General features: G+C 36.8%; 59 protein-coding genes (2 of these 59 cut by a window edge). 39 read left to right on the plus strand and 20 right to left on the minus strand.

Going from position 1 to position 57,671, the window contains the following annotated elements:
* The 4 genes from JKP73_RS15395 to JKP73_RS15410 all read left to right on the plus strand — a co-directional run.
* A protein-coding gene (locus JKP73_RS15395) for an aldehyde dehydrogenase family protein (protein ID WP_038247419.1) crosses the window boundary here: on the plus strand, positions 1-401 show its 3' portion. Its footprint begins 1,093 nt before the window's first position; only the last 401 of its 1,494 coding nucleotides appear in the window; its start codon lies beyond the left edge, outside the window; the stop codon is at positions 399-401.
* 65 nt (positions 402-466) lie between these two features.
* On the plus strand, positions 467-1,639 hold the full coding sequence (locus tag JKP73_RS15400) for a saccharopine dehydrogenase family protein (protein WP_160807422.1): 1,173 nt from the start codon (positions 467-469) through the stop codon (positions 1,637-1,639).
* Between the two features lie 86 nt (positions 1,640-1,725).
* On the plus strand, positions 1,726-2,478 hold the full coding sequence (locus tag JKP73_RS15405) for an IclR family transcriptional regulator (RefSeq protein WP_160807421.1): 753 nt from the start codon (positions 1,726-1,728) through the stop codon (positions 2,476-2,478).
* Between the two features lie 28 nt (positions 2,479-2,506).
* On the plus strand, positions 2,507-2,836 hold the full coding sequence (locus JKP73_RS15410) for a DUF3870 domain-containing protein (protein ID WP_038247424.1): 330 nt from the start codon (positions 2,507-2,509) through the stop codon (positions 2,834-2,836).
* Between the two features lie 295 nt (positions 2,837-3,131).
* On the opposite strand, the gene JKP73_RS15415 is transcribed toward JKP73_RS15410, so the two are convergent.
* The 4 genes from JKP73_RS15415 to mreBH form a co-directional block, all read right to left on the minus strand.
* The gene (locus tag JKP73_RS15415) at positions 3,132-4,583 is read right to left on the minus strand and encodes an NAD-dependent succinate-semialdehyde dehydrogenase (protein WP_160807420.1); all 1,452 of its coding nucleotides are present in this window, start codon (positions 4,581-4,583) and stop codon (positions 3,132-3,134) included.
* Positions 4,584-4,669: 86 nt separating this feature from the next.
* A complete protein-coding gene (locus JKP73_RS15420; RefSeq protein WP_021290633.1) occupies positions 4,670-5,878 on the minus strand; it encodes an acyl-CoA dehydrogenase family protein in 1,209 nt (402 codons plus the stop codon).
* Between the two features lie 17 nt (positions 5,879-5,895).
* Positions 5,896-7,044 carry a CaiB/BaiF CoA transferase family protein gene (locus JKP73_RS15425; protein ID WP_160807419.1) on the minus strand — a complete coding sequence of 383 codons (1,149 nt, stop codon included), beginning with the start codon at positions 7,042-7,044 and terminating at the stop codon, positions 5,896-5,898.
* A 651-nt stretch (positions 7,045-7,695) separates the two neighbouring features.
* Entirely contained in the window at positions 7,696-8,703 is a 1,008-nt protein-coding gene (mreBH, locus tag JKP73_RS15430; protein ID WP_160807418.1) for a rod-share determining protein MreBH, read from the minus strand.
* A 429-nt stretch (positions 8,704-9,132) separates the two neighbouring features.
* Here mreBH and JKP73_RS15435 point away from each other — a divergent pair, with 429 nt between their 5' ends.
* The 4 genes from JKP73_RS15435 to JKP73_RS15450 all read left to right on the plus strand — a co-directional run bounded on the left by JKP73_RS15435 (position 9,133) and on the right by JKP73_RS15450 (position 12,309).
* Positions 9,133-9,984 (plus strand): CAP domain-containing protein, encoded by an 852-nt coding sequence (locus JKP73_RS15435; RefSeq protein ID WP_021290630.1) that lies wholly within the window; start codon positions 9,133-9,135, stop codon positions 9,982-9,984.
* A 66-nt stretch (positions 9,985-10,050) separates the two neighbouring features.
* Positions 10,051-10,302, plus strand: coding sequence for a hypothetical protein (locus JKP73_RS15440; RefSeq protein ID WP_148530751.1), 252 nt, complete (start codon positions 10,051-10,053; stop codon positions 10,300-10,302).
* Positions 10,303-10,610: 308 nt separating this feature from the next.
* Positions 10,611-11,606 carry a glutaminase gene (locus JKP73_RS15445; protein ID WP_021290628.1) on the plus strand — a complete coding sequence of 332 codons (996 nt, stop codon included), beginning with the start codon at positions 10,611-10,613 and terminating at the stop codon, positions 11,604-11,606.
* Positions 11,607-11,637: 31 nt separating this feature from the next.
* Complete coding sequence (locus JKP73_RS15450; RefSeq protein ID WP_021290627.1) at positions 11,638-12,309, plus strand: SOS response-associated peptidase; 672 nt, start codon at positions 11,638-11,640, stop codon at positions 12,307-12,309.
* A 37-nt stretch (positions 12,310-12,346) separates the two neighbouring features.
* Here JKP73_RS15450 and JKP73_RS15455 read toward each other — a convergent pair whose 3' ends face one another.
* A complete protein-coding gene (locus JKP73_RS15455; RefSeq protein ID WP_021290626.1) occupies positions 12,347-13,702 on the minus strand; it encodes an alanine/glycine:cation symporter family protein in 1,356 nt (451 codons plus the stop codon).
* Between the two features lie 233 nt (positions 13,703-13,935).
* Between JKP73_RS15455 and JKP73_RS15460 the strand changes: the two genes are divergently transcribed.
* From JKP73_RS15460 to JKP73_RS15470, 3 genes are read left to right on the plus strand one after another with little or no spacing between them, the layout of a single operon-like run.
* Positions 13,936-14,412, plus strand: coding sequence for a low molecular weight protein-tyrosine-phosphatase (locus JKP73_RS15460; protein ID WP_021290625.1), 477 nt, complete (start codon positions 13,936-13,938; stop codon positions 14,410-14,412).
* A gap of 12 nt (positions 14,413-14,424) precedes the next feature.
* Positions 14,425-14,721 (plus strand): hypothetical protein, encoded by a 297-nt coding sequence (locus tag JKP73_RS15465; protein WP_021290624.1) that lies wholly within the window; start codon positions 14,425-14,427, stop codon positions 14,719-14,721.
* A 49-nt stretch (positions 14,722-14,770) separates the two neighbouring features.
* Positions 14,771-15,595 carry a YihY/virulence factor BrkB family protein gene (locus JKP73_RS15470; RefSeq protein WP_200411534.1) on the plus strand — a complete coding sequence of 275 codons (825 nt, stop codon included), beginning with the start codon at positions 14,771-14,773 and terminating at the stop codon, positions 15,593-15,595.
* Here JKP73_RS15470 and JKP73_RS15475 read toward each other — a convergent pair whose 3' ends face one another.
* Positions 15,596-17,512: a heavy metal translocating P-type ATPase gene (locus JKP73_RS15475; protein WP_160807416.1), complete on the minus strand. Its 1,917-nt coding sequence runs from the start codon at positions 17,510-17,512 to the stop codon at positions 15,596-15,598.
* 187 nt (positions 17,513-17,699) lie between these two features.
* Between JKP73_RS15475 and JKP73_RS15480 the strand changes: the two genes are divergently transcribed.
* Together JKP73_RS15480 and JKP73_RS15485 are read left to right on the plus strand one after the other, a co-directional pair.
* A complete protein-coding gene (locus tag JKP73_RS15480; RefSeq protein ID WP_160807415.1) occupies positions 17,700-18,578 on the plus strand; it encodes a transporter substrate-binding domain-containing protein in 879 nt (292 codons plus the stop codon).
* 40 nt (positions 18,579-18,618) lie between these two features.
* Positions 18,619-19,302: an amino acid ABC transporter permease gene (locus JKP73_RS15485; protein WP_021290620.1), complete on the plus strand. Its 684-nt coding sequence runs from the start codon at positions 18,619-18,621 to the stop codon at positions 19,300-19,302.
* 112 nt (positions 19,303-19,414) lie between these two features.
* Here the strand turns inward: JKP73_RS15485 and JKP73_RS15490 are convergent, their stop codons facing one another.
* Positions 19,415-20,599: an MFS transporter gene (locus JKP73_RS15490; RefSeq protein WP_200411535.1), complete on the minus strand. Its 1,185-nt coding sequence runs from the start codon at positions 20,597-20,599 to the stop codon at positions 19,415-19,417.
* Positions 20,600-20,763: 164 nt separating this feature from the next.
* On the opposite strand from JKP73_RS15490, the gene JKP73_RS15495 reads away from it, so the two are divergent.
* The 8 genes from JKP73_RS15495 to JKP73_RS15530 all read left to right on the plus strand — a co-directional run bounded on the left by JKP73_RS15495 (position 20,764) and on the right by JKP73_RS15530 (position 27,869).
* Positions 20,764-21,156 carry an OsmC family protein gene (locus JKP73_RS15495; protein WP_021290618.1) on the plus strand — a complete coding sequence of 131 codons (393 nt, stop codon included), beginning with the start codon at positions 20,764-20,766 and terminating at the stop codon, positions 21,154-21,156.
* Between the two features lie 70 nt (positions 21,157-21,226).
* The gene (locus JKP73_RS15500; protein WP_021290617.1) at positions 21,227-22,030 is read left to right on the plus strand and encodes a YfkD famly protein; all 804 of its coding nucleotides are present in this window, start codon (positions 21,227-21,229) and stop codon (positions 22,028-22,030) included.
* 158 nt (positions 22,031-22,188) lie between these two features.
* Positions 22,189-23,784, plus strand: coding sequence for a long-chain-fatty-acid--CoA ligase (locus JKP73_RS15505; protein ID WP_021290616.1), 1,596 nt, complete (start codon positions 22,189-22,191; stop codon positions 23,782-23,784).
* A gap of 25 nt (positions 23,785-23,809) precedes the next feature.
* Entirely contained in the window at positions 23,810-24,991 is a 1,182-nt protein-coding gene (locus JKP73_RS15510) for an acyl-CoA dehydrogenase family protein (RefSeq protein ID WP_038247443.1), read from the plus strand.
* A gap of 37 nt (positions 24,992-25,028) precedes the next feature.
* Positions 25,029-25,793 (plus strand): 3-oxoacyl-ACP reductase FabG, encoded by a 765-nt coding sequence (gene fabG / locus JKP73_RS15515; RefSeq protein ID WP_021290614.1) that lies wholly within the window; start codon positions 25,029-25,031, stop codon positions 25,791-25,793.
* Between the two features lie 14 nt (positions 25,794-25,807).
* The gene (locus JKP73_RS15520) at positions 25,808-26,257 is read left to right on the plus strand and encodes a MaoC family dehydratase N-terminal domain-containing protein (protein ID WP_160807413.1); all 450 of its coding nucleotides are present in this window, start codon (positions 25,808-25,810) and stop codon (positions 26,255-26,257) included.
* Positions 26,254-26,658 carry a MaoC/PaaZ C-terminal domain-containing protein gene (locus tag JKP73_RS15525; RefSeq protein WP_021290612.1) on the plus strand — a complete coding sequence of 135 codons (405 nt, stop codon included), beginning with the start codon at positions 26,254-26,256 and terminating at the stop codon, positions 26,656-26,658. Before JKP73_RS15520 ends, JKP73_RS15525 begins: the two co-directional genes overlap by 4 nt.
* Before the next feature lie 41 nt (positions 26,659-26,699).
* On the plus strand, positions 26,700-27,869 hold the full coding sequence (locus JKP73_RS15530; protein ID WP_021290611.1) for a thiolase family protein: 1,170 nt from the start codon (positions 26,700-26,702) through the stop codon (positions 27,867-27,869).
* 201 nt (positions 27,870-28,070) lie between these two features.
* On the opposite strand, the gene JKP73_RS15535 is transcribed toward JKP73_RS15530, so the two are convergent.
* Positions 28,071-29,654 (minus strand): BCCT family transporter, encoded by a 1,584-nt coding sequence (locus JKP73_RS15535; protein WP_021290610.1) that lies wholly within the window; start codon positions 29,652-29,654, stop codon positions 28,071-28,073.
* A gap of 238 nt (positions 29,655-29,892) precedes the next feature.
* Here JKP73_RS15535 and JKP73_RS15540 point away from each other — a divergent pair, with 238 nt between their 5' ends.
* The 11 genes from JKP73_RS15540 (at position 29,893) to JKP73_RS15590 (ending at position 41,546) form a co-directional block, all read left to right on the plus strand.
* On the plus strand, positions 29,893-30,453 hold the full coding sequence (locus tag JKP73_RS15540) for a TetR/AcrR family transcriptional regulator (protein ID WP_160807412.1): 561 nt from the start codon (positions 29,893-29,895) through the stop codon (positions 30,451-30,453).
* A gap of 148 nt (positions 30,454-30,601) precedes the next feature.
* Positions 30,602-31,909, plus strand: a complete 1,308-nt coding sequence (locus tag JKP73_RS15545) for a Na+/H+ antiporter family protein (RefSeq protein ID WP_160807411.1) — start codon at positions 30,602-30,604, stop codon at positions 31,907-31,909.
* A 538-nt stretch (positions 31,910-32,447) separates the two neighbouring features.
* Positions 32,448-33,239: a delta-lactam-biosynthetic de-N-acetylase gene (pdaA, locus tag JKP73_RS15550; RefSeq protein WP_021290606.1), complete on the plus strand. Its 792-nt coding sequence runs from the start codon at positions 32,448-32,450 to the stop codon at positions 33,237-33,239.
* 125 nt (positions 33,240-33,364) lie between these two features.
* Entirely contained in the window at positions 33,365-34,942 is a 1,578-nt protein-coding gene (gene mbcS / locus JKP73_RS15555; protein WP_160807410.1) for an acyl-CoA synthetase MbcS, read from the plus strand.
* A 251-nt stretch (positions 34,943-35,193) separates the two neighbouring features.
* Complete coding sequence (locus JKP73_RS15560; RefSeq protein WP_160807409.1) at positions 35,194-37,326, plus strand: ATP-dependent Clp protease ATP-binding subunit; 2,133 nt, start codon at positions 35,194-35,196, stop codon at positions 37,324-37,326.
* Positions 37,327-37,475: 149 nt separating this feature from the next.
* On the plus strand, positions 37,476-38,348 hold the full coding sequence (locus JKP73_RS15565) for a ComEC/Rec2 family competence protein (RefSeq protein ID WP_200411536.1): 873 nt from the start codon (positions 37,476-37,478) through the stop codon (positions 38,346-38,348).
* A 71-nt stretch (positions 38,349-38,419) separates the two neighbouring features.
* Entirely contained in the window at positions 38,420-39,265 is an 846-nt protein-coding gene (locus tag JKP73_RS15570; RefSeq protein WP_038247495.1) for an SPFH domain-containing protein, read from the plus strand.
* A gap of 17 nt (positions 39,266-39,282) precedes the next feature.
* Positions 39,283-39,462, plus strand: a complete 180-nt coding sequence (locus tag JKP73_RS15575) for a type II toxin-antitoxin system antitoxin (RefSeq protein WP_021290601.1) — start codon at positions 39,283-39,285, stop codon at positions 39,460-39,462.
* A gap of 152 nt (positions 39,463-39,614) precedes the next feature.
* Positions 39,615-39,992, plus strand: a complete 378-nt coding sequence (locus JKP73_RS15580) for a GntR family transcriptional regulator (RefSeq protein WP_038247456.1) — start codon at positions 39,615-39,617, stop codon at positions 39,990-39,992.
* A complete protein-coding gene (locus tag JKP73_RS15585; protein WP_038247458.1) occupies positions 39,982-40,848 on the plus strand; it encodes an ABC transporter ATP-binding protein in 867 nt (288 codons plus the stop codon). The genes JKP73_RS15580 and JKP73_RS15585 overlap by 11 nt, the downstream gene beginning before the upstream one ends.
* Positions 40,845-41,546 carry a hypothetical protein gene (locus tag JKP73_RS15590; RefSeq protein ID WP_160807408.1) on the plus strand — a complete coding sequence of 234 codons (702 nt, stop codon included), beginning with the start codon at positions 40,845-40,847 and terminating at the stop codon, positions 41,544-41,546. Before JKP73_RS15585 ends, JKP73_RS15590 begins: the two co-directional genes overlap by 4 nt.
* Before the next feature lie 64 nt (positions 41,547-41,610).
* Here JKP73_RS15590 and JKP73_RS15595 read toward each other — a convergent pair whose 3' ends face one another.
* The 3 genes from JKP73_RS15595 to JKP73_RS15605 form a co-directional block, all read right to left on the minus strand.
* A complete protein-coding gene (locus JKP73_RS15595) occupies positions 41,611-42,717 on the minus strand; it encodes a DUF1648 domain-containing protein (RefSeq protein ID WP_234447124.1) in 1,107 nt (368 codons plus the stop codon).
* Complete coding sequence (locus JKP73_RS15600; protein WP_031335398.1) at positions 42,707-43,105, minus strand: GntR family transcriptional regulator; 399 nt, start codon at positions 43,103-43,105, stop codon at positions 42,707-42,709. The genes JKP73_RS15595 and JKP73_RS15600 overlap by 11 nt, the downstream gene beginning before the upstream one ends.
* Positions 43,106-43,323: 218 nt before the next feature.
* Positions 43,324-43,737, minus strand: a complete 414-nt coding sequence (locus JKP73_RS15605; protein WP_021290595.1) for a helix-turn-helix domain-containing protein — start codon at positions 43,735-43,737, stop codon at positions 43,324-43,326.
* Between the two features lie 148 nt (positions 43,738-43,885).
* Between JKP73_RS15605 and JKP73_RS15610 the strand changes: the two genes are divergently transcribed.
* Positions 43,886-44,194 (plus strand): hypothetical protein, encoded by a 309-nt coding sequence (locus JKP73_RS15610; protein ID WP_038247464.1) that lies wholly within the window; start codon positions 43,886-43,888, stop codon positions 44,192-44,194.
* A gap of 54 nt (positions 44,195-44,248) precedes the next feature.
* Here the strand turns inward: JKP73_RS15610 and JKP73_RS15615 are convergent, their stop codons facing one another.
* The 3 genes from JKP73_RS15615 to JKP73_RS15625 form a co-directional block, all read right to left on the minus strand.
* Positions 44,249-44,377, minus strand: coding sequence for a YfhE family protein (locus JKP73_RS15615; RefSeq protein WP_021290593.1), 129 nt, complete (start codon positions 44,375-44,377; stop codon positions 44,249-44,251).
* A gap of 64 nt (positions 44,378-44,441) precedes the next feature.
* On the minus strand, positions 44,442-44,999 hold the full coding sequence (locus JKP73_RS15620; protein ID WP_038247468.1) for a GNAT family N-acetyltransferase: 558 nt from the start codon (positions 44,997-44,999) through the stop codon (positions 44,442-44,444).
* Positions 45,000-45,438: 439 nt separating this feature from the next.
* Positions 45,439-46,329, minus strand: a complete 891-nt coding sequence (locus tag JKP73_RS15625) for a TIGR01777 family oxidoreductase (protein ID WP_021290591.1) — start codon at positions 46,327-46,329, stop codon at positions 45,439-45,441.
* Between the two features lie 140 nt (positions 46,330-46,469).
* Here JKP73_RS15625 and recX point away from each other — a divergent pair, with 140 nt between their 5' ends.
* Together recX and JKP73_RS15635 are read left to right on the plus strand one after the other, a co-directional pair.
* Positions 46,470-47,288, plus strand: coding sequence for a recombination regulator RecX (gene recX / locus JKP73_RS15630; protein ID WP_038247470.1), 819 nt, complete (start codon positions 46,470-46,472; stop codon positions 47,286-47,288).
* Between the two features lie 85 nt (positions 47,289-47,373).
* Positions 47,374-47,715 (plus strand): YfhH family protein, encoded by a 342-nt coding sequence (locus JKP73_RS15635; protein ID WP_021290589.1) that lies wholly within the window; start codon positions 47,374-47,376, stop codon positions 47,713-47,715.
* Positions 47,716-47,744: 29 nt separating this feature from the next.
* On the opposite strand, the gene JKP73_RS15640 is transcribed toward JKP73_RS15635, so the two are convergent.
* The gene (locus JKP73_RS15640; RefSeq protein WP_021290588.1) at positions 47,745-48,731 is read right to left on the minus strand and encodes a metal-dependent hydrolase; all 987 of its coding nucleotides are present in this window, start codon (positions 48,729-48,731) and stop codon (positions 47,745-47,747) included.
* Positions 48,732-48,896: 165 nt separating this feature from the next.
* Between JKP73_RS15640 and mutY the strand changes: the two genes are divergently transcribed.
* A complete protein-coding gene (gene mutY / locus JKP73_RS15645; protein ID WP_038247475.1) occupies positions 48,897-49,964 on the plus strand; it encodes an A/G-specific adenine glycosylase in 1,068 nt (355 codons plus the stop codon).
* A gap of 37 nt (positions 49,965-50,001) precedes the next feature.
* On the opposite strand, the gene yfhS is transcribed toward mutY, so the two are convergent.
* Complete coding sequence (gene yfhS, locus JKP73_RS15650) at positions 50,002-50,220, minus strand: mother cell protein YfhS (protein ID WP_031335396.1); 219 nt, start codon at positions 50,218-50,220, stop codon at positions 50,002-50,004.
* Positions 50,221-50,380: 160 nt separating this feature from the next.
* On the opposite strand from yfhS, the gene JKP73_RS15655 reads away from it, so the two are divergent.
* The 3 genes from JKP73_RS15655 to JKP73_RS15665 all read left to right on the plus strand — a co-directional run bounded on the left by JKP73_RS15655 (position 50,381) and on the right by JKP73_RS15665 (position 53,547).
* Positions 50,381-50,554: a gamma-type small acid-soluble spore protein gene (locus JKP73_RS15655; protein ID WP_021290585.1), complete on the plus strand. Its 174-nt coding sequence runs from the start codon at positions 50,381-50,383 to the stop codon at positions 50,552-50,554.
* A 613-nt stretch (positions 50,555-51,167) separates the two neighbouring features.
* Positions 51,168-51,695 carry a nucleoside tri-diphosphate phosphatase gene (ntdP, locus tag JKP73_RS15660; protein ID WP_021290584.1) on the plus strand — a complete coding sequence of 176 codons (528 nt, stop codon included), beginning with the start codon at positions 51,168-51,170 and terminating at the stop codon, positions 51,693-51,695.
* Between the two features lie 91 nt (positions 51,696-51,786).
* Positions 51,787-53,547 carry an ABC transporter ATP-binding protein gene (locus JKP73_RS15665; protein ID WP_038247476.1) on the plus strand — a complete coding sequence of 587 codons (1,761 nt, stop codon included), beginning with the start codon at positions 51,787-51,789 and terminating at the stop codon, positions 53,545-53,547.
* Between the two features lie 47 nt (positions 53,548-53,594).
* Here JKP73_RS15665 and JKP73_RS15670 read toward each other — a convergent pair whose 3' ends face one another.
* The 4 genes from JKP73_RS15670 to JKP73_RS15685 all read right to left on the minus strand — a co-directional run.
* On the minus strand, positions 53,595-53,840 hold the full coding sequence (locus tag JKP73_RS15670) for a hypothetical protein (protein ID WP_021290582.1): 246 nt from the start codon (positions 53,838-53,840) through the stop codon (positions 53,595-53,597).
* A 193-nt stretch (positions 53,841-54,033) separates the two neighbouring features.
* Positions 54,034-55,335 carry a glutamate-1-semialdehyde 2,1-aminomutase gene (locus tag JKP73_RS15675; RefSeq protein WP_101953578.1) on the minus strand — a complete coding sequence of 434 codons (1,302 nt, stop codon included), beginning with the start codon at positions 55,333-55,335 and terminating at the stop codon, positions 54,034-54,036.
* Between the two features lie 13 nt (positions 55,336-55,348).
* A complete protein-coding gene (locus JKP73_RS15680; protein WP_038247479.1) occupies positions 55,349-57,265 on the minus strand; it encodes an ABC transporter permease in 1,917 nt (638 codons plus the stop codon).
* Positions 57,240-57,671, minus strand: the 3' portion of a protein-coding gene (locus JKP73_RS15685) for an ABC transporter ATP-binding protein (RefSeq protein ID WP_021290579.1). 345 nt of this gene lie beyond the right edge of the window; the window shows 432 of its 777 coding nt (coding positions 346-777); the start codon falls outside the window, past its right edge; it ends in the stop codon at positions 57,240-57,242. The genes JKP73_RS15680 and JKP73_RS15685 overlap by 26 nt, the downstream gene beginning before the upstream one ends.

The raw sequence follows: 57,671 nt of genomic DNA on the forward strand, positions 1-57,671 counted from the left end.
ATGGAATCTTCTTTGCTCCAACCTTATTTACGGATGCTAATTCTTCGATGCGGATAGCCCAAGAGGAAATATTTGGACCAGTCGTGTCGTTGATTCCGGTGGAAAGCTTTGAAGAAGCTATTAAGGTAAACAATGGAGTAACCTTCGGATTGTCAAGCTCCATTTTTACAAAAGACGTGAACCGTGTTTTTCAAGCGCAGCGGGATTTAGATACTGGCATCGTATATGTGAATGCGGGTACGACTGGTGCAGAAATACATCTACCTTTTGGTGGAACCAAAGGGACTGGGAACGGTCACCGAGATTCTGGTGTGCAGGCATTAGATGTGTTTACAGAGTGGAAAGCAGTTTATGTAGACTACAGTGGTAAATTACAACGTGCTCAAATTGATGTAGATTAATTGTAAAGTAGGGACTCGTATTGACTGGAAAAGTTTAGGAATCTTTGGTAGAAGGAGTGGATTGGATGAAGATAGGTGTTCTAGGTTCAGGGTTAATGGGGAAAGAAGCTGCTCGTGATCTAGCTGCAAGTGATGATGTCACATCTATCGGTTTGGCAGATATTGATATAGCACGAGCACAACATGTATGTGACCAATTAAAATCTGCTAAACTATCAGCTTATCAAGTAAATGCAGCGGATCAACAGGATTTAGCTAATTATATGAGGCAGTTTGATGTAATTATCAATGCATTGTTTTATTCGTTTAATGAAATCGTTGCAAAAACGGCGATTGAAGTAGGTGTCAGCGCTGTAGATTTAGGTGGCCACATCGGTCATGTAACGGATAAGGTATTAACGTTAAAAGAACAGGCGAAAGCTGCTGGAGTAACGTTAATTCCAGATCTAGGTGTAGCACCTGGAATGATTAATATTTTATCGGGCCTTGGTAATAGTAGGCTAGATCATTTAGATTCCATTAAATTATATGTTGGAGGTATTCCTGTAAAACCTGAAGCACCTTTAGAATATAACCATGTTTTTTCTATGGAAGGGGTATTTGATCATTATACCGATCCATCGTTAATCATTCGGAATGGTATAAAGCAGGAAATCCCTTCGCTTTCCGAGGTAGAACGTGTCTATTTTGAAAAATTTGGTCCATTGGAAGCTTTCCATACTTCTGGAGGGACGTCAACTTTATCCATATCTTATCCTCATTTAAAAACCTTAGAATATAAAACGATTCGCTATCCAGGTCATGCAGAAAAATTCAAGCTGCTTGTTGATTTAAATCTAACAAAAGCTGGTTATGAAGTAGAAATGAATGGACAAAAAGTTAGTCCAAGAGATGTGTTTTTAAAAGTGCTTGATCCTATTGTTGAACTAGGAGATAAGGATGATGCCGTCTTACTAAGAGTAATTGTTTCCGGTGAAAAAGAAGGACGACAAAAAACATATGCTTATGAAATGACAACGTATAAGGATAGAGCGAACCAAGTTACAGCGATGGCTAGAGCAACAGCAAATACGATTTCTGTAGTAGCCCAAATGATTGGAAATAACAAAATTACGAAGAAAGGGGTGTATCCACCAGAACAAATTGTACCAGGAGAAGTATATATCGCTGAGATGGAAAAACGTGGTGTTATGATTGTAGAAAAAGAAAGTACAGAAAAAACACATGTAAATACGTAAAATGAAGGTTATCCCTCTGCAATGATAGCGGAGGGATTTACCTATATCCGTGAACTAGCTATTCAATTGTCTTAAGGAGCTTGCCTATGAATCAAAGTGTGAATAAAGCATTAAAATTACTAGACTTGTTTAGAGAAGGATCGCATGAATTATCATTGAAAGATATTGCAGATCAAGCTAGAATACCTAAACCTACAGCATACCGGCTTTTAACGGTTTTAGAACAGAATGGTTTCTTACATAAATCAAAAGAATCGGAACAGGAGGCAAGGTATCGGTTAGGTTTAAAATTACTAGAGCTTGGCAACCTTGTTTCTGATAGACTAGAAGTAAGAGGAATTGCTTTACCATATATGGAGGAATTAGCGAAAGAAATAAATGAAGTCATTCACTTAGTCATTATTAATCAAGACGAAGCAACTTATATAGAAAAAGTGGAAAGTTCACGTGCACTGAGGCTTTATACAAAAGTGGGAAAAAGTGTTCCGTTGTACATCGGTTCTGGTCCAAAATTGTTATTAGCCTTCCAAACCAAAGAGAGGCAAGAGGAAATTATCAATCAATCAAAGCTTGTGGCTATTCATCGTCCAATTGAGAAAGAGCGTTTAAGAGTAGAATTACAACAAATTCAAGCACAAGGGTACGCATATAGTATTGCTGAACAAGACGAGGATACAACTGGAATATCTTATCCCATTTACAATCATCAGCAGCAGGTTATTGCTGCACTAGCCGTAAGTGGTCTCACAAGTCATTTCGAAGGAGATGATTTAGAACATATTAAGGTAGAAACAAAAATAACAGCACTAGACATTTCACGAAGGCTTGGTTATCGATAAGCTGTGTGGATGGGGGAGGAGATAAGAAATGAACACAATATTTATCGCAGGTCATGCAAGATTACCATCAGGAATGGCTGCTCAAAGTATTTATGAGACATTAACCATTACAGCAGAAATTGATAAAAAATATGGTGTTATAGTAGCGGCAGGATGTACATTAGCTACCGACCACGGCAAAAGTTTCGTTCAACAATTATTACGAGGTCACAGTTTACAAGATGGTATTGATAAACCAGTTGAAATATTAAAGTCACATTATCTAGGAAAGGCAGGTAATGCGTTAGCTTCTGCTTTAAAAGATTTGTACAAGCAATATGTGGTGCTTTGTGAGAATACCAGTGAACGAACATCTTAAAAGAAAGAGATTAGAATGATAGTGTAAAGCAAAATTCGTAATGAACGATTTTAATTTAGTGAAGTTAGATGAATCAGGATGGGGAGGCAGTTGATATTGTTGAGACGTCTCAACGAACAATATGGCTCACTCAGGTAATACGATTTTGCTTACCCGAGTGAGCTGATAACGTGCTCGCGAAGGACAAGAAGGATCGTTTTCCAAATCACTTCAGAAATATATTCTCAGCAGCAGGTGAATAACACAAAAACCTAAGGCGTTTTTGATTTTCGTGGCGAATGTAATGAACTTGCCTTTACTTAGAATCGATTCCTATCGAGATGTATTTTTTCTCTAGGAATTCATCCATACCATGATGACCGCCTTCTTTACCGATACCAGACTGTTTAATTCCACCAAATGGAGCTTCAGGTGTCGCTGGAAATACATCATTCACGCCTACGATGCCATAGTCGAGCTTCTCAGAAACGCGAATGGCTCGATTTGTATTCTCAGTGAAAACATATGCTGCTAAGCCATAATCTGTATTATTTGCTTGCTTAATCACTTCTGATTCATCTGTAAAGGTTTGAATGGGGATGACAGGGCCGAAGGTTTCTTCATGCATAATCTTCATCTCATCAGAAATGTTTGATAGGATTGTCGGCTTATAATAATGTCCATCTAACTTGTCATTCCATTGTTCACCACCACATTCAACAATAGCACCTTTTTCCGTGGCATCTTTTACATGATCATGTACTTTTTCACAAGCTTTTTGATTAATTAATGGACCAAGGTCTACCTCGTTCTCTAAACCAGATCCTAGTTTTAATTGAGAAACTTTGGCTTTTAATAGATTAGCGAAATCATTGGCAATATGTTGATGAACATAGAGACGATTGGTGCATATACATGTTTGGCCATTATTTCTAAACTTACTGCCTATAACGAGGGAAGTGGCTTTATCCAAATCTGCATCCGCAAAGACAATACTTGGTGCGTGACCACCTAATTCAAGGGAGAGTTTTTTAACCTGCTGTGCACTTTCACGGATTAAATACTTCCCTACTGCAGTAGAACCAGTGAATGTAATATGTTGAACTACTTTATTCGTAAGTAATTGTTGTCCAATGGCTTTGGCATCTCCAGTCACTAAATTAACAACACCATTTGGAACTCCAGCACGCTCAAAGATTTTCATGATTTCGATTGCGGAAAGAGGTGTCTCGGGTGCTGGTTTTAAAACAACCGTACATCCTGCAGCTAAGGCAGGTGCTAGTTTTCTGGTGATCATGGAAGAAGGAAAGTTCCAAGGTGTTATCGCTCCAACAACCCCAACTGCTTGAGGAATCACCATCAGACGTTTTGAATTAGTTGATGAAGGGAGCCACTCTCCATAATTTCGACTAGCCTCTTCTGCATACCATAATAAAAAGTTAGCAGCCCCTTTAACTTCACCAATTGCTTCGTTTAATGGTTTTCCTTGTTCCATAGTTAAGATTTTACCTAATCGTTCTGCATCTTCCTGCATCAGCTGATACGCCTTATATAAATAACGAGACCGTTCTCTCCCGGTTTTTTGACTCCACTGTGGAAAAGCTTCGTCTGCCGCTGTAATTGCTTTAGCTGTTTCCTTGGCTCCAGCATGCGCGACCTTGGTGATCGGTTCTAAGGTGGCAGGATTATAAATTGTTTCTGTATGAGCTTCGCTAATAGCTTCCCATTTCCCATTAATAAAGATACTTTTAGTCAACGATTCAAACATATAAGCAGCCTCCTTGTAACAAGTCCAAACACCTGGTATAATCAGGTGTCTCGTTTATTTATAGTCTATTCAAAAAGCTCGTTGAATTAGAACTTAGTGAACTCACTTTGATTCCATGCGGGTAGCATTTTATTTAAATTTTTATCTTGTCGGTATCCAAGTGCGTATTCTGCTTGCATCACCGTATGAATTTCTCTCGTACCTTCATAAATTACAGGTGCTTTTGAATTTCGAAGATAGCGTTCTACTGGGTATTCATCTGAATATCCGTAAGCACCATGGACCTGAACAGCATCATCCGCAGCCTTATTTGCAAAATCGCATGCTTGCCATTTCGCTAAAGATGTTTCTCTCGTATTACGTTTTCCTTCATTCTTCAGCTCACCTGCTCGGTATACCAGTAGTCTGCTCATCTGTAATCCTGCTTCCATATTTGCAATCATTTGCTGGACAAGTTGATGTTTACCAATCTCCTTGCCAAATGTTGCTCGTTCGTGGCAATACTTCACACTTGCTTCTAGGCACGCCATAATTTGACCAACTGCACCAGCAGCTACAGTAAATCTACCATTATCTAATGCAGACATAGCAATTTTAAATCCTTCTCCTTCTTCACCAAGTAAGTTTTCCTTTGGTACTTTGATGTGATCGAAGAAAATTTCACCTGTATTACCTGAACGAATACCTAGTTTTCCTTTAATTGCTTTGGACGAGAATCCTTCCCATTCTCTTTCAATGATAAATGCCGAGATTCCTTTATGTTTTTCTGAACGATCCTTCGTATATGCAAACACAAGAAAGTGGTCGGCCATATCACATAAAGAAATCCATGTTTTTTGACCATTTAAAATATAATAATCTCCTTGTTTTACAGCAGTTGTTTCCATACTAGCAACGTCTGAACCAGCCCCAGGCTCGGTTAAACCAAAGGCCCCAATTTTCATACCTTTTGCTTGTGGTACGAGGTACTTTTGTTTTTGTTCTTCATTTCCCCATTGAAGTAAAGTCATGCTATTTAAACCTGTATGAACAGACACAGCTGTACGAAATGCAGTATCTCCTCGTTCTAATTCCTCACAAACAATTGCAAGCGAATTATAGTCCATACCACTGCCGCCATATTCTTCAGGTATACAAACACCCATGAGTCCTAACTCTGCAAGTTTAGGAATGATAGCGGGATCAAATTTCCCTTGTCTATCCCATTCGCTGATATAAGGCATAATTTCCTTATCTGTAAGATTACGTACGGTTTCTCTTAGCATTTCTTGTTCTTCTGTAAAATGGAAGTTCATAAACACATCTCCTTTTATTAATTGGTTGGATTTTCATTAAGAATAGCTTGATTATGTTCACCTGGATCAGGTGGATGATGTCGATATGAAACAGGAGTACGAGACAATTTTAATGGACTGCCTATCATGTTGATGATACCGGCTGTTGGATGTGACAGATCGATGAACATGTTTCGTGCATTTAATTGTGCATCATTAGCTACTTCAGCAATATTCTGAATTGGTCCGCATGGAATGCCTCTTGCCTTACACTCATCCATCCACTCATTTGCTTCCTTTTGTAAGAATAATTCTTGTAGAACAGGTATCAGTTTGTCACGATGCTTAACCCGATCAGGATTAGTAGTAAATCTAGGGTCTGTTTTTAAATCGGGCTTTTGAATAATATCGCATAACGCTCGAAATTGCTTGTCATTTCCAACTGCAATGACCATTTCTCCGTCTTTTGCACAAAAGGTTTGATAGGGGACAATATTTGCATGATGATTTCCAAGTTGGAATGGGATTTGACCGGACATTAAATAATTACTTCCTACATTTACAAGAGCACTTACTGCTGCATCATATAGGGCAATATCGAGTTTTTGTCCTTTTCCAGATTGGTTTCTTTCAATTAATGCACCTTGTATGCCAATACATGCGTACATCCCTGTTAATATATCTGAAATAGCAACCCCCATTTTCTGTGGTCCAGTTTCTTTATCACCAGTTATACTCATAAGTCCGCTCATGGCTTGAATGATAAAATCATAACCTGGCATATCCTTCAATGGACCAGTTTCACCAAATCCAGTAATTGAACAATAAATAATTCCTGAGTTAATAGATGATAATGTGTCATAGTCTAAACCAAATCGTTCCATTGTTCCTGTACGAAAGTTATTAATAATTACATCGCTATTTTTTACAAGATTTTTGATTTGAGTAATCCCTTCTTGCGATTTTAAATCAAGGGTAATGCTTTTTTTATTGCGATTTGCACATAGATAATAAGCACTAACACCTTCTTGAAAAGGTGGCCCCCATCTTCGTGTTTCATCACTTCCACCAGGAGCTTCTACTTTGATAACTTCAGCCCCTAGATCCCCAAGAATCATTGAACAGTAAGGACCAGCCAACACTCGGGACAAATCAAGAATACGAATATGTTCCAGAGCACCTGTCATGTTTTCACTCCTTTTATAAAGAATAGGTTAATTATCATAGCTTCTTAAGCATATGATGAGAAGCCGGTAAAAAATAAAAAAGCCAATTCAAATAAATTACAGAACTTCTGTAATTCAATCTGAACTGGCTTTTATCTGTTGAGTCAGTTCTGGCATGGAACTGTGAACAGATTAGGCAGCGAATTGATAGGTAATTAAAAGAGCTATTTAGCAACAAGCTAATTAATTCTTATTTTTCAGTATACTATGATAATTAATATTTGTAAACGCTTTCCGGGACGATTTTTTGATAAAAATCCCCAGGCAATTAGATGCCTGGGTGTAAACTTATGAATATAAGCAATATAGAAGAGGACCAGCGACTAATGAGACTTCCTTCGACTCCCAGTTATCATCGGTTCCTGAAAGTCACCGTAATTCCATTATTGAGGAACGGAAGACCGACGAAAAACGGCACGATGCTTGCCAACGTCGAACCATCCCCGAATACCGGGGCGAGCCCATACGTCGCCTAACGGTCTTGCTTTTCTGATGTCTAGCATGAAAGGGCTACCTCCTAGAGGACTAAAGCGTCCTTCCTTTGTGGTAAAAACCACCACATCGGAAGGAACTTAAGCTTGTCGGAGGTATTTGCCTTTTATGCTTTTCTTTCTACTTTGTGGCTTTTTGCAGTTTTGTGATCATTTTTAATGCGCGTCCGGTTCCGACTGCTACGGATTCTAAAGGATTTGGTGCAAGATGGACAGGGACGATAATTTCAGTAGATAACCATTCTTGCATGCCATTAAGCATGGAGCCACCGCCTGTTAGAACAATACCATGATCTACAATATCTCCACTTAATTCTGGAGGGCAGTTTTCTAATGTAGCACGTATGGTCTCTAGAACTTGTTCCAAGGATTCTTTTAATGCAAGATGAATTTCTTGAGATGTAATTGTAACCGTCTTAGGTAAACCTGTTACCATATCACGTCCTCGGATTTCCATTGTTTCTTCTTTGTGATTCGGATGTGCATAACCAATTTCCATCTTGATATTCTCAGCCGTACGTTCACCAATTAGGATATTATAATTCTTGCGGATGTGATGAATGATTTCTTCATCCATTTTATCTCCACCAATACGAACGGAATTACAGGAAACGACACCTCCGAATGAAATAATTCCTACTTCTGAAGTACCGCCTCCGATGTCGACAATGACATTGGCAACAGGCTCATCAACTGGCAGATCAGCACCAATTGCAGCAGCAATTGGCTCTTCAATAAGATGGACTTGTTTTGCTCCATAGCTTGTGACAGCATTGTGGATAGCACGACGTTCTACGGTAGTACTGCCTGATGGTGTACAAACAACTACAACTGGTTTTCGCATGGACATGCCAATTTTCTTACTAACTTTCTTCAAAAATTCTTTTAACATTTGTGCAGTGACATCATAATCCGCAATCACTCCATCTTTTAGTGGGCGAATCGGTATGATATTTTGTGGGGTTTTACCCACCATTTCCTTTGCTTCTGCTCCAACAGCGACTACTTGCTTGGTATTTACATCAATTGCTACAACAGATGGTTCATTCAAAACGATTCCTTTTGACTTTGAGTATATTAGAATGTTTGCAGTACCAAGATCGATTCCAATCTCCGCAGTAGATAACATAATATAGATCCTCCAATGATGACAGATTTCTTTTATATAAATTCTCTTCTTTCATATAGTTTTAGGGGGTAGATATACAAGTGTTAGTAATTAGTAATAGATTTTTTTCCAAATATCCTTATTATACAACAAAAAAACTATTATTTACGACAGAATACGTAACATTTGGATTACAAATTGATAGAATTTGAAATAAACAAGCCGCTTTTTTTAGGTTGTCAAGCCGAATTTTGATGAAATTTTTTCCTCTACTATTATTATTTTCATGTATACCCTATTTTCCCATGAAACTAACTCCTATTAATATAAGGTTTTTAGATTTAAAGAGCAAGAGAAAATACGATTGGTAACGGCTGCCAAAAATATTACAAAAAATCCATGCTATGATGATCTTGCACGAAACAAAAACCAAAGGAGTGTGTAAGAAACATGTTTAAAAAAATAGGTGTAGTTACAGCTTTATCTACAGCTTTACTATTCGGGGGAGCTTTTTCATCTTCTGCTGATGCTTCTGCCAAAGATCAATCTCAGGATCAAATTTATAAAGTCTTCTATTCTATCAATGGACAAACAAAGACAATTACAGAAGACAATATAAATGATCTTTTAAATAAATATATGAATAAATTACAATTAAATTGGAACCAAATTAATTGGGATAAGATTAATATAGAAGAAAAACCAGCAGAAAATGAAAAACCTGCTCAAGAAGAACAAACAAATCAGGCTGACAAACCAGCTCAAGAAAAACCAGAAGAACCAAAACAACCAGAACAGTCACAAGAACAAGAAACACAAGATAAAGAACAGCCTGCACAAGAGCAACAACCGGAGCAAAACACGAATCAACAACAAACAGAAGAACAACAAAATCAAAATCAAGAACAGTCTCAATCTGAAGAATTGAGTCAATTTGAACAAGAAGTTGTTGAACTAACAAACCAAGAACGTGCAAAACAAGGTCTTTCTGAATTAAAAGTTGATACTGAACTAAGTAAAGTTGCACGTGAAAAATCGAATGATATGGCAACAAATGGCTACTTTGCGCACAATAGCCCAACTTACGGTTCACCATTTGATATGATGAAACAATTCGGTATTAGCTATACAACTGCAGGAGAAAATATTGCTAAAGGGCAACAAACTCCTCAAGAAGTAGTTGATGCTTGGATGAACAGTCAAGGTCACCGTGAAAACATTATGAACCCTGACTTCACTCATATTGGAGTAGGGTATGTTGAACAAGGTAACCACTGGACGCAACAATTTATTGGAAAATAAATATACGAATCTATGAAAGAGATTGACTGCGGTCAATCTCTTTTTTTTTACCAATTATTCCTCTAGATGGAACTTTTACAATTTGTGTTTATTGATCGTCATGATCGTAAGCAGTCAGTTAAAGTAGAGGTGCCAATTGTGCCAGTTACAATCACCGGTATATACCGAATGTACGAACAACAAGACGGTAAGATAAAGGATGATTCCGATGTAAAACGATCTATTGAGGAGGCAATTCATCCGGAATCATATCATGCTAAAAGCAGTAACGAAATAGCTGAAGGGGTCCAAGAAATAATAGAAAAACGATTGCAATAAGAAGATGCTGATCAAGTTGAGGAGCTAGTAAAGCGCTGATTTAGGAAGAGCGAAAGGAAAAAGGAATTTAAACCGAACTATTTTCTGCAACTATTCAGAGAATAGTTCGGTTTTTGGTTTTTTAAAATATAAGTTCTACCAAAAAACTGAATTCATTAATTCTATTAGGCATGACTTCAGCGAGATCAAATTGGTACTGGGGGCAGCAGTGATTAGTTGTAGAGTTTCCGTTTTATTATGTATCCTCCCTTTTTGTTTATAAGTTTCTTTTTTTAAATACGAGGCATACTAGTAGGGAGGTGATATAGTTGATTCAAGGTACGGTGAACTGGAATACAAAAATAACCCAAGATTGGTTGCAGAATTATGTAGACGATTGGGTAACTTTTTATCAAAAGCAAACAAAGGATGGAGAAGTGGCTTCTTATATTCCCATTTTAAAAGAAGCTGATCCAAAACACTTAGGAATATCCATTTTAGGCAATAATGGACTATCAGTTCGTTCCGGAAATGTCGATACAACGTTTACAATCCAAAGTATTTCAAAAGTGTTTTGTTTTATTGTGGCGTGTATGGAAAGAGGGGTAGCATACGTGCTTGATCGAGTCGATGTTGAGCCAACTGGCGAGGCATTTAATTCAATCATGCATTTGGAAATGCGAAAATTAAAAAAGCCTTTCAACCCTTTTGTAAATGCAGGAGCGATTACAGTTACTTCTATGTTAAATGGGAAAACGCCGGATGAAAAACTAGAACCTTTATTTCAATTGCTGGAAAAAATTCTCGGTCATCGTCCATCATTGAACTTAGATGTATATGAATCAGAAAGAGATTCTTCTATACGAAATCGGGCAATTGGTTATTATTTAGTTGAATTAGACTACCTTGAATCAAATATGGATATTACGTTAGAAACCTATTTTAAACAATGTTCCATTGAAGTAAGTATTGATGATTTAGCAATAATTGGCCGAGTGTTAGCAAATGATGGATTGGATATGCAGACGGATGAGGAAATTATTCCTCGTAAAATTGCAAGATTAGCTAAGGCATTAATGCTCACATGCGGTATGTATGATGCATCTGGTAAATTTGCTGCTTATGTTGGTATTCCTGCTAAAAGTGGGGTATCTGGTGGAATTATCGCTGTAGCCCCACCAAGAGTAAGAGAGGAAGTCTTACCATTTACAGAAGGATGTGGGATAGGGGTATATGGTCCTGCCTTGGATAATCAAGGAAATAGTATAGCAGGAATAAAATTACTGAAGCATATTGCAACGAAGTGGGATTTAAGTATATTCTAAATGAAATATAGTGGCTATAGAGGTGAAGCGGATGTGTGGAAGGTATACATTATTGGCAGATGAATTAGAGATTTTGACGGCCTTTGATTTAGAGCAAGACACAATTGAAGGATATATACCAAGTTATAATATCGCTCCTGGTCAGCAAGTGTTAGCAATCATTCACGATGGGAAACAGAAACGAGCAGGTTTATTGAAGTGGGGACTTGTACCTAAGTGGGCGGAAGATGAGAAAATTGGTTATAAGATGATAAATGCACGTAGTGAGACCGCCCATCAAAAACCGAGCTTCAAACAGCTAATGGGAAAGAAGCGCTGCTTGATCCTTGCCGATAGTTTCTACGAATGGAAACAGACTTCTGATGGGAAACAGCCACAACGAATTGAGTTGGAAAACCGTAAAGTATTTACTTTTGCTGGCCTTTGGGATAAGTGGGAACATAAAGGAAAGCAACTGTTCACCTGTACCATTCTAACCAAAAAAGCAAATACCTTTATGCAAGACATTCATCATCGTATGCCAATCATTCTTCCTAAACATAAAGAGGATGAATGGATTCAACCAGTAAAGATGGAACCACTTGTATCGCAGCAACTCTTAGAGTCTTTTGACGAGGATCAATTAAAAGCTTATGCAGTTCATACCTATGTGAATTCAGCTGAAAATAATGATGAGCAATGTATTGTACCGTTAACATCATAAAAGGGATGAGCTGTCATCGCTCATCCCTTTTATAAGATTATGTTCTACTTTCTGCCTTTTCTTGTGTTTTTTCTTGTTTGGCTACTTTAAGGAATTTCTTTGTTTCATAAGCTACAACTCCGGAAAGACCAAGTAAGCCAATTAAGTTCGGTACTGCCATGAGCGCATTCATAATATCAGAAATACCCCAAACAATATCTAATTTTTCCATGGCTCCGTACATGACAGCAATAACAAAAACAAACCGATAATACGGTATAGCCTTGTCACTAAATAGATATGAAAAACACTTTTCCCCATAATAAGACCAACCTACTAATGTAGAAAAAGCAAATAATATAATTCCAATTGTAACAATATAGCCACCAACATCACCTAAGAAATAAGAAAAAGATGCTGCAGTTAACTCTGTACCTTCTAGTCCACCTTGATACATATCTGCCATCACAATTGTAATACCTGTAATTGAACAGACAATAATCGTATCAATAAATACCTGAGTCATCGATACTAAAGCTTGACGACCTGGGTAATCTGTTTTCGCTGCAGCAGCAGCAATAGGTGCGGAACCTAGTCCAGCTTCGTTGGAGAATACACCACGAGCTACTCCGTAGCGTATAACCGTACCTAAGATACCGCCACCGATTGCACTTCCTGTAAAGGCGTCTGTAAAGATTAAGCTAATTGCGCTTGGAAGAAGGTCTAAATTCATGATCATAATAATTAATCCGCCAATAATATACAATAATGCCATGATAGGTACAAAAAATGCTGTCACACGACCGATGCTTTTAATTCCTCCAAGAATAACAATACCAACTAATACAGTGAGTACGATTCCAGTTAGCCAAGTTGGGATATTAAATGAGGTTTGCAGTGCATCGGATACAGAATTCGATTGTACCATGTTTCCAATTCCAAATGCGGCGATGGAGCCAAAAATAGCAAATAAAACACCTAACCATTTGGCATTTAATCCCTTTTCTAAGTAGTACATTGGACCGCCGGACATTTGACCTTTACTATCTTCTACCCGATATTTAACTGCAAGAATGGCTTCAGAATATTTTGTTGCCATTCCAAATAATGCAGAAATCCACATCCAAAAGACAGCTCCCGGACCTCCTAATACTACTGCTGTTGCTACCCCAACAATGTTACCAGTTCCTATGGTAGCCGCCATTGCTGTTGTTAAGGCTTCATAATGGCTAATATCGCCTTTTGATTTTTTATCTTGTCTTGTTGGTCGAAAAGCAAGTTTCAAAGCGTAAGGTAGTGTTCTGAATTGTAAGAAACCTAATCGAAAGGTTAAGTATAATCCAGTTCCAACAATTAAAATTAATGTTGGAGGACCCCACACAAAGCTACTTATTGCATTGATGATGTCCATCATAATCTTTTTCCCCCTTTTTCTACCTATATTAAATATTCCGAAAAAAGAGAGCGTATGTCAAGTTGTTTCATGTAAATGTATAAGTTTCCGTGTTGCAAAAAGGTTGAATGGGTACGTTTTCTTTGACAATTTGTACAAGGAAGGTAAAAATTGGTATTCTATATAAATAGAAACCTTTGCCTGACAGAAGGTTTGTTGCTTATAATAGAAGAAATAGAAGGCAGGTGTGCTTTATGATTCGCGTCTTATTTGCATGTCTTGGCAATATTTGTCGATCTCCAATGGCAGAAGCAATATTTCTTGATCTTATAAAAAAAGACCGGCTTACGGAATATATTACTGTGGATTCAGCTGGTACCGGGAGCTGGCATATGGGTGAAGAACCCCATCAAGAGACGAAAGAAATTTTAACCAACAATAATATATCTTGGAAAGGACTGGTGGCAAGGCAAGTCGATGCAAGTGATGTGAATCAATTTGATTATATTATTGCAATGGATGATCAAAATAAACATGATCTGCTACAATTATTTGGGGCTAGCCAACAACCAATAATAATTGCAAAGTTGATGGATTTTGTAAATCAACCGGAAAAATCAAATATACCTGATCCCTACTATACAGGGAATTTTTCAGATACATATCAATTGGTTTTGGAAGGTTGTCAGCAATTACTGCAATTTATTAAAGAAAAACATTCAATTTCATAAGGAGCGATAACGATGGGAAAAAGAAAACTATTTTTAGGTGTATTTATTGGTGCAACAGTAGGTGCGCTTGTCAGCCTTTTTGATAAGGAAACAAGAGCATACAGTAAAGAGAAGTTAACAGCAGCCAAATCAGGTACTAGTTATCTAATGAAGCATCCATCAGATGCTGTGCATACGGTGCGTTCAGCGTTCGATACTTTTAATCAAGCATTCACACGTGGTGCGGAAAGTACATTGAACGCACTCGATCAAGTAGAATCAACACTTGAAAGTTTTGCTAATAAAAACCAAACAGATCGAATAGAATAAAGGCAAGCTTGGTTATAGGTTGCTGAGGAAAATGTCTAGGGGTGTGGCAATGGAAAAAAAGATCGTTCAATTTGGTAAGCAGCTGTATCAAAGGATGGAAGAATTGGATGTCTTTGGTTTAGCTGCACAACTTGCTTATTTTTTTCTATTGTCGTTATTTCCGTTCTTGCTGTTTTTAGTAACTTTAGTTGGGTATTTACCAATCGATGAATTAGCAATACTCGATATTATTGCTACCTATGCACCACCACAAATTGTTGAGTTAATTACATCAAATGTTACACAATTAATTCGCCAACAAAATGGGGGATTATTATCTTTTGGGATTATTGCTACGTTATGGGCAGCTTCCAATGGTGTAAATTCGCTCATGCGCGGGTTTAATCATGCTTATGAAGTCGAAGAAAACCGTTCGTTTATCGTATCACGTTTAATTGCGATTGTTTTAACGATAGCGATGGTAGCAGTCATGATTATCGCCTTATTATTACCTGTTTTCGGAAGAACCTTAGGGATCTATCTTTTTTCCTTTGTTGGTTTATCTGAAGGGTTTGTTTCCGTATGGGAAACATTACGATGGGTAGTATCATCAGTTGTGTTCTTTATTGTGTTTTTAGCGCTTTACAAGCTGGCACCCAATAAGCGTATTTATTTTAAGAATGCAATTCCTGGGGCATTGTTCGCTACGATTTCATGGCAATTAGCTTCCCTTGGATTCTCCTATTATGTTAGTACAATCGGGAATTACTCAGCCACATATGGGAGTCTTGGTGCTGTAATAGTCCTAATGATTTGGTTTTATTTATCTGGGATTATTATAATGACTGGTGGCTTAATTAATTCGGTTATACGAAAAAACAGGCTGTTGGAATAGTTATTTCAACAGCCTTAATCCATTTAATATAACTAAGATCGTACTTCCTTCATGACCTACTACCCCTAATGGGAGATCGAGTATTTGCAAGAAATTCGTTGTAATTAATAGCAAAATGACACTAAGCGAGAACCAGATATTTTGTTTTATAATCGTATTCATTTTCTTTGAAACACTTATTGCATTGGTAATCTTAGTCAGATCATTTTTCATTAATACGACATCGGCAGCTTCTAAAGCAACATCCGTCCCTTCCCCCATAGCAATTCCTAGGTTAGCAGTAGCTAATGCCGGCCCATCATTAATGCCATCTCCAACCATGGCAATATGGTGGTATTTATTTTTGATTTGTTTTAAATAATCGACTTTATCTTTTGGAAGACAATTCGCAGCATAATGATCGATTTTTGCTTCTTTCGCTATTGCTTTTGCCGTTAAATCATGATCACCAGTTAACATAATGGTATAGATTCCTAGCTGTTTTAATTGTTTAATAGCTTTTACACTGTCTTTCCGAACTGTATCTTTTAATGCAATTAGTGCTACGATAGTTGCTTCTTTTTTTACATAAACAATCGTTTTTCCTTCAGCTGCAAGGTCTTTCGTGTATGGATCAAAAAATGAACTAAAGCCAATATACGCTGGTTTGCCTATTCTCCAATGTTCACCATTTATTTCCGCATTCACGCCATTTCCCGAAGCGGTTATTACATTGTCAATGAACAGTTTGTCTATAATAGCTTCTTCGCTACAGTAATCTGTAATTGCCACTGCCAAAGGATGGGTAGATTCTTGTTCTATCGCCCTTACTGTAGTCATAATTACATGCTCATCATAGTCGGGGTGAATAATAAAATTGGTTACTTCCGGCTTTCCTTTAGTTAGTGTCCCCGTTTTATCAAAAGCAATTGCCTTCATGTGGCTCATGTTTTCAATGTGTACACCGCCCTTAAACAATACGCCTTTTTTAGCACTATTGGAAATAGCAGATAAAGTGGCAGGCATGATCGATGCCACAAGCGCACAAGGAGAAGCAACAACAAGTAATATCATCGCCCGATAAATACTCTCAAGAAGTGACCAGTTAAATAGAAAATAGGGAATAAACATCATAAGTACGACCATGGCTAATACTGTTTTCACATAGGCACCTTCGAACTTTTCAATAAATAATTGCGATGGAGATTTTTCTTCTTTCGCTGTTTGGACCATTTCTATGATTTTTTGAAAAACAGTTTGGTTAGCGGGCTTGGTTATTTGTATGGAAATAGAACCATCTAAAGCAACTGTTCCTGCAAAAACCTCATTCGAGTCACCCTTTGTTACAGGAATGGATTCACCAGTAATGGCACTCTCATCAATTGCTGTGGAGCCTTGAATAATACTTCCATCTGCTGGAATTCGTTCACCAGCTCGTACATAGATAACATCATCTATATGTAAGCTGGAAACCGGAACAACTTCCTTTTTGCCTTCAATTATACGTGTCGCTTCTTCGGGTTGAAGATCCATTAAGGCGGCTATTTCTCGATTGCTTCGATTCATTGTATATGTTTCCAAAGCGCCTGAAAGAGCAAATATAAAAATTAAAATCGCTCCCTCTGTCCAATATCCAATAGCTGAAGAACCAATAGCTGCTAAGACCATAAGCATTTCTACATTTAATTCTTTGTTTTGGATGGTTTCCGTAATTCCTTCTTTTGCTTTAAAATATCCCCCAATTATAAAGGCAGTTAGATGAAGTAAAATCCACAAGTTGTGGGAAAGGTACCCCTCCATACTCCAAGTAAATAAAATAAGTAATCCACTCACTAAAGCGGCTATTAATTCTTTATGTTCACGTAATTTGTTAGTTACCTTGGATGCTTTTCCATCTTGAGTAGGTAAGTCATACAATGTATTTGTTTTAACTGACATTCTAATCAGCACCTCCATCATTAAAATCATTTATTTATAATAATTACAAATAAATATTTATTATTATATTATCACTATATTAAATAAAGTCAAGAAGAGAATTGTAAAATTTAACTATTGTAAAAATTAATCGAAAGCTGTTACAATCAAATTTGTAAATTAAATATAACAATAGGGGTGTTGGAGGATGAGTAAGATTAAATTATTGCTTTCATTACTTGTTTTAATAGTCATTATTAGTGCTTGCGATGATTCTGAAGGTAATAGTAACAGTAGTGGTAATGAAGATGAAACAGATAAGAGATGGCAAGAAATTCAAGATTCAGGGGAACTAGTTGTTGGTACTTCTGGAACGTTGTTAGCTGCTTCCTATTATGACGGAGAAGAAGAAAATCAGGATCAGCTAACTGGTTATGATGTTGAAGTAATGCGTGAGGTAGCAAAGCGATTAGATCTTGATATTTCTTTTGAAATCATGGGGGTTGACAGTATGCTGCCTGCTGTAAAAAGCGGGAGAATCGATGTAGCAGCAAATGATATTGAAGCTACAGATAAACGGAAAGAAGAGTTTAATTTTAGTAATCCTTACAAATATTCCTATTCCACGATGGTTGTACGTAAAGAAGATAATTCAGGTATTGAGTCTTTGGAAGATCTAGAAGGTAAAATAGCTGGTGGTGGAGCGACTACTGTATATAGCCAAATTGCGAAGCATTTTGGAGCAGAAGTAAAAACATATGGAAATGCACCAAACGAAGCTTACTTACGAGATGTTCATAATGGAAGGACAGACGTGATAGTAAATGATTACTACCTATCGAAGTTTGGGGTAGCTGGTTTCCCAGATTTTGATATTCATTTACATCCAGATTTAAAGTTTCACCCTACAGAGCAAGCAGTTGTTATACCTAAAGGTGCAGATACTTTGACTAAAAAGATTAATCAAGCACTTATAGAAATGCGGGAAGATGGAACATTAACAAAATTAGCAGAGCAGTTTTATAAAGAAGATGCATCTCAAAAGCCAGAAGGAGACATTCAGGAAATAGAAGGACTCGATCTTTAGATATTGGTCTGTTTAAGCTTACGTAAAAGGAGAATTTGCAATGAATTTCAATGGATTTGATTTCGGTGGACTGTTTGATATTGAATTAGCACTAGAAAGTCTTCCTTTCGTCTTAGGTGGTTTACCGATGACATTGCTTGTATCCTTTGTTGGAATGGCGTTAGGATTGGTATTAGGTTTATTTCTGGCTTTGGCTAGAGGATCAAACCGCTTTATCTTTCGTCTACCAGCGCGAACGTATATTTCATTTATGCGCGGTACCCCAATGCTGGTATTTTTATTTATCCTTTATTTTGGATTACCGGTTGTTGGGATTAAATTAACCGCCTTAGTAGCGGCTTGCCTTGGCTTTGGCTTGAATAGCGCAGCCTATATTGCCGAAATAGATCGGTCCTCATTAAATAGTATTGATGTAGGGCAGTGGGAGTCAGCAAAAGCACTTAACTTAACTTATTGGCAGACACTTCGAAAGATCATTCTGCCTCAAGCAATGCGCATTGCTATTCCACCTCTTACAAATGTATTTATGGATATAGTTAAAGCAACTTCATTGGCTGCTGTTATTACCGTTCCTGAATTGTTCCAAAAAACACAGATTATAGCGGGACGTGAATTTGATGCGATGACAATGTATGTACTTGTTGCTCTCATCTATTGGCCGGTTTGTATTCTCATATCCTTGGTACAAGATCGGTTGGAAAAGCGATATAGTAAATTTGTTTAATAGGAAAACTTTGTTATAACGTAAACAAAACCATGACAACTGGTTCAGCCCCCACGTGAGCAAATAGAATTCACTGTGGGGGCTTTATACGTTGCTTTTCCGTATTTTCATTTTATTTTTGAGATGAATGATCTGTCGTAAGCGTATTTCGGTCAGGGCGTTGTAAGTAAATGGCAAGTGTTATTATTACTAAGACGATCGTAATGAGATAGAAAAACGAAATATTTTCTAGTGCATCGATATAATAGCCACCAATAAATGGTCCACTTATACTACCGATACTAAACATAATACCAACCATTAAATTTCCTGCAGGTAGTAAATTACCCGGTAGTAAATCCGTCATATAGGAAATCCCTAAAGAGAATAATGAACCGACACACATACCTGCTAGACTAAACAAAATAAATAGTGCTGGAATAGATTTCTCCAATATACCCGTCAGAGCAAAACATAAAGAACCGATCGTTAAGACGGTTATAAGCACATTCTTTCTTCCAAACCGATCACTTAAAGCTCCTAAAGGGAATTGAGTAATCAAACTACCAATTGCGAAACAAGGAATGATTAAGGCTAAAGTGTCAACCTCGTGCCCAATTCGTAATCCATATACAGGGAAGATACTATGTAAAGAAGCCTCCAAAAAACCATATCCGAAACCAGGAAGTAAAGCCACCCACGCTATTTTAGCTGTTTGCACAAAACGTTGTAGAGAAGTGGTTGGATAAGCACTATGTACCTCTTGCTCAGGCCATTGATTTCGAATAAAGATTAAGGTAGACCATACGAATAAACTCAAGATGGCCGCTATGATAAACGGAAGGGATTGATGAATGGATAATAGCCGTGTCATTAATGGTCCTAAAGCAAAACCTAGACTAAATGACAGTCCGTAGAAAGCAATACTTTTTCCCCTCGTTTCTTTTGTAGTAGTTGCGGTAATCCAAGTTTGTGTACCAAAATGCAGCATTTGATCTCCAATACCAATGGCCATACGTAAAATAAACCAAAACCACAATGATTCCCAAATGGGAAAAATAGCTAAAGATAGGATTACCAGCATGCCACCTACCGTAATAATTGGTTTAAATCCAAATTTATGCATTGGTTTTTCCATAAAAGGAGAAGCTATTAATACACCAATATATAAGCCAGTAGCATGTAACCCATTAATAGTCGAAGATATACCATTTTGCTCTAAAATAATGGAAAGTAAGGGAAGTAGCATTCCTTGTGAAAATCCGGATATCAATACAAGTCCAATTAATATCCAAAAACGATAATCCTTTGCATTCATTGTTCATCACCTTAACAAGATTTCTAATTTAATTATCTGTCTTAAATTTAATTGCTAAACATGAAAAGGTCAATAACTGTAAAAGAAGATGCAAGATCGTTTATGATAAGAAGGAAGTAGGGTAAGGATTTATGAAGATGATTAAATTTATGGAGGGAATAATAATGGAACTATACTTAAAGGAAAATGGGCTTAGAACGAGCTTAGAATATGGTGAACTTGAAATTTCTGGGGATGAAACGTATGGTTTTCGACCTTATCAGCTTATGATTGCATCCATTGCAGGTTGCAGTGGATCTGTCTTTCGAAAGATTTTAGCAAAGCAACGCATCGAAGTGGAAGATATTCAAATTACTGCTGAGGCAACAAGAAATCCCGACGAAGCAAACCGAATCGAAAAGATAACCTTACATTTTATAATAAAAGGACATCATTTAGATCCTGAAAAAATGTACAAAAACTTGGCAATTGCTAGAAAAAACTGTTCAATGGTACGTTCAGTTGAGAACAGTATCGAAATTGAAGAAACGGTGAAGACGATTGAATTGAGTCGTTAAAATTTTCTGGACGAGGTATAAAATTCATATGTCAGAAAGAAACTAAGGGAAAAAGAAAGGACTAACATATATGAAAAAACATCATTGGCTTTTTCCGCTATCCATCATAGCTCTTATGTTTACTTTTGTATTCCCAATAAGTAGTTTAGGTGCAGAAAAAGAAGATAAAAAAGACCCATATGAAATACCTAGTCATGTGCTTAACATTTCAAAAGATAATACTTTTCCAAATTCTACGGAGGACCAAGAAGTAATTGAACCAAGTGAACTAACCAAAGAACTAATGGATGAACTAGAGATGAAAATAGAAAATCCAGTTCTAATAAAAATGTTAAATGAAACATCGTTAAACCCATCCCCTATAGCGCTTGGCTATCGTGGTATGGTATATATTGGCCGTTGGCCTCTAAATTACGAGTCATTAGAAACAACAATTAATTGGGAGTATCAACAAATTAATTCGAATGAAATCAACAATACTGGTGGGACAGAAGCGCAAGAGCTTAATTATGTCCAACAGGAACAAAAAGAAATTAAAGGCGCATTAACAAACAAAATCAACAATCCCGATGACGTAAAGAAAATGATGTTATTAAAGTCTAAGGAGAAAACAAAGCTTCCGCTTTCTTATCAAACCGTTATTGGAAAAAACACAAAAAAGGACAATACCTATAATGTCCCAGCTAGTAAGCATGCCACGCTTAATTCCTACGCCCCGGCAGTAAATGAAAAAGGACAAATTACATTTGGAGAAGTATATATAAAGTTAAAAGGTTCCAAAAAGTCCATTGTTGTAAAAAATGTTACAAAGCAAGGGATAGGTGCATGGATTCCAATCCAAGATCATGTCTCATTCTCATACAATGTAAAATAGGTAAAAATGCTATCGACGAATCGATAGCATTTTTCCTTTACAGAAAGTGTATTTTATGGATTGATTTTTTAATCTCTTCTGTTATAATTTTAATTAAATATTCAGAACATACTAATCGGTTAGTATGAATTTCTTGTGAATAGGAGGTATGTTACTTAATGGAGAACCTATGGTTGGAACATATTCCTGAAGGAAATCCTAGTGAAATTCAAATCCCAGAAGAACCGCTACCTAGTTTATTCTCCAAATCAGTTGAAATGTATCCAGATCATATTGCAATTACTTTTTTTAATCAAACCCTAACTTACAGGGAGTTGGATAATCAAATAAAGAATGTGGCACGCTCTTTATTTCAGATGGGTGTTAGTAGATCGGATAAAGTAGCTCTTATGTTACCGAATTGTCCGCAATATGTGATTAGCTATTATGCAACCCTATATTGTGGAGCCACGATTGTACAACTTAATCCAATGTACAAAGCTGCTGAATTACTTCATGTATTAAATGATTCGGAAGCAGAAGTGTTAATCGTACACGATAAATTACTACCAGTTGTTGAGAAAATACAAAAACAAACGCCATTAACAGCAATTATTACGGCATCTTTTGAAAACGGTTCCAAATTTGATGATTTTTGCAAGCAAAGTAATTTACCATTACCTGATGTTCACATTCCTGTGGATGATATTGCCGTATTGCAATATACAGGTGGTACAACCGGTAGATCAAAAGGTGCAATGCTAACGCATTATAATTTAGTGGCCAATACGCTACAAGCTTATGCTACCTCGCAATCAAGAACCATGTTAGGAAAAGAAAGGGTACTGACTATTTCTCCATTGTTTCATGTGTATGGAATGACAAGTTGTATGAATTTGACATTTTACATCGGTGGAAATCTTATCTTAGTACCAAATTTTGATGTAGAACAAACGGCAAGAATTATTGAACAAACAAAACCGACTATTTTTCCAGGAGTACCTACCATGTATATTGCGTTAGTTAACTATTGTAAAGATCATCCGTTTGACCTTAGCAGTATACGAACATGTACAAGTGGATCAGCTCCCTTACCAATGGAAGTCATACAAGCATTTAATGAAACAACAGGCTCCAGCGTTGCGGAGGGATATGGTTTGTCTGAGGCATCCCCAGTCACTCATCGTAACCCTATTTCTGGTTTACAAAAGCCAGGAAGTATCGGAATACCTATTCCCAATACGAGAGCAAAAATCGTTGATATTGCCTCAGGTGAAGAGGATCTGCCGATAGGTGAAGTTGGAGAAATGGTCGTACAAGGTCCCCAAATTATGAAAGGCTATTGGAAGCAGCCAGAAGAGACGGATAAAGTACTACGTGATGGTTGGTTATATACGGGTGATCTAGCCAAAATGGATGAAGACGGGTTCTTTTATATTGTGGGAAGGAAGAAAGAATTAATTATTGCTAGCGGGTATAACATTTATCCAATCGAGATTGAAGATGTGATTTATTCCCATCCAAATGTATTGGAAGCAGCAGTTATCGGAATTCCAGATAAGTATCGTGGAGAAACCGTAAAAGCTTATGTCGTACGAAAAGATAGTCAGGATCTTACAGAAACAGAATTAATTCAATTTTGTAGAGACAATTTAGCTTCTTTTAAAGTTCCTAGGTTGGTTGAATTTGTGGAGGATTTACCAAAAACAGCTGTAGGAAAGATTCTAAAGCGTGCTTTAAAAGAGCAGTTAGATACAAATAATGCGACGAAATGATAAATAGGGAAAAGGAGAGAGTGCAATGGATTTACGATTATCGGAAGAGCAAAGAATGGTACAAAAAACGATACGGAAATTTGTTGAGAAGGAATTAATGCCTCTAGAGAATGAAGTACTTCGAAATGAACGAAATGGCATGCCAAGCTTATCTGCAGAAAAACAAGAGGAACTTCAATTAAAAGCAAAAGAAGCAGGATTCTGGGGGATCAATACACCAACAGAATATGGTGGAGCTGATTTGGGTCAGATGATGCAAGCAATTGTTACGATGGAAGTTTCAAAGACATTTGTTCCATTTACATTTGGAGGTTCTGCGGATAATATCCTTTATTACGGTAATGAAGAACAAAAGAAAAAATATTTAATTCCGACAATTAATGGAGAGAAGAAATCATGTTTTGCAATGACAGAACCAGGTGCTGGATCTGACACTCAAAATATTAAAATGACAGCTGTAAAAGATGGTAATGAGTGGGTTCTAAATGGAGAGAAAACATTTATAACAGGTGGAAATGAAGCTGATTTTGTTATGGTAATCGCAATAACTGATAAAGACATGCATCAAAAAACAAAAGGAAGAGATGGTGTCACTTGTTTTATTGTTGATCGGAATATGGGCTGGAAATCAGAATATATTCATACGATGGGAGACTGGGGGCCAGCAAGTTTAGTTTTTGACAATGTTAGGGTCCCAGAAGAAAACATACTTGGTGAACTTCATGCAGGTGGCTATAAACTTGGATTAGAATGGATCGGCTTTGCCAGGTGGATAGTCGGTGCCCGGGCAGTTGGTTCTGCTGAACGCTTACTACAAATGGCAATTGATTATTCTAAAGAGCGGGAGACATTTGGAAGGCCAATTTCTGATAGGCAAGCTATTCAATGGCAGATTGCTGATTCTGCAGTAGAGATTGAAGCAGCAAAATGGATTGTATTAAATGCTGCCTTTACTTTAGACAATGGTGAAGATAATCGCCATCTTGCTTCGATGGCAAAATTATATGGTTCTAATATGGGAAATCGTGTAGTAGATCGGGTTATGCAAATCCATGGAGGCATGGGTTATACAAAAGAGTTGCCAATTGAACGCTGGTATCGAGAAGCTAGATTATGGAGAATTTATGATGGTACAGATGAGATTCAACGATTAATTATTTCTCGCAATCTATTAAAAGGAAATGTGAAGCTAGGGCAATATATTTAATAAACAATTCAAAGAAAAGCAGGAAGGAAGGGGAAACATGGTTAAACGTTTTGAAGGAAAGGTAGTATTTGTAACCGGTGGAAGCAGAGGGATTGGCAAAGGAATCTTGCAATTATTTGCTGAAGAAGGTGCAAAAGTAGCTATCATTGATATCAATGAACAAGCATTGCAAGAAACAGAAGCGGAATTTACTGAGAAAGGCTATGATATCTTGGCTCTTCAAGCCAATGTAGTTCATGCAGAGGAGGTAAGTAACGCAGTAGAAGAAGTCGTTCATAAGTTTGGGACAATTGATATTCTTGTAAACAATGCCGGGGTTATCCGGGATAATATGCTTTTTAAGATGACAGATAGTGATTGGCAGCAGGTCATGGATGTTCATTTGAAAGGTTCATTCCATGCTGCCCGTGCTGTTCAATCTCATATGGTAAAGCAAAAGTATGGGCGAATTATTACGATTTCATCCACTTCTGCCTTAGGTAATCGTGGTCAAGCTAACTATGCAACAGCTAAAGCAGGTTTACAGGGTTTTACCAAAACACTAGCAATCGAATTAGGCAAGTTTGGTATTACAGCTAATTCGGTTGCGCCAGGATTTATTGAAACAGATATGACTAAGGCAACAGCAGAAAGAGTTGGCGTACCATTTGATGAATTCGTCAAAGCAAGTGTTAGTCAAATTCCTGTCGGTAGAAGTGGAAAACCTGCGGATATAGCAAATGCAGTAGCATTTTTTGCGGATGAACAATCTTCGTTCGTTAATGGCCAAGTGATTTATGTTGCTGGAGGACCAAAAAATTAATAAGGAGGCATAAGATGTATTACCATCTGATAGGTAAACAATCAAATAAAGTAAAGAACGTTGTGGAACGGGGATTGGTCAAACGGTTTGCAGAATCAATTCGAGATGCTCACCCGCTGTTTATCGATGAACAAGTAGGTAAGCAGTCTAGATATGGGGAAAACATTGCACCATCTACATTTCCGCGTGTTTTTGACTTTGGTACAGTCCATGGGTTAAACCTGCCTAACAAGGGATTAATCCATGGTGAACAGGTATATCAATACGAACGTCCCCTTTTAGTCAATGAAGTTCTTTATTGTTATACCGTTATTGATGGTTATGATGAGAAACAAGGGAAAAATGGGTTAATGGGATTCTTGAAAATTAAGCGGTATGGTGAAGATGCTCATGAGAAAGTTGTTTTTATGGAAGAATCTACAATCATTATTACAGAGACAGTAAGGAAGGCGATGCAAATATGAAATACAATGTAGAGGAATTGCAGATGCAAGAATCGCTGGAAACTATCCTTGAGCCTGTAACTAGAATGGATTTAATTAAATACTCAGGAGCGTCAGGGGACTTTAATCCGATTCATACCATTGATGAAGAAGCAGAAAAGGCAGGGTTACCTGGGATCATCGCTCATGGTATGTGGACAATGGGCAATTTATCAAAATTGTTTACGCCATATTATGATCAAGGCTTTATTCAGGGTTTTCAAATCCGTTTTTCCGGGATGGTTTTTCTTCAAGATGTTATTACGTTAAAAGCAGAGTTGAATGAAGCAAAAGTAGATTATTTAGATTTTAATGTTAAAGCTTTGAATCAAAATGAGAAAGTAGTATTAAAAGGAAAAGTACGATTTGCTAAATATCGTTGATGCTATATCGTTATTTACTATAAGAGACGGAGGTTAGTTTCATGAATCGTGATGCTGTTGTTGTTTCTGCAGTTCGAACGCCAATTGCCAGGCAAGGGGGAGCTTTAGCGACTGTTCCCGCTCATATATTTGGGGCAGAAGCTATAAAGGAAGCAGTAAATCGGGTCAATGTCGATCCGGAAGATATTGATGATGTCATTCTTGGCAATGTATTAAGCGGAGGTGGTAATATTGCCCGCTTAACCGCATTGCAAACGAATTTATCTATACAAATTCCTGGCCTAACTGTGGATAGACAATGTGGATCGGGTATTAATGCTGTTGTTTTAGCTGCACAAGCAATTCAGTCAGGCAATGGCGATGTCATTGTAGCAGGTGGAGTTGAAAGTATGAGTAGGGCACCCTACTTAATGGATCGAGCAGAACGTCCATATAGTCCAGCACCACCATCCTTTCGCAAATCAACACTGTCCCCATCTGAAATTGGTGATCCGCCAATGGGGATAACTGCTGAAAATTTAGCCACAAAATATAATATAACAAGAGAGGAACAAGATCAATTTGCCTTAGAAAGTCAGCAAAAAATGTCTAATGCAATGGAATTAGGCTACTTTGATGAGCAAATTGTCCCTATTACCGTACCTATTCGTAAAAGCGACCCTTTCGTATTCGATGAAGATGAGCATCCACGACCACAAACGAATTTGCAAGGTTTAGCGAAATTGCCACCTGCCTTTTTAGAGGATGGTACGGTTACTGCGGGTAGCAGTTCAGGATTGAATGATGCTGCAGCTGCACTAGTAATCATGGCTAGAGAAAAAGCAGAACGTTTAGGGTTAAAACCATTAGCGATTATTCGTCAAGCAGCAGTAGCTGGTGTTGATCCAAATATCATGGGGATTGGTCCTGTACCAGCAACGAAGAAACTGATGGAAAAGGCGGAACAGCGCTTGGATGAGATGGATATAATCGAATTGAATGAGGCCTTTGCTGCCCAAGTAATCGCATGCGATCGAGAATTAGGGTTTGATAAAGCAAAGTTGAATGTAAATGGAGGAGCGATTTCCCATGGTCATCCGCTTGGAGCAACTGGTGCAATCTTAATAACAAAAGCGATTTATGAATTACAACGTCGTCAAGGAAGGTATGCATTAGTCACTGCTTGTATAGGTGGAGGGCAAGGTATAGCCACAATAATTGAGAGAGAATAGGTTGATTTTAGTGTTTTGCAGTGAAACATTGATTTGACTGTATTTATGATGGTATGTAAAATGGGTCGTTCCCAGCAAATAAAAATACCAAATCCCTTTTAGAAAAAAGAGATTTGGTATTTTTGTATTTCGTTTATACATATCCCTGTCCATTTAATTAAACAGCGAGACTTATTTCTAGCAAGCCAGAAGAATAGCTTTCTACTCCTTGCTGTTATCATGGTCATCTTGGGATCTAGTCTCATCCATATATTCTTTCATTCTTTTTTTATTCGGTGTAAGTGTCAAACCTAGGTATTTTCTTTCCTGATTGGCGTCTTTGTAGAATGCTACAGCCATTAATATGACGACTACACTAAATGGTAGTGCTGAGATAATTGCTGCAGATTGTAATGCATCTAAGCCGGTTTCTCCACCCGATAAAAGTAATACATATGCAATTGCTGATAACGATAATCCCCATACAATTTTCACAAAATTCTTAGGATGCAACGTTCCAAAAGCTGTTTGCATACCCAAAACAAATGTTGCAGAATCGGCTGAGGTAATGAAGAAGGACGATATAAGTACCAAAGCGATAATCGATAAAATGATACTTATAGGTAGTTCATTGAATATACCAAACAACTGCGTTTCAGGTGGCAACTCAAATAGTTGCGGTACACTTTGCCCCGCTTCAATTCCTGTTAGACCAAATGCACTAAACCAAAATATACTCACAATGGTTGGAACGAATAATACCGCAAGGATAAATTCGCGGATTGAACGTCCTCGTGAAACCCTTGCAATAAATATACCTACAAAGGGGCTCCAACTCATCCACCAGCCCCAGTAATATATAGTCCAAGACTGCATCCACTCATGTTTTTGCTCATTTAAGGGAGCTACATCCAAACTGCTGAATATTAATGTAGATAAATAGTCACCGGTTGCACTTGGAACCATATTGAGTATAAGTAGTGTTGGCCCAAGAATTAAAATAGCAATAAACAGTAGACCTGCTAATATCATATTTAAATTACTTAAATACTGAATCCCCTTACTTAGACCACTCCAAGCACTATATAAGAACAACACCGTAACAATGGCGATGATAATACCTTGAACGAATATATTGTTCGGGATGCCGAAGAGGTAGTTCAACCCTCCGTTAATTTGCATTGCCCCTACCCCTAAAGAAACAGCTACTCCAATAATTGTGGCGAACACTGCTAACACATCTACAATGTTACCGATAGGTCCATCTACTTTATTTCCTAAAACAGGCCGCAATGTTTTGGAAATTAAACCAACTTCCCCTTTTCTAAACTGTGAATAAGCTAAAGCAAGTGCTACAATACCGTACACTGCCCAAGGGTGGAATCCGTAGTGTAGAAATGTTGACCTCATTGCTTCAGCTAAGGCAGCTTTTGTTTCTGCATCAGCAGTTGGGGGAGCAAGGTAATGAGAGATTGGCTCAGATGAACCATAAAATACTAGACCAATTCCCATACCGGCACTAAATAACATTGTTAACCATGATATCGTGTTAAATTCAGGTTTCTCCGTTGGTTTACCCAGTTTGAGTTTGCCGATTGGACTAAATCCTAAAAAGATACAGAATATCAGGATTAAAGTAAAAAGTGTCATATAATACCAACCAAAAGCTTCTGTAATCCAAGCACCAATAGCTCCAGAATATGTACCAAATTGATCAGGAAAAATAGCGCCTAAGAGTACCAGTATTCCGACGATAATTGATGCATAAGTGAATACACTAGAAAAATTCTTGTTGCGTTGATTCATGAAAAAGATGTATCCTCCTTGTTATTATTTAAAAGATGTTTTTTATTCTATCACAATAATAAGGCTATTCACAGTTTATCCTCTAGATTCACTTTCCAATATGCTCTCATTAAAAAAGTGACTGTTAGAAACATTTTTTCCTATCTTAGTGATTAAGAATATTCACTGAACTCGAATCGACAGATATCTATTCAATCCGTATAATGATACTCATAATCAATAGAAAGGACGCTGTACCATGAAAGACAAAATTATGATTAAGAGTATTGATTTATTTGATGAAAAAGGTTTCACGGAGACTTCAATTCAAGATATTGTGGATAGCATTGATGCAACGAAAGGAACATTTTATTATTACTTTACAAGTAAGCAAGAATTATTACGAGATATTCATTTAACCTATATTCATAATTTGCTCAAGGAACAAGCCGAAATTATCAATGATTCATCAAAAAACGTGAAAGAAAAACTTTATACAATGATTTATTCGATTATTAATAAGATCGAAACACAAGGCAAATATGCTCGCATTATATTCCGAGAAATGCGTCATTTAGATGATGCTAATCTGGAACAAATTAAACAAAAGCGAAAGGAATTCCGATTAAACTTTGAAAAATTAATCCAAGAAGGAGTGGACAAAGGGGAATTCCAGAGTCAGGTACGTACGGATATCCTTTCATTTGCGATATTGGGAATGGTCAACCGCACATATTATTGGTTCCAACCAGATGGGGAATTATCAGAGGAAGAATTAACGGATTTATATATGGAAATGATACTGAATGGAATTAACTGAGTTTGTCCATATAAATTGAGGTTTTAGATCCCCTTCTTTTTCTAACTATTTCAGAAAGCTAGAAAATGGAAATAAAAAAGGGTTGATTTTTACACTTTATTACTTTATCATAGTGAAGTACTAAAGAGAAAGAAAGTGGGGAACGAACATGGAATGGGTTGTTATTGTATCTGTTCTTGTGATGACGATATTAAGTTTATTACGTGTTAATGTAATTATTGCAATATTAGCAGCTGCTCTTACTGCTGGTTTAATGTCAGGTTTAAACGTTGTCGATTCGATTGATTTGCTTGTTGATGGAGTGGGTGGCGGTGCTAATACGGCATTAAGTTATATATTATTAGGGGCATTTGCTGTTGCCATAAGCTACACTGGAATTACGTCATTGTTGGTGAACTATCTGATACGTATGTTAACTGGTAAAAAGACAATGATGTTATTAGCAATTGCTGGAGTAGCTTCACTTTCGCAAAACCTAGTACCTGTGCATATTGCTTTTATTCCGATTTTAATCCCGCCATTACTTAAATTATTTGATCGCATGCGCTTAGATCGAAGGGCAGTAGCTGCTGCATTGACATTTGGATTAAAAGCACCATATATTTTGATTCCAGCAGGTTTTGGATTAATTTTTCACGAGACGATTGTTGAAGGAATGAACCAAAATGGTGCGGATATAACAGTTGGTGAAACAACGATGGCAATGCTGATCCCTGGTTCTGGAATGATTGTAGGATTGTTAATCGCTATTTTCTTCAGTTATCGTAAGGAACGAGATTATGGTTCTTTAGAAAGTGAAACCGAAATGGCTGCAGTGGTAGAACCGAAAGACATTCAGTTTAATAAACAGCACTTATTTACGTTAATCTCAATAGTAGCAGCATTGGTAGTTCAAATTATTACCGATAATTTAATTGTTGGGGCACTTACTGGTCTTGTATGTATGTTCCTGTTCCTTGTTATTCCGTTTAGTAAAGGGGATCGAGTTATTTCTGAAGGTATCGGAATGATGGGAACAATTGCCTTTGTAATGCTGGTAGCAGCAGGCTACGGGAACATATTAACGGAAACTGGAGCTGTTGAGGCTCTTGTAGAAGTTTCGTCTGGATTCTTGGATAATAATCAAGCGCTTATTGCTTTTATCTTATTGTTAGTTGGTTTACTTGTAACGATTGGAATTGGTTCTTCATTTGGAACGATACCAATATTAGCTGCTTTATATGTACCAATTTGCTTAGCAGCTGGATTTTCACCAATGGCTACAGCAGCGTTAATTGGCACAGCTGGAGCACTAGGAGACGCAGGATCTCCGGCTTCCGACAGTACACTTGGTCCAACATCAGGTTTAAATGCAGATGGAAAGCACCATCACATTTGGGATACGGTAGTACCAACTTTTATCCATTATAATATTCCATTATTTATTTTTGGTTGGATTGCAGCTATTGTTCTTTAAAAGGCATGTTTTAAAACAAAACCATTGGTTCTGTAGGCTGTCGAGAAAGTTATCGGCAGTCTTTTTTTGCTTTTTTTCCTGAAATTCCATCTTTTTTTGTTATTCATAAGAAGAAAACCTATAGGCGGTGATGGTTTTGTCACTTACTCTAGAAGATTGACCACTACATCGATATCTTCAAAAAGTACGCAAACAAGCATTACTGAAGGCTTTCTGCAAGAATATGGAGAAGAGTGTCCTTCACCAGAGTCTTTTTCGGTGAAGGGTGGGCGAAATACTACGAGACTCCTGCGGAGAAACGGGCGATCCGAGACCCCGCAGTGGCGGTTTTTTACGAGGAGGATCGGGCGTTCATCCCCGGAAAGCGAGTGGTTTTTGGCCGCACGGGCGCACAAAAAAAGCTTGTAGAAAAACACGGGGTTTCTCTATAAACTGCAAAACCATTGGTTCTGTTTATTAATTCGAGTAACATTGTACAATAAGAAGAATAAAAACAGGTCGGCAGGAGATAGTAAAAAGAAAAACAGGTGGGATTGTTATGAATAAAATTACTGCGCTCACAATCCTTGTACTTCTTGCTATTTCCTTTATATGTATGTCAACTGTTTCAGCTAATGGCTATGGTTGGGGTTATAGTAAGAATTCAAACCATGAACTTCCAGATATAGGAAAATATAAAGGGATGTTAGATAAATACAATGCTTATTATGCGGACGACTCCGGGGCAAAGAATATTTATCTCACCTTTGACAATGGCTATGAGCAAGGATATACAGATAATATTCTTAATGTATTAAAAAAACATGATGTACCAGCTACCTTTTTTGTAACAGGACACTATGTAGATAGTAAACCTGATTTAGTCAAACGTATGGTAGACGAGGGGCATATTGTAGGTAACCATTCGTATCATCATCCAGATTTCTCTATTATGGATAAAGATGCAATTAAAGAAGAGTTAGAAACATTGGAGGATGCTGTAGCTGAAGTCTCTGATCAAAAGGAGATCAAATACTTACGCCCGCCAAGAGGTATGTTTAATGAAAATACATTAAAATGGTCAAAAGAATTAGGTTATATTCACATTTTTTGGTCACTTGCCTTCATTGATTGGGAGACAAACAAGCAAAAAGGATGGAAGTATGCTTATGATCAAATTATGGATCAAATTCACCCCGGAGCGATTATGTTATTACACACTGTATCGTCGGATAATGCAGAAGCACTTGACCATATTATTAATAAATTAAAGAAACAAGGCTACAGTTTTAAGAGTTTAGACGACCTCGTTTTAAAAGACCAATTACCTCCAGCATTATATGGGTTATAATCTTAGAAAAGCTTCATTCTAGTATACCAATACGAGATGAAGCTTTTTTATTTAAGAACCCATTGCTTTATTTAAAATTTTCGCAACCTTTGGTATACTAGTGAAAAAACAAGGAGTTGTTAATAATGCGACGAGAAGATTTAATTGCTCCACCAAATTATAATATTGCAATGGAAATGGAAAGACATGCAAAAGATCCGAACAAGCTTGCGTTAATCTGGGAAAACCAAGCAGGAGATCAATATTCTATTACATATAATGATTTAGTAAGAAATGCAAATAGAATTGGAAACGCTTTCCTTGAAAGTGGTCTACAGAAAGGCGATAAAATTTTGGTTATGGTGCCTCGTTTAATTAAGGCATATGAAGTATATTTAGCTGCATTAAAAACAGGGATTATAATTATTCCTAGTTCAGAAATGTTAAAGACAAAGGACCTCCAATATCGTGTAACACACGGAGAAGTTCGTGGCATCATAAGTTATTATCCATACATTGACCAATATCTAACGATTGATCAATATGAAGACTTGCATCGGTTCGTCATTGGAAAACCTCAAGATGGATGGCTTTTTTTAGAAGGCTTAATGGAGGATGCGAGTGATCAATTACAAGTAGCAGAAACAAGAAGGGACGATATCGCCTTTTTACCTTATACATCGGGGACAACAGGCAATCCAAAAGGAGTTGTCCATACGCATGGATGGGGTTTTGCTCACTTAAAAACAGCCGCAGAAAACTGGTTATCGATTAATAATGGCGATAAAGTGTGGGCGACAGCTGGACCAGGTTGGCAGAAATGGGTTTGGAGTCCATTCTTATCCGTTTTAGGTGTAGGGGCTACAGGCTATATTTACAATGGAAAGTTTGATGCGAAAACATATTTACAATTGTTACAAGAGCATAAAATTAATGTTTTATGCTGTACGCCTACAGAATATCGAATGCTGGCAAAAGCGGATCATCTAGATGGATATGATTTATCTGCATTGCATAGTGCTGTATCAGCTGGAGAACCCTTAAATGTTGAAGTCATTGATACATTTCAACGTTATTTTAACATCACTGTTCGTGATGGTTACGGGCAAACCGAGAATACATTATTACTAGGTTTCTTGAAAGGTATGGAGGTTAAACCTGGGTCAATGGGAAAACCTACTCCCGGAAACGATGTGGATATCATTGATGAAAATGGAGAACCTGTCACACCTGGTGAAGTAGGTGACATTGCTGTTAGGCTTGATTGTCCAGCATTGTTTCGTGAATACTATAAAGATGAAGAACGAACGAATATGTCAAGACGAAGGGATTATTATATTACAGGTGATCAGGCTTCCAAGGATGAAGAAGGATATTTTTGGTTTGAGGGAAGAAGCGATGACATTATTATAAGTTCAGGGTATACCATTGGCCCTTTTGAAGTAGAAGATGCTTTAGTTAAACATCCTGCTGTACAGGAGTGTGCCGTTGTAGCCAGTCCAGACGAACTGCGAGGAAATATTGTAAAAGCCTTTATTGTATTACGTGATTGGTCCCGTGCAGAAGAACCACTGATTAAACAGCTACAAGATCATGTAAAAACACTAACAGGACCTTATAAATATCCAAGAAAGATTGAGTTCATTGATGAACTACCAAAAACCACATCAGGAAAGACAAGGAGAGTAGAATTACGAAATAGAGAAAAAATTAAAACGCAATGATTAGTCAAAAAACAAGGAGCATTTCATGCTCCTTGTTTTTTACCGCTGCCTTATGTTTAATAACCAAATTACTTTGGGAATAATAGTTATGAAGTCAGGTTATGACTGGTTTTAAGTAAAGGTTAAAAAAATTTGATCAAACCTCTTGAAAGTCAAAGAAGGTCAGAGTATAATGATAATCAAAGGTCAAAGATAGTCAAAGTCAAACTAGAGTAAACAACATTAAATGATAATTCCAAGGAGGAATGGAAATGCTTTGTCAAAATTGTGGTCAAAACGAAGCAAGTATAAATGTTGCAATGAATATTAATCATCAACAAATGCAAATGCATCTTTGTAATGAATGTTTTCGTGAAATCCAAGGACAAATGATGAATTCCAATGACTTCTTCTCAAATACACCATTTGGAAATGCTTCTAACGCATTTTCTCAGCAAGGAAATGGAGCACAAAAAATGGGCACAAGAACGAAAGAGAAAAATGGGAACCGTGGGAATGGATTAATTGATCAACTTGCCAAAAATGTGACACATGCAGCAAGAGCTGGATTAATTGATCCGGTTATTGGAAGAGATAAAGAAGTAAAACGTGTAACGGAAACCTTAAATCGAAGAAATAAGAATAATCCGGTATTAATTGGCGAGCCGGGTGTTGGTAAAACGGCAATCGCAGAAGGATTAGCCTTGAAGATTACGGAAGGTGATGTTCCTGCTAAATTAATGAACAAGGAAATCTATATGCTAGATGTGGCATCTTTAGTTGCGAATACTGGTGTTCGAGGTCAATTCGAAGAACGTATGAAGCAGCTTATTCAAGAATTGCAAGAACGTCAGGAAGTTATCTTGTTCGTGGATGAAGTTCACCTTATAGTTGGAGCAGGTACGGCAGAAAGTTCACAAATGGACGCTGGCAATATCTTAAAACCTGCATTAGCACGTGGGGAGCTACAACTAATTGGTGCTACAACATTGAAAGAATATCGTCAAATTGAAAAGGATGCTGCACTTGAACGTCGTTTGCAACCAATTATGGTAAAAGAGCCAACGAGTGAAGAAGCGGTGCAAATACTACAAGGAATAAAAGATCGCTATGAAAATTTTCATGAGGTTCGTTATTCTGATGATGCGATTCAAGCTTTCGTAACACTTTCAAAACGTTATATTCAAGATAGATATTTACCAGATAAGGCAATTGATCTGATGGATGAAGTTGGTTCACGCTTGAACCTATCAAATTCTCAAAAAGATTCTGATTCCATTAATCAACGCTTAAACGAAATAATTAAAGAGAAAGAAGATGCAGCAGAAAAAGAAGATTATGAACGTGCTGCTCATTTAAGATATCAGGAGATACAATTACAAAAACAATTAGATAAAGCAAAAGATGAAGAGCAAGTAATCGATGTAGACATTTCTGATATCCAATTAATTGTGGAAGAAAAAACAGGTATTCCGGTTACAAAGCTACAAGCCGATGAGCAAGAAAAAATGAAAAACATTGGTAAAAACTTAGGAGCAAAAGTAATTGGACAAGACGTTGCTGTTAATAAAGTAGCAAAAGCAATTCGTCGAAGTCGTGCCGGCTTAAAATCAACGTATCGACCAATCGGTTCTTTCCTATTTGTAGGTCCTACTGGGGTAGGGAAGACGGAATTAACGAAAGCATTAGCTGAAGAACTATTTGGCTCAAGGGATTCATTAATTCGATTAGATATGAGTGAATATATGGAAAAACACGCCGTGTCCAAAATTATTGGTTCACCTCCTGGTTATGTAGGCCATGAGGAAGCAGGACAATTAACGGAGAAAATTCGCAGAAACCCTTATTCCATTATATTGTTAGATGAAATTGAAAAAGCACATCCAGATGTGCAGAATATGTTCTTACAAATTATGGAGGATGGTCATTTAACAGATTCACAAGGAAGAACAGTGAGTTTTAAAGAAGCTGTCATTATTATGACAAGTAATGCTGGAACTGGGGTTAAGACGGTTAATGTAGGATTCAATAGTGATTCACATGAATCGGTTTCTACTTTGGAGAATTTAAGTGCTTACTTCAAACCAGAATTCTTAAACCGTTTTGATGCGATTATCCAATTCAATGAACTTACTGAAGAAAACTTAATGGAAATTGTTGATCTTATGCTTTCAGATCTACAAAAAACCATGGAAGAGAATAATATTACCATTACGATAACAAAAGAAGCTAAAGAAGCATTAGTTCGACTTGGCTATGATCGCCGTTTTGGTGCAAGACCTTTACGCAGGGTTATCCAAGATAAGATTGAAGACCAACTAACCGACTTAATTTTAGAGGATAACCATATAGAAACTGTTCAAGTAGATGTTATCGATAATAATATTGTGGTGAAACAAGCATAGGAAATGATAAAAACCGCTGACTGTGAATGAAGTCAGCGGCTTTTTTTATGCCCTCATAACTCCCAGAAACTTACTTTAAAGCAATTAAATAATTCCATCGCTTTTGTAAAAAGATAAGGTTATCTATATAAGAAAGAGGATGCATTTTCATGGGCAAAAGCAGCGTTTTATTTGGAATTATTGCTTTTTTTATATGCTTTAACGGTAATATGCTATCTATACATAGTGAAGCATCTTCATCAGAAATGCAGGTTCACTTTATTGATGTTGGTCAAGGAGATAGCATGTTGATAAAAACACCTGGAAATAAAAATATTTTAATTGATGGTGGCCCCCCTGATGCGGGAAAGAAGGTTGTATCGTATTTAAATGAAAAAAAAATAGACAAGATCGATCTCTTAGTAGCTACCCATCCAGATGTCGATCATATTGGTGGATTACCTTATATAATGAAGCATATAAAGGTAAAGAAGATCCTAGATTCTGGAAAGCTTCACACAACAAGAATGTATGCGAAATATATTCAAGAAATACGTAAACAGGAGATACCAGTCAAAGTTGCCAAACAAAACGAAAAAATATTGCTTGATCCTGCTGTAGATATTCAAGTATTAAACACATACAAGAAATCGAGAAGCAATAATCAATCTTCCATTGCATTAAAGATGTCTTATGAAGCAATGGATATCCTATTTATGAGTGATGTCGAAATTGAACAGGAAAAAGAAATTATGAAAAATGTCGATGTGGATGCGGAGGTTATTAAAGTTGGCCATCATGGTTCAAATACAAGTACATCATTGAAATTCTTAAAAGCAGTAAGCCCAGATACAGCCATTCTAACATATAGCAAAGACAATGATTATGGTCATCCAGTTGACCGTGTTATCAATAATCTCTACCGCGTAAATGCTAATATATATTCTACTGGTGCGCTAGGAAATTTAGTAATTCGTACGGATGGTGAAGATTACCTGGTACTTCCAGAAAGAGAACCATTATATAATTTAGATGCAAGTTAATAATTTACAAAAATATACAAAAATGATATCATATTGATATAAAAAGGGATGGGGAAGGTGTATCAATGATGATTCAAGAAAAACCGGCATGGACGATGAATGGTTTTTTGGGAATTTTACTTATTGCAGGATTACTTGTGGTAACCATATTAAATCTGATTCAGCAACAATTTATCATAGGAATTACTTGCTTGGTTGTTGCAATCACCTTAGGTAGTGGTATTACGTTGGTTCAGCCTAACCAGTCACAAGTTGTTATCTTTCTTGGGAAATATATGGGGAGTATTCGGAGAGAAGGTATAGTAGTGACAGTACCTTTTTCCATACGAAAAACAATTTCACTTCGCGTGCGTAACTTTAATAGCAATCGGCTAAAAGTAAATGATGTAAATGGTAATCCAATTGAGATTGCTGCGGTTATTGTCTTTAAAGTTGTCGATAGTGCCAAAGCAGTTTTCGATGTCGATCGTTATGAACAATTTGTAGAAATTCAAAGTGAAACAGCAATACGTGCTGTTGCAACAAAATATCCTTATGATACTTTTTCGGATGCTGAATTAACGTTAAGAGGCAATGCAGAGGAAGTTTCAAATGAATTGACTAAGGAGTTACAAGCTCGATTAAATGTGGCAGGCGTGCAAGTTATTGAGACGAGATTAACACATCTTGCTTACTCTACAGAGATAGCTCAGGCCATGCTTCAGCGTCAGCAAGCAAGTGCAATCATTGCAGCTAGAAAGCAGATTGTTGAAGGTGCTGTTGGCATGGTTCAAGATGCTATTCATCAATTGGAAAGCAATGGAGCAATGGAACTGGATGATGAACGGCGGGTTGCAATGGCAAATAACCTACTTGTTTCTATTGTCTCTGATCATGGAACTACGCCTGTAGTAAATACAGGATCCCTATATCAATAACTTAAAAGAGGGGTAATATGTCGAAGAAGAAGAGCTTTCCGCTACGAATCGATCCAAAGCTTTATGAACTATTACAGATTTGGGCAAAAGATGAATTCCGGAGTGTAAATAGTCATGTGGAATTTTTACTTCGAGATGCAGTGAAGAAAGCAGGAAGGTTGCCAAAGAGCCAAGATAAAAAAATTGGAGAAGATTGAAGCTACATGCAGCTGCGCATGTAGCTTTTTTTTGCTAAAGAAGGTCCACAATATACGTGCCTATTTATTAATAGAGGTATTGACATTTTTAAGATATGGTTATATGGTTAATTACATAAGTAACGAACCAAATAACGTGAAGGTGAAAACATATGAAAAATCATTTAGACGAAAATAAGCCAATCTTTCTCCAAATTAAAGAACATTTAGAAGACTCGATTATGAATGGTTCTATTAAACCAGGTGAACGTGTACCATCTACAAATGAATTTGCTGCTTATTACCAAATTAATCCAGCCACTGCAGCTAAGGGTATTAATGAGCTCGTTACCGAATTGATTCTGTTTAAGCGAAGGGGTGTAGGTATGTTCGTAACCGAAGAGGCAAAGGAAATTGTCCTGCAGAAACGGAAGCAAATATTCTATGACAATTATATGCTTCCATTAAAAAATGAAGCAAAAAAATTAAGTATTAGTGAGGCAGAATTAAAAGAGATGATTGAAAGGAAGGGATCTATCAATGAACGTTGACGTTTGTAATGTAACGAAACGATATGACCAGGATACAGTATTAGATAATGTATCATTTCGTCTGAATGGCCCGCAAATATATGGATTACTAGGGAGGAACGGTGCAGGAAAAACAACATTTATGGATATTATGGCGGGGAATACTTTGGCTTCCAGTGGCAATGTGCTCATAAACGGAGAGGAACCTTTTGATAATGAAGGGGTAAATGAAACTATTTGTTTAATCAAAGAAAGCAATAATTTTAAACGAGACTTAAAAATAAAAGAAATTCTTCGTGTTTTTTCATTTTTTTATCCAAACTGGGATCAACCATTAGCTGATCAATTAATTCAGGAATATCAATTAAAGCCGCATGCAAAGGTTAAAACATTATCAAAAGGGATGGAATCCGCACTTGGAATTATTGTGGGTTTAGCAAGCAAAGCACCAATTACTATCTTTGATGAACCGTATATTGGGTTGGATGCTGCAGCTCGAAAAAATTTTTACATGAAAATGTTAGAAGAATTTGAAAATGAGAAACGGATGATTATCTTTTCTACCCATCTCATTGATGAAGTCAGTTTAATGTTTCATGAAGTATTGATATTACAAGAAGGAAGGCTTGTTTTACAAGAGTCTGCAGAGGTTCTTCGTCAACGTAGCTGTGCTGTATCTGGAAGTGTCTTGGATGTAGAAGCTTTTATAAAAGATAAAGAAGTAATTGAAACAAAACAATTAGCTGGAACGATGACAGCCTATATCTTTGGAAACATAAAAGAAGCGAAAAAACAAGGTTTTCACGTAGAGGGGATACCAATACAAGAATTAATGATTCATCTAACAGAAAAGGGGAAGGGGGCATCTATAAAGTGAATAATCAATTGAAAGGACTTATCTATTTTTATATGGTTGATATCCGCCATTCTTTAAAGGTTTTTTGGATAATATTATTATCGATTCTAATGGTGTCGATTGCTTTTGGATATTATATAAAAGCAATCGATGGTGGCATGATGACATTCAGCCTAACTGGGCCAATCTATATTTACTGTAGTATCGTTGCATTTATTTCTGTAAGGGAGTACATCCCATTCGCAATTAAAATGGGGGCAACTCGAAAAAACATTTTTATTTCAATTGGGATCTTTTTTCTCCTATTATCAGCAGTCAAAGCTATCGTAGCAAGTCTTTTACAGGAACTTGTTTTATTCCTAATAACTAGAATTGGAATAGATGGATTCTATTTTCTCCATCTAGCCCATTTTATCGACGATACGTGGTATATACGAATCGGTATGGATATCATGACTATCTTCTTTGCAATGTCGTTTATGTTTATGCTTGGTTTAATCTTTTATCGATATGGTTTTTTCGGCGGGGGAATTACCCTCGGTATTGTTGGCGTTATGTTCTTATTCGGGATCGCTACTGGATGGATAGTGGATTTTATCGCCGAAATCATATCGCATCTAGATATGCTATTCTTTATACAACTATTTGCAGTTGGTATCTTCTTCTACTTCTTATCGTTTTTCATTTTAAAAAGGATGACAATTGTAAAGATGCGGTAACCTAAAACAAAAAAGGCTGTTAAGCGATCAAGCTTAACAGCCTATTGTAAACATTAAGGCATAATTAAATAGTTAAGAGAACAATTCCCAATGTAATTAGAATAAAACCAATGACAATTACCCACGATATCGGCCTTCCCCAATTCATTGTCCAGCCAATTCCGAATCGTTTTTCGATGAATATGGTTGGATCATCTTTGTTCACATAAAATTGACCAAGTTTCCAATAACGATCATCATCTCGATTAACTGTTTTTCCATTACTATCCATAGATACTGTGACTCGACTACCACCTTGCCCGGTTTTGTAAGACAGAATAAATGCCCAAATAATAATAGCAAATACAGTAATTACGGCAGTAGTTATTAAGAATCCTTGTGGAATGGAATAGATAAAAGACAGCTGTACAGTAGAGAGTAGCATCGATAATATAATTCCGCCAAATATAGTAAAAGCAGACCATCTTCTACGGAAAATAGTATTCTGATGCATAGATTTTTCCGGGTTTTCCGCACTAAGCTGTTGTTTTGCCTTTCCTGTTAAGGTGTTAACAAAAATAAAGATTAATATAAGATAAAGTTGCGTAATTGGAAGTGCTAAAACAGTGCGATATGATTTTGTTGCGAAATTCGTAATTTCCCCTTGAAAGTTGTATTGCATCGGTATTTTTTCAGGTATATGTTCGTAGGAAAGAAATGTCAAGATAATCGTAGAAAAAATAAGAACAAATGGAACAATGAACCAGTTATTGGAGTATCTTAATTTCTGCTGTCTAAACTGAGTGTGGATGGCTAATTTCTGTGTTCGTTGCCTTCCCCACTTGGCAGTTGATTTTATTTGTTTCATTTTTTGATGAAATATCAAGTAAATCATAAAGCTAATTATCATAAATAAAGTAATCGTTGTCCCAACTAACCAACCAACCATTGATTCACTCATGTTTGTAAATAAACCATATCCTAGGAAAACACATATGGTTAGTAAACTAATAACACCGATGATGATGGTGTATTTTTTACGCATGGATTTCAACGCTGAAGTATCATAAATATCCGCTGGGATAGATACTCCAAAGCTTTCCGTTTTTCGGGTCCAATAAGGAATAAACATAATAGAAATAAACGCTGGTAACAATGTAAGGGTTATAAGAAGGATGAGGTTAGTCATCATTTCTACCTCCAATTTGAAAATCATGATAAATAGTCTGGCACAGGGTGAGGAATTCTTCTTTTGATAAATCTTTGCATATACTTTCAGCAATTAGTGGTCGGAGTTTTTGTTGTACTTGCTCCTTATAGATATTATCAGCTTTAGGAATACCTTCTGGACGGATAACAACACCCTTTTGTCGGTGAATTTGCAAAAAACCATCTTGTTTTAATTGTTGATAAGCCTTGTTGACGGTATGCAAATTAATTCCTATGTCTTGTGCTAAGGAACGAACAGAGGGCAAAGGGTCACCTGGTTGCAGCTCTTTTTTAGCTATTCCTTCGATAATTTGATGAATTAATTGTAAATAAATGGGTTGACTTGATTCAAAATCGAGTGAAATAAACACACCCATACCACCTCCATAAAATAGTTATAACTGTTATATATAATGTATAACAGTTATAACTATTTTGTCAATGGTAAGAAATTTTTAATTAGAAAATAGGAATAGTAGAATTAAGAAAGATTCGCACGGTTTTTTATGGAGATGGAACGAATTCAAAAACCACAAATAAAAAAGCTTGTAAAGGAACTTTCTATTTTCCTTACAAGCTTTTTTGTTTATTATAACTGTCTGTACTGTTGAATTAATTCAGCCATTAATTTATGAATGGAACGTTGTTTTTTTATGGATAAATGCTTCAATTCAAAAATGTCAGCTTTAAATTCTGGATAGGTCATAATGTATTCAATTAGCTCTACGACTTCTTCATCAAACGAAGTAGTAGAGGAGCTATATATTCGCTTAAATTCTCGTAATAGGTCATTTTGAAAAGAATAATTACCTACTAGATGATCAAGTGATACTTGAAAAATAGCAGCAAGTTTTAAAAGGGATGCAATATCAGGTGTAACTGTATTATTTTCCCATTTAGCTACTACAGAACGTGAGAGTAACAATTTCTCAGCTAGCTCTTTTTGCGTCCAGTTATGTTGTTCACGAAAGAATTTAATATTATGTGCAATTTGTTCACTCATGCTATCACACTCAATTGGTTAAAGTTAGAAAATGACTTCGTAGTATCTTTCATCCTATCACGATTTTAAAGATTATTTTGCTTCTTTCTTGTTCTTAAAATACACATATAGTAAAATGTTCTCATATAGACCAAAAGGAGGGAATGTAATGGTTAGTTGTTTGATCTTGCAACATTCTACAATAACTTCCCTTACGAAGTGTAAAATGCTGCGTTTTATATTCAAGGATTATGTATTTGAAATAGAAGTACTATCCAAAGATACAGCTATTTCATATATTTATGATGTTGAAAAACACATGGTTTGGAGGGCATTTGCGCTGTTCGAAACAACAAATATGATCGTCGGATATGGATTTGGCAAAGACAAAGTAGAGGCAAGATGGTTAGCTGAAGATATGCTAGAGACATGGAATACATTATTGCAACAAACGGAATCTCATCCCCAATTATTTTGATTAGGAGTTTAAGTTATTCTTAGGAAAAACGAAAGAAAAGAAGAATCAATGTAATTAACCTTGATTCTTCTTTCCAGATAGTTGACGATAAACTTGATCTGCATGTTTAAATTCTTTTTGATAAAGAACTTCTTGCGTTTTAGATAAGAACTTACGCTTATATGCTGGGTTTGCTTTTTTCATTTTTACCGTCCTCTGCATTGTTTTTTATTAGGATGTACATGTTTCTTGTCATTTATACTGAAGGTTAACCAACTTCTTCTCCGGTATGATTGACAGGGGTAGATACAAATTGTTGGAACGAAAGATATTGTTCTTTAGTAACAACAAATAAATCATACATTTCCTCATCTTGATTAACCTTTTTATACATTTGAGGGTAGATGGCATTTGCTAAAGTAACATACGGTAATTTCATCACTGCTTTCATGGATCGAATATTTGTCTTCCTAACCTTCATAAACACACCTTCAATCGGAAATTGATAAAATAATTCGTTAAAGAATTGCTCCTTGGCCTGCTGATTATATCCTTTGCCAAAATAAGGCGTGCCAATCCATGTAGCCAAAAAACCGTAATTACCTTCAATATCGAATAAATTAATCGTTCCAATCGGCGTTAGATATTCATCTACAATTGTTCTTGAAATTAGTTCCCCTCTTTCTTCTGCTTCCATTGTTTGCTTCGTAGAGAAATAATATTCATCGCATGTCTCCGCCTTATGACGTACATAGGGAAAAACAGCTGGATCGCGTAACAACTCAAATAACACTGGCACTTCATGTAGCTCTCGTGCTTTTAACATAAAAAATACCCTCCTGTTTTTAGGCGGGTGTATAGAATATCCAAATGAAAAAGGAAATCTAGCACGTTTTACCCACCCGCGAATTTTTAGTTAGCTTTCAACAAAAATTCGGTGTGGGAATCGAACCCACTAGAACCAGCTAAGCTGGTGGCGCACCATTTGCCTTCCCTATTTAATTTCGTCTGTTGCTGGCTTGCTATTGTCATCTCCGTCAACTGTTTTCATTTTATAACTTTATTTTACACAGCCTTTGTGAAAAAAGGAATCTTTTTTTTATCACAACATGTAAAACCTTTTAAAAAAGGAGCTGGAGGCTTAGAAATAACTATAACGGACTTCATAAACCCGATAAGATTTCAGTTACTATGTCTCCATACCTATCGGTAGTAATAAAATTGTCTTCCGAATAGAATCTGGAGCTATTGTCATGCTTTCCGTGTTAGCTACGATAAATATTTTTTAATGCCTCTTCCAAATAGGGAAAGGCAAATGAAAATTGATGATCAAGCGCCTTTTTTGGAATAACGTATTGTCCTTTTGTGATTAACTGACTCATCTCACCTGCAGCGATAAAAATAAATGGTGATGGCACCGGTAACCAGTATGGGCGTTTTAGGACTTTAGCTAGTATTTTCATAAATGCTTTATTTCGTTTAGGATGGGGAGCAGTGACATTTACAGGTCCAGATATTTTGGGGTGATCCAGACAAAATACAATGAGCTTGACCGCATCTTCAATATGAATCCAAGAAAGCCATTGCTCCCCATTGCCAATTTTACCTCCGGCGAATAATTTTACTGGAAGACTCATGAAAGGAAGTGCGCCATCCTTACCTAGAACAATACCGAATCGAGTATATAGTGTTCGAATGCCTAAATCTTCAGCTTGACTAGCAGTTTTTTCCCATTTCGATGTAACATGCGAAAGAAAATCATCACCAGATTCCGATGTGTTTTCTGAAAACATCAGGTCTTCAGAAATGCCGTAATATCCAACTGCAGACCCGCTAATAAATACATCAGGCAATGTAGGCAGTCGTTTGATAAAAGCAATCAATCTTTCTGTGGTTTGTATTCTACTGTTTAAAATTGCTTGTTTTTTCTTTTCAGACCAATAACCAAATAGGGACTCACCTGCTAGATTAATCACTGCATGTATCACAGGTAATTCTTCAGGAGGATATTGATAACTAATAAAAGTGGATTGATTGGTATTTTTATGGTTTTCCGGTGATCGTGTAAGTATGTATGTGTGATCGTTTCGAGTATGCAAATAGGCTGATAATGCTTGACCAACAAATCCAGTACCGCCAGTTAGGAGAATATTCATTTTCAAATCACCTTTCTCTTCCAATTTTAATTAACATTAGTCTATACCAGTATGAACAAATAAGGAATGTTTCATTTTGGTTGAAAAATAAAAGACAGATTCATCTTAAATTTGATATGCTTTATTAGAGGTGTGTATGCATGAAAAAAATTACCCGAATTACAACCCAAAAGAAAAGGAAAGATCGCTATAATATTTTTTTGAATGATGGTGCTGGTGAAGAATATGGATTTAGCGTTGATACGTCCATTTTAATTGAATATCAGCTACGAAAAGGATTGGAATTAGAAAACGCAACCGTTAATGAGCTTATCCAAAAAGATACCATGCATAAATCATATACCCTAGCAATTCATTATTTAAGCTATCGAATGCGTACTAAAAAAGAAATTCATGATTATTTGGTACAAAAAGAGGTTGAACCTGATCATATACCGGTTATTATAAACAAGTTAACAAATGAGAAACTAATCGATGATCGCCAATTTGCAGAAATGTTCATACGGACTCGTATAAATACCTCTTCAAAAGGACCAATGGTTATTAGGAGGGAGCTGTCGGACAAAGGTGTTGCAATGAGCATTATCGACGAGAGTCTTCACCAATACTCTGATCAGGCTCAGTTTGAAAAGGTTCAGAAATTGGTCGATAAAAAGTTTCAACAGAAGAAAAAAGATTCGTTTCGTAAACAAATTCAAAATCTCCAAGCTTCTTTACAGCAAAAAGGTTTTACACAGGATGTCGTCCAAGCAGTGCTTCGTGAAGTAAATGCGAATCAAAATCAAGATGAAGAATGGGAAGCAATTATCTATCAAGGAGAAAAATTACTCAGAAAGCATGAAACAAAACGTACTGGCTATGAACTAAAAAACAAAGTAAAAGAAGGCTTATTTCGAAAAGGATTCGCTATGGATTTAATTACTCGATTTATTGAGGAATTTATCGATGGTCAAGAGTAAGCTTAATTACGATGACGGAGACGATATAGTTTAAATCTAATTCAACAATTGGTAAAATGATGAGGAATTTGAATGGGGGATAAGGATGAGCAATAACTTTCGTTATAGTGATTATTCAATTGAACAATTGAGACAAGAAATAGGTAAATTAAAAGAAAAAGCGCAAAAGGCGGAGCAACTCGGAAATATCTCTGAAGTGGCTGTATACGAACGAAAAATGCAAGTAGCTTTAGCTTACACATTAAATCCGGCTGACTTCAAATCTGGTGAAGTATATGAATTTACAACCGATCCAGGCCAACGGTTTACCATTAATTACATTAATGGTGTATTTGCATGGGGACATCGTATTAACTTATTAGGGGAAGTTTTTGAGAAAGAAGAAGCAATTCCAATTTCGCTCTTAGGCAATAAAATAGACGAATAATAAAACAGCAGGAAAGCATCCCTGCTGTTTTAAATCGGACTTTCTTCTACATATAATTTGTTTTGTAATTTCTTTTCAGAAAAGATCCAGCCAGTGTAGGAACTAATAATTTGCATATTATCATCAATTTGCACAACAGCTACAAAAGGATAGTGTCCTTTTGAGCGGTAGCGTAAATCAATAAATCGGACTTCAGTAAAGTCATCATAATCATTGATTTCCCATCGATAGATTGGTGAAAAGGATAAGAATGCAGAAATATTTTTGTCTTTTTTTGCAATTTCAATAATCGGTGTATCAGGAAGCGGCACTCTTTCAAATTCATCTACGATCTCGATATGGTTGTTTTCCACAACGCCAACATAGAATTTCTCCCCAGCAGTAATGGCTACGCGCCAATAGTTCTGCTTTATCGTTGGTGAAGTGGCAATTTGTTCTACCTGTGGGTAGTAATTTTTAATTTTCTTTACGATTGCTCGTTTGTCAATAAATCGTTTGATATAGTACAACAGTATCACACTATAAATCGTTATCCAAGTATATCCTGGGTTTGCGCCTAATGCCCAAACAGCTATCCCTGCAATATGGAGGAAAAAAATATATGGATCGAACGTATTGATAAAGCCATGTGCAACCCATTTGCTCGTGAAGGGCCGATACGCCTGAGTCCCATATGCATTAAAGATATCCACAAAGACGTGGATAACAACTGCAATCGCAGTCCATAACCACAGGTGGAATAAATTCACTTGTGGAACAAATAAGTGAATCAAACCAGCAATTAAAATACCCCAAAGAATTACAGCTGGGATGGAGTGTGTAACTCCGCGATGATGACGTAAATAAGTTGCATTGTTTTTTAATTTTAAAACCGTATCGAAGTCCGGTGCATGAGAACCTACAATTGTTCCAACCAGTACTGCGTTAAATAAAACAGGATCGTTGTGAACGACTGGATCTAATGTAGCTAATCCACCTAGTGCAACACCCATTACAATATGGGTTCCAGTATCCATAGAAAAGGTCCTCCTTAGACAACGTTTACTATTTTCATGTATCCTACAATTACAATATTCGGTACAGCATATTATTTTTTACTGTCTCATTTTACAAATAGCAACAGGTTACGAACTTTTTTTAATTTACTTATCTGTTTATTGTACCATATAGGATGTGATTTTATGATAGATAAAAAACTACAATATATTGACATTTCAAGATTTCAAAACGATTTAATTACTTGGTATCAAGAAAATAAACGCGACCTACCTTGGCGCCAAGACCAAGATCCATATAAAATTTGGGTATCAGAAATTATGCTTCAACAAACAAAGGTTGATACGGTAATTCCTTACTTTCAACGGTTTATTAAAAAATATCCAGATGTGCATGCCCTCGCTCAAGCTGATCCAGAAGATGTTTTAAAATCGTGGGAAGGCTTAGGTTACTATTCCCGTGCAAGGAATTTACAAAACGCTGTTCGTGAGGTAGTTGCAACTTATAATGGAGAAGTACCTGATAATGGGGATGAATTAGGAGCTTTAAAAGGCGTAGGAGCATATACAAAAGGAGCCATATTATCGATTGCATTTAATCAACCTGAACCTGCAGTTGATGGAAATGTAATGCGAGTTTTCTCCAGGATTCTTCGGATAGAAGAAGATATTGCGTTACAGCGTACAAAGAAATTATTTGAATCGTATGTTCGAGAACTTATTGATGAGTCAGATCCTTCTTCCTTTAATCAAGCAGTAATGGAATTAGGAGCACTTATTTGTACACCTAAATCACCAGCATGTTTACTTTGTCCAGTACAAGAACATTGCCAAGCATTTGCTGCAGGTGTAGAAGAGGAATTACCAATAAAGAAGAAAGCAAAAAAACAAAAGAAAGTCCCTTATGTTGTATTACTTGTAAAGAATAAACAAGAGCAATATATTATTGAAAAGCGATCAGACAAAGGATTATTAGCAAACCTTTGGCAATTTCCTATGGTACCAATTAATGAAATTGGCTGGGATCATCTAGAGAATTGGGTGTATCATGAATATGGTATTCATTTAACATTAGGAGAAAAACAAGCTAATCTAAAACATGTATTTTCTCATTTGATTTGGCAGCTGGATGTTTATGAAGCTAAATTGGAACAACCAAACATGAATGAACGACTTAAGCTAGTCGAAAAAAAAGCGTTAACGAATTATCCGTTTCCAGTATCTCATCAAAAGATTATGTCCTATATCAAATGAAGCTAAAAACGCAAGGGGCATCCCTTGCGTTTTTAGCTTAATCAGTTATGGTTGATGTTGTCAATGGAGGGCTTGAAGGTTGATCCTTCCTGTTATGCATTTCTTTATTAATTTCATGCAAAATGGTTAAACCTTCAGAATTTACATATGGTAATAGCTGTGATAAAGCATGTTGAAAATACATTAATTCTTTTTCGTTCCATTTCGTTTTACTTATCATTGTCAGTTCTGTAAAGTCTCTTCGTGATGTGTCCATTTCTTCATCCTCCAAAATGAATTGCTCTCCTTTAATGTATGTATTTTTCCCTATTCTATTCGCTTGTGGAATTAAAATCCATTTTATCTTTTTATTACTAATTTAAATTTGGATAACAAATCGATAAGTGGACAAATTAATGAGTGCGGAGGTGATATTGATGGCTAAAAAACCGAACAAAACTACTGCAGGTACAAACGTTCAAAAGGTTAAACAACAAAACCAGCAAGCCGCTCAAGGGCAAGGTCAGTACGGAACTGAATTTGGTGCTGAACAAACAAATGCTCAAGAAGTTAAAAAGCAAAATCAAAAATCTCAGCAAAACAAAAAGTAACCTACCCCCAATAACAGAGCTCCCAATTAGGGAACTCTCAGCTTGTAGAGAAACCCTGTGTTTTTCTACAAGCTTTTTTTGTGCGCCTGTGCGGACCAAATACCATTCGCTTTCCACGGACGAACGCCGGTGCCTCCTCGTGAAAATCTCCACCGCGGGGTCTCGGATCACCCGTTTTTCCGCAGAAGTCTTGTAGTATTCGCCCTTCACTGAAAAAGACTCCATTTCACCTAACTCACCTTGGATTGGTGAAGGGCGATTTTTTTCATGTTCTATCAGGAAGTCGTCAGTAATGCTTGTTCGCGTACTTTGAAGAAATCGATGTAGTGGTTAATCTTCCGGAGTAAGTGGTCTTGAGGAACAAGTTCTTCAATTGTCACCATTTTTTTATCGATCTTTTTTTTGATTGAAACAAAATCATCACCGCATTTTTAGGAATTCTCTTAAGGAAAAAAGCAAAAAAAAGACTGTCGATAACTTTCTCGATCGCCTATAGCTCCCTTTATTTTCCCCCATACTTAAAAATGGTTCGTTATGCTTTATATTTGTTTCTATTCCAATTATAATGAATGAAGGATTAGAAACGGTAGGAACATGTGGAAAGGGAGATTGAATGGTTGCTCCGAAAGCAGGAACAAAAATTCAGATAGAAAGTTATAAGCATAATGGGCAACTGCATCGTATATGGGATAATAGTCTAGTACTAAAGGGAACAGAAACAATTGTTATCGGAGCGAATGATAAAACAGAAGTAATGGAAAGTGATGGGAGAAAGTGGCTTACCAGAGAGCCTGCTATTTGTTATTTCCATTCCAAGTATTGGTTTAATATTATCGGTATGCTTCGTAATGACGGTATTTATTATTACTGTAATATTAGCTCACCTTTTATATATGAGGATAATGCGATTAAGTACATCGATTATGATCTAGACGTTAAAGTTTATCCTGATATGACCTTTGATTTATTGGATGAAGATGAATATGAAGAACATCGACAGCAAATGAATTATCCAAGAGTTCTTGATAGGATCCTACATCATCAATTGGAATACTTAGTACGATGGGTGCGACAAAAGAAAGGACCATTTTTACCAGGTTTTGTCGATGAGTGGTATGAAAGATATTTAACGTATCGCTGATAAAGAACCTTGTTACTACTGTAGCAAGGCTTTTCTTTGCACGAGCACATAAATTAGTAAATTAAATTCTAAAAATAAGGAAGTTTCAACGATGAGTTCTATTAAACAATATATGCAATTTGTTAAACCGTATAAGTGGAAAATCGTTTGGACCGTGATAGTAGGAATTGCTAAGTTTGGGATTCCCTTACTCATGCCATTAATATTAAAGTATGTGATTGACAATATTATTGGTGACAATTCACTAAATCCAGACGAAAAAACAAGCCAGTTGATTTGGTTAATGGGTATTTCCTTTGCAGTATTTCTTATATTGCGCCCACCCATTGAATTCATCAGGCAATATCTAGCACAATGGGTGGGGAATAAAATATTATTTGATATAAGAGATCGTTTATTTGACCACTTACAAAAATTGAGCTTGAATTTTTATTCAAAGACAAAAACCGGCGAAATTATTTCCCGGGTAATACATGATGTCGAACAAACGAAAACTTTTGTCATTACAGGATTAATGAATATTTGGTTGGACTTGATTACTATTCTTATTGCCATTGGAATAATGTTATCAATGGATGTGGAATTAACCATTGTCTCCATTATACTGTTTCCACTCTTTGGGTTTTCAATAAAGTATTTTTATGGAAGACTTCGCCTATTAACTCGTGACCGCTCACAAGCGCTTGCTGAAGTACAAGGTCACTTACATGAACGTGTACAAGGTATGCCAGTTACGAGAAGCTTTGCATTGGAAGAATATGAACAAGGCCAGTTTGGAAAAAGAAATAAAAACTTTCTTCAAAAGGCATTGGATCATACAAATTGGAATGCGAAAACCTTTGCCGTTACCAATACCATTACAGATTTAGCTCCGTTACTTGTAATTGCTTATGCAGGTTATCAAGTCATTCATGGTAATTTGACGATGGGAACAATGGTTGCCTTTGTAGGGTATATGGAAAGAGTCTATAGCCCACTGAGAAGGTTAATTAACTCCTCAACTACCCTCGTTCAGTCAATTGCTTCGATTGATCGTGTATTTGAACTTATGAATGAGAAATATGATGTGACGGATCAACCGAATGCGATAACGATGAATCGAATTGAAGGAGAAGTAACGATTGATAAAGTTTCGTTCCAGTATGAGGACGATGAAATGCAAGTACTTAATCATGTGAGTTTACATGTAGAAAAAGGAGAGACCATCGCCTTTGTAGGCATGAGTGGTGGTGGGAAATCTACATTAGTTAGTTTGATCCCGCGTTTTTATGATGTTACGAGTGGGTCTATTAAAGTTGATGGGATTGACGTCCGCCAGATGAAAGCACGATCCCTTCGAGATAACATCGGTATGGTCTTGCAAGACAATACGTTGTTTAGTGAGTCGATTTCCATGAATATTCGTATGGGAAACCCTCATGCTACGGATGAAGAAGTGATCGAAGCAGCAAAAGCTGCAAATGCGCATGAATTTATTGAGAACCTACCTTATGGTTATGATACACTTGTTGGCGAACGAGGAGTGAAGTTATCGGGTGGTCAAAAGCAACGGATAGCTATTGCTCGTGTATTTTTGAAAAATCCACCAATGTTAGTCTTTGATGAAGCTACATCTGCTCTTGATTTGGAAAGTGAACATACGATTCAAGAGGCAATGGAAAAGCTCGCTTCTGATCGCACAACATTTATTGTTGCTCATCGGTTGGCGACAATTACACATGCAGATCGAATCGTACTGATTGAAGACGGCGAAATTAAAGAAGTCGGATCTCATGAAGAATTGATGAAAAAACAGGGACATTATTACAACCTATATCAGGTTCAACATTTAGATGATAAAGTGGAAGAATAAAAGGGAGGCCAATAATTTGGCCTCCCTTTTGTTTTTAATTCATATTTCTAATGACCTAGCTTAGCAAATTGCGTAAATGCTCTTTCATCTTCTATGTTTCCACAAACTGCACATTGTACTTTATAGTCTGGACCTTGATAGATAATGTGAAATGCTTCAATGTTTCCATTTTGGTAAGAATCTACGGTTTCACCAGTTTGAGCGTCCATTTTTATTGGCTGTGCAATTTGTTCAATTTTATTGAATCTAGTCTTGTTTGTTTTGCAATTTGGACAGCGATATGGATTACTCATAACTATCTCCTCCAATATTTAATATATGCTTAGAATGGATTAAATGGAGAAAAATATGCAATGCCTCATCAAAGGCCTTGAGCTCCCTCGAAAAATTGACGTGACCTATTAATACGCACAGCACAAAGGGAAAGAAGAAGTCTACCGATAACTTACTCGATAGCCTGGAATTTGCCGCAGAAGGCAGTGATTGTTATTGTTTACCCATTATTTGAAATGCCTTTTCAACAGCTTCAATGGTATAATCAATATCCTTGTCTGAATGTGCTGTAGTCAAAAACCAAGCTTCATATTTAGAAGGAGCTAGGTTTATTCCTTGCTTAAGCATGAGTCGGAAAAAGTCAGCAAATGCTTCACCATCGCTCGCTTCGGCTTGATCATAATTGGTAATTGTGCCTTCACCAAAATAAACTGTTAAAGCACCACAAAGGCGGTTCACAGATATGGCAATGCCGTTTTCTTTTGCTTTTTTTAGGATGCCTTTTTCTAAACGTTCTCCTAACTTATCTAACTTTTCATAAATGCCTTCTTCTTGTAACACTTCTAAACAAGCAATGCCTGATGCCATTGAAGCTGGGTTACCAGCCATTGTACCAGCTTGATAAGCAGGTCCAAGTGGTGCTACTTGTTCCATAATCTCTTGTTTGCCACCATAAGCGCCAATAGGAAGTCCACCGCCAATGATTTTACCCATTGCTGTCATATCAGGTTCAATGCCATAGAGTTGTTGTGTACTGCCATATGTAAAGCGGAAAGCCGTAATAACCTCATCATATATAACCAGTGCACCTGCACGGTGGGTAAGCTCATTCACTGCTTGCAGGAAGCCTTGTTTTGGTTCGACAATGCCGAAATTACCAACAACCGGTTCTACTAAGACAGCTGCAATTTGGCTTCCCCATTTCGCTACAGCCTCTTTAAATGTATCTAAGTCATTAAAAGGAACTGTAATTACATCTTGGGCTACCGCTTCTGGTATTCCAGCAGAGTCAGGTGTCCCTAATGTTGCAGGACCAGATCCGGCTTCCACAAGGACAGAATCAAAATGGCCGTGATAACAACCAGCAAACTTAATAATCTTTGTCCGATTTGTATAAGCACGAGCTACTCGGACAGTAGTCATTACTGCTTCCGTACCAGAATTAACAAACCTTACTTTTTCAAGTGAAGGTATCGCTTCTTTTAACATTTGAGCGAATTGATTTTCTAATCGGGTAGGTGTTCCATATAAAACACCAGTACTAGCTGCTTGCGCAATCGCTTTAGCGATATGGGGATGGGCATGTCCTGTAATAATTGGACCATATGCTCCCAAGTAATCAATATATTTATTTCCATCAACATCCCAGAAGTACGCTCCTTGGCCACGTTCCATATAAACTGGTGAACCTCCGCCAACTGCTTTATAAGCGCGAGACGGAGAGTTTACACCACCTACAATATGGTCTAGGGCTTCTTGATGCAGTGCTTCTGATTTAGTGAACTCCACGATAATGCCTCCTTTAGAATTACATGACCTTCTTTAGCTTGGACGTGTAGATATTTCGGATAAAGATAAAATTGATAAAATGAACGATAAAATAGAACAGGATAATATAGGTGCTCGGTAGTACAACCGATGATACGAGTATATTTTGTAATGCTTTATAGGCAAATCCTGCATGAATAACAGCAACGATAAACGGAAGGAAAAATAAATAGGCAAGTTGTTTCGTTGCGATCTTTTTCATTTCCTTATTGGTTAAACCAATCCGATATAGCGAATGATAATGGCTTAAATCTTTATCAATATCCTGATACATCCGAAAGTATAGAATTGATCCAGCTGCTAAAAAGAAAAGGACACTAATAAATATACCAAAAAAGAAGAGATAAGACATGCTTTCCTTCATTGATGTATAGAAATCAGCTTGTGCGTCAGGAAATATTTCATCTCCATGCATGGTAGAGTAAATCTCTGTAATTTGGTCTGTATGCTCTTCCCAATCTGGTATATTCATCACATAATAATCATAGTTCTCTTGAACTTTCGCCGTTTGGGAGAACTGTTGGAATACATCATCAGCAACGACAAGTTGAAATGTACTAAATGGCGTTGTATTTAATTGAGAAGAATCTCTGTCCACCGTCGAGACCTTCATTTTTTTATTCGTTGATGTAAAAGTTAACGATTTTGGCAGCTCCGTATTATATGTATGAATAATGTCTTGTGTCAGGATGATCGCTTCATTGGCTGATGGCTGAGCAGGTATTTCCTTATTATTTAGTTGTAGCATTGATTTATAGTCTGAATAGGAGAAGACTAGGAATGAGATATCATCCCATTCAGAAACCTCAGATTGTGAATGTACGAGTGTCGGTTGAACACGCATTGCTTCATAAGGAATGTAATTCTCCTGAAATGCTTCTTCTAATTTATTTACTCTTGTTTCAAAGGCTTCATTAGCCTCTTCATTGGCAATTAAAGTGAAATCCTGAGGTACAAATCGTTCAGATTCCGATTCGGCACTTTGGAAAAGGCCAAATAATACCCCAGAAGAGGTAAAGGCAACTGCACTCAAAATAGTAACCATAAATAATAAACGAGAGTGGTCTTTTAATTTATACGTTAAATCCGAAACCATTAATAAGTTTAAATTCTTATATAAGAACTTCTTGCGACTTCGTAATAAACTGGTTAGGGCAATGCTAAATTGAGTAAATAACAAGTAAGTACCTGGAATAATTAAAGCGAGAATAATGAACATTCGGTACAAAATTGAAATCATATCGGATGTGTAGGCTAAAAAATATGCGTACCCGATTAGGGAAAGGGCAATTAGACTTAATATCCAAGAGAAGCGTGGTCGTTTCTTAGGTGCCTTTGCTCCTCGAAATACTTCCATAATCGATTTTGTACGTAATGACCAAACAACGACGAACGAATTAAGTTCAAACATAATAAAGAATAGAATGACGGTAATTCCAATTGCTTTCCATGATAAATAAAAAGGGAGTATTTCTCCTGTACCAAGTATCGCTGAAAAGATCATGAGAAACAATTTTGTTAGCAAAGCACCGACAAAGATTCCAGCAACAATGGAAGCTAGCCCAATTACCGTGTTTTCCATAATCAGCATTCGGTTTAACTGTGATTTGCTAATACCTAATGTCGTTAAAATTCCATATTCTTTCATCCGTGATTGGATAAATGAAGCAGTAGAATAAAGTACAAATAAAAATGAAAACAAATAGATAATGACTTCAGATACCAGAATCCCTCGCTGCACGATGTCTATAAAATCATACTCCGCTATTTGCGGATGGAAAATAACCACAGCATACATGAAAAAGACAATAACTGCGAACATGCAACTTAGAAAATAGCTTAGATATACACGAGTATTCCGTTTTACATTATTAAAAGCGAACTGTTTGAAGGTCATTCATATCTCCTCCCAACAAGGACTGCACATTTAAAATATCCTGGAAAAAGCTTTGCCGATTATCCCCACGGTGAATTTCATTAAACAACCTACCATCTTTTATAAAAATGACCCGACCACAAAAGCTAGCCGCAAATGGATCATGGGTAACCATCACGGTTGTAGCTTTTTGTTTGTCTTGTAACAGACTTAATGCTTCCATTACTTGAAGAGAGGCTTTCGAATCTAAATTCCCAGTGGGTTCATCGGCAAATATAATGGAAGGGTCATGTATAATCGCCCTAGCAATGGCAGCACGCTGCAATTGTCCACCAGATACTTCCATTATGCGTTTATGGATAAGTTTATCAATGCCTAGCTGTTTGGCTACAATGACTAACTTTTTCTCCATCTCTTTTACTTTTAC

This window comes from Virgibacillus salexigens (assembly GCF_014905415.1).
GTDB lineage: Bacteria > Bacillota > Bacilli > Bacillales > Amphibacillaceae > Virgibacillus > Virgibacillus salexigens.

Coding starts and splice junctions, on each gene's coding strand:
- JKP73_RS15475 (WP_160807416.1), bottom strand. CDS start 17,512: ATGTCAGTTAAAACAAATACATTGTATGACTTACCTACTCAAGATGGA.
- JKP73_RS15455 (WP_021290626.1), bottom strand. CDS start 13,702: ATGATGGACATCATCAATGCAATAAGTAGCTTTGTGTGGGGTCCTCCA.
- JKP73_RS15545 (WP_160807411.1), top strand. CDS start 30,602: ATGGAATGGGTTGTTATTGTATCTGTTCTTGTGATGACGATATTAAGT.
- mbcS (WP_160807410.1), top strand. CDS start 33,365: ATGCGACGAGAAGATTTAATTGCTCCACCAAATTATAATATTGCAATG.
- JKP73_RS15655 (WP_021290585.1), top strand. CDS start 50,381: ATGGCTAAAAAACCGAACAAAACTACTGCAGGTACAAACGTTCAAAAG.
- JKP73_RS15520 (WP_160807413.1), top strand. CDS start 25,808: ATGTATTACCATCTGATAGGTAAACAATCAAATAAAGTAAAGAACGTT.
- JKP73_RS15425 (WP_160807419.1), bottom strand. CDS start 7,044: ATGACAGGTGCTCTGGAACATATTCGTATTCTTGATTTGTCCCGAGTG.
- JKP73_RS15415 (WP_160807420.1), bottom strand. CDS start 4,583: ATGTTTGAATCGTTGACTAAAAGTATCTTTATTAATGGGAAATGGGAA.
- JKP73_RS15495 (WP_021290618.1), top strand. CDS start 20,764: ATGGAACTATACTTAAAGGAAAATGGGCTTAGAACGAGCTTAGAATAT.
- JKP73_RS15465 (WP_021290624.1), top strand. CDS start 14,425: ATGGGAAAAAGAAAACTATTTTTAGGTGTATTTATTGGTGCAACAGTA.
- JKP73_RS15510 (WP_038247443.1), top strand. CDS start 23,810: ATGGATTTACGATTATCGGAAGAGCAAAGAATGGTACAAAAAACGATA.
- JKP73_RS15585 (WP_038247458.1), top strand. CDS start 39,982: ATGAACGTTGACGTTTGTAATGTAACGAAACGATATGACCAGGATACA.
- JKP73_RS15540 (WP_160807412.1), top strand. CDS start 29,893: ATGAAAGACAAAATTATGATTAAGAGTATTGATTTATTTGATGAAAAA.
- JKP73_RS15680 (WP_038247479.1), bottom strand. CDS start 57,265: ATGACCTTCAAACAGTTCGCTTTTAATAATGTAAAACGGAATACTCGT.
- JKP73_RS15560 (WP_160807409.1), top strand. CDS start 35,194: ATGCTTTGTCAAAATTGTGGTCAAAACGAAGCAAGTATAAATGTTGCA.
- JKP73_RS15565 (WP_200411536.1), top strand. CDS start 37,476: ATGGGCAAAAGCAGCGTTTTATTTGGAATTATTGCTTTTTTTATATGC.
- JKP73_RS15420 (WP_021290633.1), bottom strand. CDS start 5,878: ATGAACTTCCATTTTACAGAAGAACAAGAAATGCTAAGAGAAACCGTA.
- JKP73_RS15410 (WP_038247424.1), top strand. CDS start 2,507: ATGAACACAATATTTATCGCAGGTCATGCAAGATTACCATCAGGAATG.
- JKP73_RS15670 (WP_021290582.1), bottom strand. CDS start 53,840: ATGAGTAATCCATATCGCTGTCCAAATTGCAAAACAAACAAGACTAGA.
- mutY (WP_038247475.1), top strand. CDS start 48,897: ATGATAGATAAAAAACTACAATATATTGACATTTCAAGATTTCAAAAC.
- JKP73_RS15490 (WP_200411535.1), bottom strand. CDS start 20,599: ATGAATGCAAAGGATTATCGTTTTTGGATATTAATTGGACTTGTATTG.
- JKP73_RS15435 (WP_021290630.1), top strand. CDS start 9,133: ATGTTTAAAAAAATAGGTGTAGTTACAGCTTTATCTACAGCTTTACTA.
- JKP73_RS15575 (WP_021290601.1), top strand. CDS start 39,283: ATGTCGAAGAAGAAGAGCTTTCCGCTACGAATCGATCCAAAGCTTTAT.
- JKP73_RS15580 (WP_038247456.1), top strand. CDS start 39,615: ATGAAAAATCATTTAGACGAAAATAAGCCAATCTTTCTCCAAATTAAA.
- JKP73_RS15470 (WP_200411534.1), top strand. CDS start 14,771: ATGGAAAAAAAGATCGTTCAATTTGGTAAGCAGCTGTATCAAAGGATG.
- JKP73_RS15405 (WP_160807421.1), top strand. CDS start 1,726: ATGAATCAAAGTGTGAATAAAGCATTAAAATTACTAGACTTGTTTAGA.
- ntdP (WP_021290584.1), top strand. CDS start 51,168: ATGGTTGCTCCGAAAGCAGGAACAAAAATTCAGATAGAAAGTTATAAG.
- JKP73_RS15615 (WP_021290593.1), bottom strand. CDS start 44,377: ATGAAAAAAGCAAACCCAGCATATAAGCGTAAGTTCTTATCTAAAACG.
- JKP73_RS15450 (WP_021290627.1), top strand. CDS start 11,638: ATGTGTGGAAGGTATACATTATTGGCAGATGAATTAGAGATTTTGACG.
- JKP73_RS15400 (WP_160807422.1), top strand. CDS start 467: ATGAAGATAGGTGTTCTAGGTTCAGGGTTAATGGGGAAAGAAGCTGCT.
- JKP73_RS15625 (WP_021290591.1), bottom strand. CDS start 46,329: ATGAATATTCTCCTAACTGGCGGTACTGGATTTGTTGGTCAAGCATTA.
- mreBH (WP_160807418.1), bottom strand. CDS start 8,703: ATGTTATCTACTGCGGAGATTGGAATCGATCTTGGTACTGCAAACATT.
- JKP73_RS15635 (WP_021290589.1), top strand. CDS start 47,374: ATGAGCAATAACTTTCGTTATAGTGATTATTCAATTGAACAATTGAGA.
- yfhS (WP_031335396.1), bottom strand. CDS start 50,220: ATGGACACATCACGAAGAGACTTTACAGAACTGACAATGATAAGTAAA.
- JKP73_RS15640 (WP_021290588.1), bottom strand. CDS start 48,731: ATGGATACTGGAACCCATATTGTAATGGGTGTTGCACTAGGTGGATTA.
- JKP73_RS15665 (WP_038247476.1), top strand. CDS start 51,787: ATGAGTTCTATTAAACAATATATGCAATTTGTTAAACCGTATAAGTGG.
- JKP73_RS15440 (WP_148530751.1), top strand. CDS start 10,051: ATGGAACTTTTACAATTTGTGTTTATTGATCGTCATGATCGTAAGCAG.
- JKP73_RS15535 (WP_021290610.1), bottom strand. CDS start 29,654: ATGAATCAACGCAACAAGAATTTTTCTAGTGTATTCACTTATGCATCA.
- recX (WP_038247470.1), top strand. CDS start 46,470: ATGAAAAAAATTACCCGAATTACAACCCAAAAGAAAAGGAAAGATCGC.
- JKP73_RS15620 (WP_038247468.1), bottom strand. CDS start 44,999: ATGTTAAAAGCACGAGAGCTACATGAAGTGCCAGTGTTATTTGAGTTG.
- JKP73_RS15610 (WP_038247464.1), top strand. CDS start 43,886: ATGGTTAGTTGTTTGATCTTGCAACATTCTACAATAACTTCCCTTACG.
- JKP73_RS15505 (WP_021290616.1), top strand. CDS start 22,189: ATGGAGAACCTATGGTTGGAACATATTCCTGAAGGAAATCCTAGTGAA.
- JKP73_RS15605 (WP_021290595.1), bottom strand. CDS start 43,737: ATGAGTGAACAAATTGCACATAATATTAAATTCTTTCGTGAACAACAT.
- JKP73_RS15530 (WP_021290611.1), top strand. CDS start 26,700: ATGAATCGTGATGCTGTTGTTGTTTCTGCAGTTCGAACGCCAATTGCC.
- fabG (WP_021290614.1), top strand. CDS start 25,029: ATGGTTAAACGTTTTGAAGGAAAGGTAGTATTTGTAACCGGTGGAAGC.
- JKP73_RS15500 (WP_021290617.1), top strand. CDS start 21,227: ATGAAAAAACATCATTGGCTTTTTCCGCTATCCATCATAGCTCTTATG.
- JKP73_RS15525 (WP_021290612.1), top strand. CDS start 26,254: ATGAAATACAATGTAGAGGAATTGCAGATGCAAGAATCGCTGGAAACT.
- JKP73_RS15460 (WP_021290625.1), top strand. CDS start 13,936: ATGATTCGCGTCTTATTTGCATGTCTTGGCAATATTTGTCGATCTCCA.
- JKP73_RS15480 (WP_160807415.1), top strand. CDS start 17,700: ATGAGTAAGATTAAATTATTGCTTTCATTACTTGTTTTAATAGTCATT.
- JKP73_RS15595 (WP_234447124.1), bottom strand. CDS start 42,717: ATGATGACTAACCTCATCCTTCTTATAACCCTTACATTGTTACCAGCG.
- JKP73_RS15485 (WP_021290620.1), top strand. CDS start 18,619: ATGAATTTCAATGGATTTGATTTCGGTGGACTGTTTGATATTGAATTA.
- pdaA (WP_021290606.1), top strand. CDS start 32,448: ATGAATAAAATTACTGCGCTCACAATCCTTGTACTTCTTGCTATTTCC.